Origin of the sequence: Pseudomonas sp. S30, assembly GCF_016518545.1 — a bacterium.
GTDB lineage: Bacteria > Pseudomonadota > Gammaproteobacteria > Pseudomonadales > Pseudomonadaceae > Aquipseudomonas.
In genome coordinates, this window is sequence record NZ_JACVTO010000006.1 from 55,838 (window position 1) to 111,289 (window position 55,452).

Genomic DNA, 55,452 nt, shown 5'->3' on the forward strand with positions numbered 1-55,452 from the left:
TGGGGAAGTTGCCCTTGCCGATGGCCGTGACCAGGTCGTGAGTCATGTGGCTGTAGTCGCGTGACTGGATCTCGGCGACCTGGCGCGGGTCCAGGTTCTTCTGGCCCTGCAGGCTCTTCCAGTGGAATTTCACGTAGTGCACGTCGCCCTTGGCATTGACCAGTTTGTAGGCGTGGACGCTGTTGCCGTCCATCTCGCGATAGCTGGCCGGGGTGCCCTCGTTGGAGTACAGCAGGGTCAGGGTGCGGGTGGCTTCCGGGACATGGGAGAAGAAGTCGAAGCGCCGCGAGTCGTCGTCCAGGTTGCTGCGTGGATCGGGCTTGAAGGCGTGGACCATGTCGGGGAACTTGATCGCATCGCGAATGAAGAAGGTCGGGAAGTTGTTGCCGACCAGGTCCCAGTTGCCGTCGGCGGTGTAGAACTTGGTGGCGAAACCGCGCGGGTCTCGCAGGGTTTCCGGCGAATGGTTGCCGTGCACGACGCTGGAGAAGCGCACGAACACCGGGGTATGTTCACCCTGGCGGAACACCTTGGCGGAGGTCAGGTCGCTGATGTCGGCGCTGGCGGTGAACTCGCCATGGGCACCCGTGCCCCGGGCATGCACCACGCGCTCGGGGATGCGCTCGCGGTCGAAACGTTGCAGTTTCTGCAGCAGTTGAACGTCCTGCAGCAGTACCGGGCCGTTGGCGCCGGCAGTCTGTGAATTCTGGTTGTCGCCCACCGGTGCGCCGCTGTCGCGGGTCAGCGGCGTCGCTTGCGCGGCACCGGTGCAGAACAGGCTGGCAGAGAAACTGGCGGCCAGCAGAATGCGGCTAGCGGGATAGGGGGGCGTGGTGGAAGGCTTCATGGCAGTACTCCTGAGATCGCTCGTCGTTTTTATGCAACAGCAACCTTAAGGAACAGCGCGGCGTAGGCTAAATTGATTGAGTCAAACCAGCTCATAGAAGATTTTCATGACTCCAATCGCATGTTTGGCCAACCCTGCGGTCATTTGCAGATAATTTCGCGTTCGCCGACCTATTCTCGAGGCTGGACTTCGCCGTACCCATGGAGGCTTGCCAGCCCGATGACCCAGAACACTTGTCGAACATCGATGCCGCTGGTTTCGATCGTTGCGCCCTGTTACAACGCCGAATCCTACCTCCAGGCCGCACTGGACAGTATTTTCGCTCAGGACTACCCGAACTTCGAAGTCATCATCGTCGACGATGGGTCTTCCGATCGCAGCGTCGACATGTTGCGGGCATTGCAGTCTCGGTACGATTTCACCTTGCTCACCCAGCAGAATCAGGGCGTGAGCGGCGCACTCAACACGGGACTCAAGCACGCTCGAGGCGTGTACGTCGCCACTCCCGACCTGGACGACATCATGCTTCCTCACTCGGTGAGCGTGCGCGCAGCCTACCTCGACGCTCATCCGCAGGTGGGCTGCGTAGGGGCGCTGATCACCTACATCGACCGCGATGGGCATGACATCAAGACGCAGAAACGCAGCCGGATCAGAACATTCGATTTCGCCGAGATACTCCATGATGCGGTGGTGATCGGCGCGCCAGCCTGCCTGTATCGGATGGAGGCGATGCGGGCCGCGGGCTTCTACGACCCGGACATCAAGGTGCAGGATTTCCAGATGACCCTGCGCATCGCCGCCCAGGGTTACCCGATCCATGAGCTGCCGGTGTGCGTGACCCGTTACCGTCGTCATCCGGACAATCTGTCACGCAAGTTCGAAGTGCTGCTCGAAGCAGACCTCAAAACCATTGAACCCTACCGTGACTGCCCCGGTTATGCCCATGGTCGTTCCGTGCTACTGCACAAGGCGCTCAAGTATGCAGTCGTCTCCGACAAGCCTCGCGCGTGGCGTCTGTTGCGGGAGATTCCTCTGAGCCACTACAACAGAACCACCTTCAGGCGCATCAGGCGCCTGATCTTCCACCGTTGAAATCCTCGAGGAGCGCGTGGCAATGAAGTTTTTCACGAACCTGCTCCAGCGCCGAGAGCGCAAGCGACTCCGGGCGATGGACAAGCTCGAGCGCGCCGCCGAGAAGATTCGTCTGCGCTACCCACGCAGCACCGTGGGGGTGGGCAGCTATGGCATTCCCCAGGTCACCGAGTTCGGGGACGAGTCGGTACTGCGCATCGGCAACTACACCTCGATCGCGGCAGGGGTCCAGGTGCTGCTCGGCGGTGAACACCGTACCGACTGGCTGACCACCTATCCGTTCCCGGCGATGATAGAAGGCCTGGAAGACATCAAGGACTACGCGCCGAGCAAGGGCGACGTGGTCATTGGCAGCGACTGCTGGATCTGCACCAACGCGGTGATCCTGTCGGGTGTGACCGTCGGCCACGGCGCCATCGTCGCGGCCGGGGCCATGGTCTCGCGCGATGTACCACCTTACGCGGTGGTGGGTGGTAATCCCTGCAAGTTCATCCGCTGGCGCTTCGATGAACCCGTGCGCCAAGCCCTGCTCGAAGCCGCCTGGTGGGACTGGCCGGTGGCGGAGGTCAAGCAGGTGGCGCGCCTGCTCAGCAGTGCCGACCTCGATGGCCTGCTCGAGTACATCGAGGCACGCCGGGCGCGCTGAGTCATCCTGACACCGTTTTCCGGGGTTCCAGCCGCTAGAAAATCTGACCCACCGCAGCGCCCTGGCCGTCGGGAATGCTAATCTTGCACTCCCGGCGCAGGTGCTGCGCCCTCCCAGCCCTATGGACAGCAATCGGTTCTATTCATGAAGAAATCAGTAGGCATCCTTTCCGGCCTGGCCGTCGCCATCGCCGTCGTCACCATCGCTGGCGCCTGGTACACCGGCAAGCAGTTGCCCGCGGAGCTTGAGCAATCCATCGCGCGCGGCAATGCCGAATTGCAGAAGGCACTGGTCGGCACCGGCGGCACCATGACCATCGAACTCGTCTCGCTGGACCAGCACCTGTTCACCAGCGAGGCGAAATACCGCCTCAAGGCCCGCGACCTGCGCCTCAGCCAAGGCGAGCCGGTGAGCTTCGAGGTCGGCGTCGACGATCACATCGAGCATGGTCCTTTCCCATGGTCGCGGGTCAAGACCCTCAAGCTGCTGCCGGTCATGGCCGTCAGCAACAGTCGTTTGCAGAAGGACGATACCACCGCCGACTGGTTCGCCGCCGCCGGCGACAAGACGCCGGTCACCGGCCAGGTCACTCTGGGTTATGCCGGCGGCGTGCAGAGCGACATCGCGCTGGCGCCGGTCAAGCTGGACGAAGGCGACGGCAACCTCATGGACTTCGGCGGCATGCAACTGCTGCTCAAGGGCGACAAGGAAGGCAAGTCGCTCGACATCCACGGTGAAGCCCCGCGCCTGGACATGACCCTGGTGGGTGACGACCATCCGCCGATCAAACTGCAGGCCAATGGTTTCAGGATCGGTGGCAAGCTCGACAGCACCGCTCACGACATGATCTACGTGGGCCACCTCGACCTGTACCTGGCCGATCTGCAGGCCACCCTCGGGCCCAAGCAGGACGTACTGCTGCTTAAAGGGCTGGAGCAGAACAGCGTGTACAGCGCCGAGGGTCAGGACCGGGTGGGCGGTCGTCTGGAGTACAAGGTCTCCGACATCACCTATGCCGGCCGCCAGGTGGGCAGCGGCCAGATGGTGATGAGCATGAAGTCGATCAACATGGCCGCCGCCCAGGCATTGGCCGATTGGTACCAGGCCAAGGCGCCGCAGATGCAGGCGGCGGCTGCCCAGGGTCAGCAGGGCCTGCCGGCCCTTGACATGACGCCCGAAGAGAAGGCCATGGTGCAGACGCACTTGCAGAAGCTGTTGGCCGACAAGCCGCAATTCGCCCTGGAAGACCTGTCGTTCAAGACCGCCAACGGCCAGAGCCGCTTCAACATGACCATGGACTTCGCCAACCCGGCGTCCTTCGATCTGCCGCCCGATCAATTGATGAAACAGTTGATCGCCCGGCTGCAGAGCAAGCTCACCGTGTCCAAGGCGATGGTCGGCGACCTCACCACCCTGCAGGCGCTGCTCGATGGTCAGAGCGACCCCCAGGCCATTGCCCAGCAGTCCAGCCAGGCTGGCGAAATGCTTGGGGTGATGGCTCTGCAAAGCGGCATGGCGACCGTGGAAGGCAACGATGTGGTGTCGAGCCTTAACTATGCCGATGGCATGGTCGAGCTCAACGGCAGGAAGATGCCCGTGGAAGACTTCGTGATGATGATGAGCGCGCAACTGGCGGTGTTGTCGCCGCAAGGCTGACACGCGCCTGGCACGCGGTGCCCGCCCGCCCGCAACCTTCGGCGCCCTGCCGTTGGGTGCGGGCGGCTGCGTTGCGTCGAAAAAGCGCTTTTGCATTGCCTCGATTGCCTGTAGCCTTCGCCGTCCGATAACAATCCGCGCCCGCAGAGGGGCCGCGATCACCCGTCATCAGGGGTGTGCGGCACATTTAGCCGATCTGCGCAGGCCGGGTGATCCACTCGATCGACGCGCACGCAGGTCCAGCGATCATGACCCAGATTTCCGAACGTCTCCTGGTTCAAGCCCACCTTGACGCCAAGCAACCCCATCCGCTGAGCCCCGAGCAGGAGGCCGATTATCGCGCCGCCATCGCTGCCGAGCTCAAGGCGCAGAATGCGGTGCTGGTCGCCCATTTCTATTGCGATCCGGTGATCCAGGCATTGGCCGAGCAGACCGGCGGTTGCGTTTCCGACTCGCTGGAAATGGCCCGCTTCGGCAACCACCATCCAGCCGAGACGGTCGTGGTGGCCGGGGTGCGGTTCATGGGCGAGACGGCGAAGATTCTCACGCCGGACAAGCGCATCCTCATGCCCACGCTGGAGGCGACCTGCTCCCTGGACCTGGGATGCCCGGTGGAGGCGTTCTCGGCGTTCTGCGATCAGCATCCGGAACGAACCGTGGTGGTCTATGCCAATACCTCGGCAGCCGTGAAGGCGCGTGCCGACTGGGTGGTGACGTCCAGCTGCGCCCTGGAAATCGTCGAGAGCCTGATGGACAACGGCGAGACGTTCATCTGGGGGCCGGACCAGCACCTGGGCCGCTACATCCAGAAGCAGACCGGTGCCGACATGCTGCTGTGGGATGGCGCTTGCATCGTCCACGAAGAGTTCAAGTCGCGGCAGTTGGCCGATATGAAGGCCCTGTACCCGGATGCCGCCGTGCTGGTGCACCCGGAGTCGCCGGAGTCGGTGATCGAGCTGGCCGATGCCGTAGGTTCCACCAGCCAATTGATCAAGGCGGCGCAGACGCTGCCCAACACCCGGTTCATCGTCGCCACCGACCGCGGCATTTTCTACAAGATGCAGCAGTTGTGTCCGGACAAGGAGTTCATCGAGGCGCCGACGGCTGGTAACGGCGCTGCCTGCCGCAGTTGCGCCCATTGCCCCTGGATGGCGATGAACACCCTGGAGCGCACCCTCGATTGCCTGCGCCATGGCAGCAACGAGATCTTCGTCGAACCGGCGCTGATTCCCCGGGCGATCAAGCCGCTCAGGCGGATGCTGGACTTCACCCAGGCAGCGCGACTGAAGCTGTCGGGCAACGCCTGACACGCCATTGAAAAGGGCCGCTGCTGCGGCCCTGGGTTCATCAGCGCATCATCTCCTTGACCATGCGCTGCTGCTCCATGATCTCCCGCTGGCGCTGATCGATCTGCGAGGCCAGGGGGAAATTGCTGCCGGCTCGGCGCTTGGCGAAGTCAAGTTGCTGAATCGCCTGGTCGAAGTCGCCCACCAGGGTGAAGTATTCGGCCCGTGCCCGATGCAGGCCGATGGTGTTGCCCGACAGGCCACGGACTTCGGCTACGTCGTACCAGACATCCGGATCGTCCGGACGGTTCTTGACCAGATCGTCCAGCACTTTCTCCGCCTCTGCCGGCTTGTTCTGCTTGACCAGAAGGTCGGCGCGCACCTGTTTCAGGGGATAGTTGCCCGGATACAGCCCTTGCATGCGCTCGGCGCGCTGCTGGGCATCGGCCAGGCGGTTGCTGGTGATGTCCAGGTCGATCTGCGCCAGGTTGTAGGTGATGTCGTTGGGCGCCTTGGCCAGCAGCGGCTTGAGGTTTTCGCGCGCCTCGTTCAGTTGGCCACCCTTGATCTGCGCCAGCGCCAGACCGTAGCGGGCGGCGTCCATTGCGGGCGTTTCGTCCAACTGGGCACGGAACCGCTTGGCCGCCAGGCCCGGCGTACCCTCGTAGGTGAGGGCCACGCGAGCGCGAATCAGCTGGTAGCGCAGGCTGTCCTCGACACCCCCCTTGGGCGCCTGTTCGGCGCGGTTGCGGGTGTCGGCGATACGTGACTCGGTCACCGGGTGCGTCAGCAGGAATTCGGGTGGCTTGGCGTCGTAGCGGTACTGGCGCGCCAGGCGCTCGAACATGCTGGGCATGTTGCGCGGATCGTAACCGGCTTTCTCCAGGTTGAGGATGCCGATACGGTCGGCCTCCTGCTCGTTTTGCCGGGAGAAGCGGCGTTGCTCCTGGATGGCGGCCGCCTGGGTGCCGGCGATCACTCCGATGCCCGCATCACCACCACCACCTGCGGCCAGCACGATACCGGCCAGCAATGCGGCCATCATCGGCAACTGCATGCGTTGCTGGGCCTCGACCCCGCGGGCGAAGTGACGCTGGGAAAGGTGCGCCAGTTCGTGGGCCAGCACCGAGGCGTATTCACCCTCGGTCTTGGCGTTGAGGAACAGCCCGCCGTTGACCCCGACGATGCCGCCAGGAGCGGCGAACGCATTGAGCTCGCGGCTGTCGATGAGGATGAATTCCAGTCGGCGGTCCTGCAACTGGCTGGTTTCGGCCAGCCGGTACACGCTGGTTTCCACGTAGTCCTTGAGCTGCGGATCGTTGAGCTGGTTGACCTGACCACGCAGCAGGCTCAGCCAGGCGCGGCCCAGTTGATGCTCCTGCTGGGGCGAGACGATGGCGGAGCTGGCGTCACCCAGCGACGGCAGGTCGTCGGCATGGCCGGGGAGGGCCATGAGGCAGGCCAGCGTCAGCAGGGTAGGGCGCAGTAGGTTCATGCACGAAGCTCGCGTCGATCAAAGCGCTTACTGTAGCCCGCTCGCACCACGCCGACCAGTGCAGGTATCCTAGCCGCATCGCTTGCCGTCACATCCCTGGAGCTCCTCGATGACCGATACCCCGACCTGCACCGCCGAACTGGACGCGTGCGGGCTGAACTGCCCGCTGCCGCTGCTCAAGGCCAAGATGGCGCTCAACCGCCTGAGCAGCGGCGAAGTGCTGAAGGTGGTGGCCACCGATGCCGGCTCGCAACGTGATTTCCGCACCTTCGCGCAGCTGTCCGGCCACGCCCTGCTGGCCGAAGCCGTCGAGGCCGGGGTCTATTCCTACTGGCTGCGCAAAGCCTGACTCTTTTTCTGCAAGGATCGTCGATGTTCAAGGTGCTTCGCGACTGGATGCAGCGTTACTTCTCCGATGAGGAGGCAGTGGTGCTGGCGGTGCTGTTGTTCCTGGCTTTCACCGTGGTGCTGACGCTCGGAGGCATGCTCGCGCCGGTGCTGGCCGGCCTGGTGCTGGCCTTTCTCATGCAGGGCATGGTCAATGCCCTCGAGCGCTTCAAGGTGCCGTCGCGCCTGGCGGTCTGGCTGGTGTTCGCGCTGTTCATGGGTGCCCTGGCGGTGTTCTTGCTGGTGCTGGTGCCGCTGTTGTGGCACCAGTTGATCACGCTGTTCAACGAACTGCCGGGCATGCTCGCCAAATGGCAGTCGTTGTTGCTGCTGCTGCCCGAGCGCTATCCGCACCTGGTGTCCGACGAGCAGGTGCTGCGGGCCATCGAGTCGGTGCGCGGGGAAATCGGCAAGTTCGGCCAGTGGGCCCTGACCTTTTCCCTGTCGAGCCTGCCCTTGCTGGTCAACGCCATGATCTACCTGGTGCTGGTGCCGATTCTGGTGTTCTTCTTTCTCAAGGACCGTGAGCTGATCGCGCGCTGGGTCAGCGGTTACCTGCCGCGCGAGCGCACCCTGCTGACCCGCGTGGGCGATGAAATGAACCGGCAGATCGCCAACTACATCCGCGGCAAGGGCATCGAGATCCTGATCTGCGGCATCGCCACCTACATCGCGTTCATCACCCTCGGCCTGAACTATGCCGCCTTGCTGGCGCTGCTGGTGGGGCTGTCGGTGGTGGTGCCCTACGTGGGGGCAGTGGTCGTGACCGTGCCGGTGACGCTGATCGCGCTGTTCCAGTGGGGCTGGAGCGACCAGTTCATCTACCTGATGGCGGTGTACGGGATCATCCAGGCGCTGGACGGCAACGTGCTGGTGCCGTTGCTGTTCTCCGAAGCGGTGAGCCTGCATCCTGTGGCGATCATCTGCGCGGTGCTGCTGTTCGGCGGCTTGTGGGGTTTCTGGGGCATCTTCTTCGCCATCCCCCTGGCGACGCTGTTCAAGGCCGTGCTCGATGCCTGGCCACGGCAGGAGCCGAGCGTCGCACCGCTGCTCTAGCGCGCTGCGGTCGTCTCGCTGCCGATCCGGCCGAGCTGGCGGCGGCGAGTTGGCGCTGCGATTGGCCCGCGGCCAGCTTCAGGCCTTGTCCAGTGCCTGCGCCGCCGCCAGCACCGCGTCCACGTGCCCGGGCACCTTCACCCCGCGCCAGGCCTGGCGCAATACGCCCTGCTTGTCGATGAGGAAGGTGCTGCGGTCCACACCCAGGTATTCCTTGCCATACAGTTTCTTGAGCTTGATCACGTCGAACAGCTGGCACAGCGCTTCGTCCTTGTCGCTGATCAGCTCGAAGGTGAAGCCCTGCTTGGCCTTGAAGTTCTCATGGGACTTCAGGCCATCGCGCGACACGCCGAACACCAGGGTATTGGCGGCCTCGAACGCGGCCATCTGGTCACGGAAACCCTGGCCTTCGGTGGTGCAGCCGGGGGTGCTGTCCTTGGGATAGAAGTACAGCACCACCTGGCGGCCCTGCAGCTCGGACAGGCGAACGGTGTGGCCGCCGGTGGCCTGGGCCTGGAAGTCGGCGACGGGTTGATCGAGGTCTACGGCCATGGGTGGGCTTCCTTACACGGGGTTCTGCGGGCGCCAGGGTTCGATCAGCGCATCCAGATTCAAGGCGTCGGCGAAGTCCAGGAACTGATCGCGCAGCCAGCTGATCTGGGTGCCGGCCGGCAGGATCACGGTGAACTGGGCATTGAGCATGCTGCTGCCGGTCTGCGGGGCCAGGTAGGTGTCGCAGGTCATGGCGTCGAGCTCGACACGGTGATCGAGGAAGAACTGGCACAGCTCGTTGATGATGTCCGGGCGGTAGGCCGCACTGACATAGGCGACGTACGGCAGGGCCTGAGGGCGCACCTCCTGCTCGGCGCTGCGCACCACGTCGAGGGTCAGGCCGTGCTTCTTGCCAAGGCCCGGCAGGGTGGTTTCCAGGCGCGCCAGGGCGTCCCAGCTACCGCCGACCTGCAACACCAGGGCACTGGTTTCGCCGTGGCGCGACAGGCGCGAGGTGACCACCGCGCAGCGGTTGTCGAACGCCGCGCGGCTGAGGACATTGGCCAGCTCCATGGGGTTGGGGCCCAGGGCACTGATGATGAGGAACTGTTCGCGGGGAGCGGTGGACATGCAGCATTCCTAAAGCGATGAGCGGTCGGCGCAGGACGAGGGCCCGCCTGCTTGCGGCCGATGCGAAGGGCGCCCTGGGGCGGCCGAACACCGACTGGTGGCACCGTCGACAGCCCGGCGGGCCGCACTGCGCCGATCAAAGGGTCAAGGGTAGCGAAAAGCGGCGCCGAGGGGAATGCTCCGCCTGCCAGCATCGCTTGTGCAAGGCCGATGGCGCCAGTACCATTACCGCTCTCTTTTTCCGGCAGGAGCAGTTTCATGATCGCGGGCAGTATGGTGGCACTTGTCACACCCATGGATGCACAAGGGCGTCTGGATTGGGTCAGCCTCGATAAACTGATCGACTTCCACCTGGAAAAAGGCACTCACGCGATCGTCGCCGTCGGCACCACCGGCGAGTCCGCCACCCTCGACGTCGAAGAGCACATCCTGGTCATCAAGCACGTGGTCGAGCGCGTCAAGCGCAGCCCGCGGCGCGTTCCGGTGATCGCCGGCACCGGCGCCAACTCCACGGCCGAAGCCGTGCACCTCACGCAGAATGCCAAGAGCGCCGGAGCCGATGCCTGCCTGCTGGTGGTGCCCTACTACAACAAGCCGACCCAGGAAGGCCTGTTCCAGCACTTCAAGCACATCGCCGAAGCCGTCGACATCCCGCAGATCCTCTATAATGTGCCCGGCCGCACCTCCTGCGACATGCAGGCCGAGACCGTGATTCGCCTGTCGAGCATCAAGAACATCATCGGCATCAAGGAGGCCACGGGCGACCTGGCCCGTGCCAAGGCCATCCTCGAAGGCGTGGACAGCGACTTCCTGGTCCTCTCCGGCGACGATCCGACCGCCGTCGAGCTGATCCTGATGGGCGGCAAGGGCAACATCTCCGTCACCGCCAACGTCGCCCCGCGGGAAATGGCCGATCTGTGCGAGGCCGCCCTACAGGGCAATGCCGAGAAGGCCCGCGCGATCAACGAGCGACTCATGCCGCTGCACAAGAACCTGTTCTGCGAAGCCAACCCGATTCCGGTGAAGTGGGCCATGGTGGAAATGGGTCTGATGCACAAAGGTATCCGCCTGCCGCTCACCTGGTTGAGCGAAGGCTGTCATGAACAAGTCCGTACTGCCTTGCGCCAGTCCGGCGTACTGGTTTAATCGAGGAAGTACACCGCATGAAGCGACTGGCTGGTCTTTCCGCTCTCGCCCTGATCATCTCCAGCACCAGTGGGTGTGGCTGGCTGTGGGGTGAAGATGGCTATTTCCGCGACCGCGGCAGCGATTACCTGCAGGCGCATTCCACTGCGCCCATGCAGTTGCCGCCCGACGCGACCCACGTCAAGCGCCTGGATCCGCTGCTGCCGATCCCGCGCAACGTGGCCGACGACACCGCCACTGGCGAGTTCGAGGTGCCCCGGCCGCAGCCGCTGTCGGCCACCGGCGAAATCAACGAGTTCACCCTGCAGCGCAGCGGCGCCAGTCGCTGGGTGCTGGCCCAGCGTGCACCTGCCGAGGTCTGGCCGGTCGCGCGGCAGTATTTCGAGGACAACGGCTTCCGCATCGCCGAAGAGCGCCCGCAGACCGGCGAGTTCAACACCACCTGGCAGCGTTTCGACGAGCTTTCCGCCTCCCTCGGCCAGCGCCTGGCCAGCACCTCCAGCAGCCCCGACAGCGAAGTGCGCGTGCGAGTGCGCATGGAGCCAGGCGTGCAGCGCAACACGTCCGAAGTGTACGTGGTCAGCGTCGAGCGTCCGGCGGGCAGCACTGCCGAACCGGGCTTCTCCAACACCTCGAGCAACACCGGTGTCGACGCGCTGCTGGTGGACGACCTGCTAGCCAGCATGAACCGCAGCGCCGAGAAGGGCGGGTCGGTGTCGTTGCTGGCTGCGCGCGACTTCGATGCGCCAAGCCAGGTCAGCCTCAGCGAAGACGGCAGCGGCAACCCGGTGCTGTTCCTGGGTTCGGACCTGGATCGCGCCTGGTCCGGCGTGGGCCGCGCCCTGGAGCAGGGCGAGTGGCGCGTGGAGGACATCAACCGCAGCCTGGGCCTTTACTACATCAACCTGTCCGAGAAACCCGAGGACAAGAACGACCAGCCGGGCTTCTTCAGCCGGATGTTCGGCAGTGCACCAACCAAGGAAGAGCGTGAGGCCCGGGCCGAGCGCTATCAGGTTCGCCTGAGCAAGGTGGGCGACAACGTCCAGGTCACCGTCGAGAAGAACATCAACACCGTGGCCCCGGCCGATGTCGCCCGCCGCGTGCTGAGCGCGATCCAGGACCGTCTGGGCTAAGTGCGCTTCGCGGTACTGGGAAGCGGCAGCCAGGGGAACGGCACGCTGATCGCCAGCCACGACACCTTCGTGCTGGTCGATTGCGGTTTTTCCCTGCGCGAGACCGAACGCCGCCTGGCGTTGCTCGGCGTGTCGCCGGCGCAGCTGAGTGCGGTGCTGGTGACCCACGAGCATGCCGACCACGTGCATGGCGTCGGCTTGCTGGCGCGCCGCTACGGTGTACCGGTCTATCTCAGCCAGGGCACCCTGCGCGGTTTGCGCAAGCCGGTCGAGGTAGCCGGTTTCCTCGGTTGTGGCGACGTGCTGGAGATCGGCGGCTTGCAGGTCAGCGCTGCACGGGTCGAGCACGATGCTCAGGAGCCGCTGCAGTACGTGTTCAGTGATGGGCGGCGCCGGTTCGGCATGCTCACCGACCTGGGCAGTTACGATGCCCACCTGCTGCAGCGTTACCAAGGCCTGGATGCCTTGCTGATCGAGGCCAACCACTGCCGTGATCTGCTGGCGCGCGGGCACTATCCGTACTTTCTCAAGCAACGGGTCGGCGGCAACCAGGGACACCTGAACAATCACCAGGCCGCCAACCTGGTGGCCGAGCTGGGCTGGCAACAGCTGCAACACCTGGTGCTGGCCCACCTGAGCAGCAAGAACAACCTGCCACAACTGGCGCGCCAGTGCTTCGTCGACACCCTGGGGTGCGATCCGGACTGGCTCCAGGTGGCGAATCAGGAACATGGGCTCGACTGGCGCGAGATCGCCTAGCCCAACCACTCAAGCAAGCGGAGCCCATCATGGAAAAACGCGACGAACTCTACCGCGGCAAAGCCAAATCGGTTTACCAGACCGACGACGCCGACCGCTTGATCCTGCTGTTTCGCAACGACACCTCGGCATTCGACGGCAAGCGCATCGAGCAGCTGGACCGCAAGGGCATGGTCAACAACAAGTTCAATGCCTTCATCATGCAGAAGCTCGAAGCCGCTGGCGTGCCGACCCAATTCGACTCACTGCTGGGCGACAACGAATGCCTGGTCAAGAAACTGGACATGATCCCGGTCGAGTGCGTGGTGCGTAACTATGCCGCCGGCAGCCTGGTCAAGCGCCTGGGCGTGGAAGAGGGTATCAAGCTCGAGCCGTCCACCTTCGAACTGTTCCTCAAGAACGACGAGAAGGGCGATCCCTTCATCAACGAATCCCACGTCGTCGCATTCGGCTGGGGCACGGCCGAGCAACTGGTCGAGATGAAGAAGCTGTCGCTGAAGGTCAACGACGTGCTGACTCAGCTATTCGACGACGCTGGCCTGCTGCTGGTCGACTTCAAGCTGGAATTCGGCGTGTTCCACGGCCAGATCGTCCTGGGCGACGAATTCAGCCCCGACGGCTGCCGCCTGTGGGACAAGGAAACCCGCAAGAAGATGGACAAGGATCGCTTCCGCCAGGGTCTGGGCGATGTGATCGAAGCCTACGAAGAAGTCGCCAAGCGTCTTGGCGTGCCGCTGTAACCTGTACCTTCACGCAAGCGCCTGATACCACGCGAATTTTTTTCGAAAAAGGTTTGCCAGAAAAGAAAACGCTGGTATGATGCGCGCCACTGGAGAGATGCCGGAGTGGTCGAACGGGACGGATTCGAAATCCGTTGTACTGGCAACAGTACCTAGGGTTCAAATCCCTATCTCTCCGCCATACGCGAAGTAGTCGAAGCCCCCGAAAACGTTGAAGTTTTCGGGGGCTTCGTCGTTTTGGGCCAGCCTCACGCGGGTGGAATCGATCGGCAGTCGTCATGTTCAGGTGCGCATCCAGCGTGCAGTCAGGCCTGCGTCGCCCGAGCGAGGTGTTGATGGCTAAAATCGCTGTCCTGTGCGACTTCGTCCTGCTGGACGAGGATGGATACAAAGTGGCAGGTTACCGGCACTGTCGCGCTGTTACACTGCCCCAATCGCCAGGTGCTATCGCGCAGCGCGTATCTACACGTGAGGGACGTTCCCATGCATCAGTTCGACATGCCTCAGGCCGAAGCCGAGAAGCTCCACGTCGAGATTGCCAAGCTCATGGCTGAAACCCGCAAGCTCAATGCCGAGGCCGGCAAGTTCAGCCGTGAAACCTTCTGGTATCCCGTCGCGATCGCCACAGGGCTGATCGGCACGGTGGCAACCGTTACCACGCTGATCATCAAATTCCTCTGATCGCTCTGCGCCTTTCCATCAAGACCCTGAAGGCGTGTTCGCAAGCCGCTCGTGGGTGGCCAGCTCTTCAGCGATGAATGCCGCGATCATTGCCCGGTAGACCTGCTCTACAACCTCGGCCGAGGCACCCGTCTCGTCGGCCATGTTCCGAACCTTCTCTATCACCTGTTCGACGCGGGCAGGCGCACGCACGTCATCGGTGGTCTTTTTGAAGCTCGCCGCCTGTGTCACGTACTGTCCGCGTTGGGCGAGCAGAGACACCAGGTTACGGTCTAGTTCATCGATTCGCTGGCGGACTTCGTCCAGCGACGTGCAGAGGGTAGTCATTGGGTTCGAGGTCCTTTTCATTAGGGAGAAGCCGGTTGAGATAAGGCGCTAACGACAGTTCGAAAGGCGTGGATTTCACGAGAGGTCGATCATGACTAGGGGCGAGACCAACGCCGCCGAATCAGCAGATACCGTAGTGCGTCCACGGTAACAGAAGGGCCGCGTCCATGAATGGCCAACTTGGCCCCAATCAATCCACTGCCCGATACAGTGGAGCAAGCGCCCATCCGAGCTGTACCATTGATGCGTACCTTCGATCAACCAACGAGCCCCCCCTGTGAGCATTCACTTCGATCTGAACGACCTGATGGCCTTCCGCGCGGTGGTGGAACAGGGCAGCTTTCGACGTGCAGCCGATTCCATCCGCATCACGCAGTCTGCCCTCAGTCGGCGCATCGAGAAGCTGGAAAACGCGCTGGCCGTTAAACTGTTCGAACGTACAACGCGCAAGGTCGCGCTGACCAATGTCGGCCGGGCCTTCCTGCCGCAGGTCGAGCGCCTGCTGGACGACCTGGATCTGGCCTTGCTCAGCATCGGCGACGGCGGCGTGTTGCTCAGTGGCACGCTCACCGTGGCCTGCGTGCCATCGGCGGCCTATTACTTCATGCCGCAGGCCATCCGCAGCTTCCGGGCGCGCTTCCCGCGCATCAAGATCAAGCTGATCGACGCCTCGGCCAACGAAGTCAGTGCTGCGGTCACGGCGGGGGAGGCCGACTTCGGAGTGAGTTTCACCGGAAACCTCGCGCCCGAGATCGAGTTCAGCCCGCTGATGGAGGAGCGCTACGTCCTGGCCTGTCGGCGGGATCATGCACTGGCTCAGCGTGCCTCGGTCACTTGGGCCGAGGCTTACCAGCACGACTACATTGCCTTGGCCAGGTCTTCGGGCAACCGACTGGTGCTGGATCGTGCGTTGCAGGGGGTGGACGTGGACGAGCGCAGCATCTGCGAGGCACGTCACGTCACAACGGCCCTCGGGCTGGTAGAAGCAGGCTTGGGGGTTGCGGTAGTGCCTTCGATCGCCATGCCCATGGGCGCGCACCCGATACTGGTGGGCGTCGCGCTGACCGAGCCCGAGGTGGTGAGGCAGCTGGGCATCCTCAAGCGCCGCGGGCGAACCTTGACGCCTGCGGCACTCGATCTGGAAGGTCTGATCCGTCAGTTGCCGGAGCGCTTAGCGCGGTACTGAGTCCAGGCCCGTGGCGCGCAGGGTGGCCTGGGCCTGCTCGGAAGACAGGCTGCGAAGCAGCGCCCTGGCCTGGGCCGGGTGCTCGGCATTGACTGGGATGCCTGCCGCGTAGCGGGTCACCGACTGCACGCTTTCCGGAATCTTGCCGACGAAGGTGGTGCCCGCGATCGGCAGTAGCTCGGCCACCTGCTGGAAGCCCACTTCGTAGTCCCCGCTGGCGACCACCGAGGCGACCGGAATGCGCTCGATCATCTTGCCCTTGGGCGCGAGCTGCTGTTCCACGCCCAGCTTCTTGAACAGCTGGTTCTGGATGTACACGCCGCTGGCGCTGTCCGAGTAGGCCACCGACCTGGCTGCCAGCAAGGTACGCTTGAGGGCTTGCTCGGTGTCGATATCGGGCTTGGGGGCGCCTGCCTTCACCACCATGCCGATGCGCGAGTCGGCCAGCTCCACGCGCGAAGCCGGGTCGACTTTGCCTTGCTTGATCAGATCGTCCAGTGCGTAGCCGACCATGATCACCACATCAGCGTGTTCGCCACGGGCCAGACGATTGGGAATGGCCTCCTGGGCCTTGCCCATCGAAGGGCCGAGCACGGTCTTCAAGGTGTTGCCACTGTGTTGGGCGAACTCCGGCCCCAGCCTCTGATAGGCGGCAGTGAATCCGCCCGAGGTCATGACGGTCAATTCCTCGGCATGAACCGCGTTGCTGAACGCGCAGACGGCGAAGGCGACGGCATTGAGGGACTTGAACAAGGGTTTCATGGCAGTTTCCTTATCAGGCGGTGGCCGGCGCGTGAGCGCGGGCGGCAATACGGCGGTACAGCACGAGCGTGGCGGCGAATGCACACAGCGCGGCGAACATCATCCAGTAAGCGGGAGCGGCCTTGTCACCGGTGGCGTGGATCAACCAGGTGGAAAGGGCGGGCGTGAAGCCACCGAAGATCGCCGTGGCCAGGCTGTAGGCGAGGGAGAAGCCGGCCACGCGCACCTCGACCGGCATGATCTCGGTGAGCGCAGGGATCATGGCGCCGTTGTACAGCCCGTAGAGGCAGGAGAACCACAGCAGCACCTCGAGCATGTGCGCGAAGCTCGGCGCCTGGGCCAGGAACGCCAGGGCCGGGTAGGCGGTCAGCAGGGTGAGAAGCGACATGACCGCCAGCAGCGGCTTGCGCCCCATGCGGTCACTCAGCGCGCCGCCGATCGGCAGCCAGATGAAGTTGGACACACCCACCAGCAGGGTGACGATCAAGGCATCGCTGGTGCTCAGTTGCAGCACCGATTTGCCGAAGGTCGGCGCATAGACCGTGATCATGTAGAAGGCCGTGGTGGTCATGGCCACCATCAGCATGCCCAGAATCACGATCGATGCGTTGGCGTACAGCGTGGCGAACACGGCCTTCATGGTCGGGCGGTGCTCACGCCTGGAGAACTCTTCGGTCTCCTGGAGGCTGCGGCGCAGCAGGAAGATGCATGGGATGATCAGGCAGCCGACCGCGAAGGGAATTCTCCAGCCCCATTGCGACAGCTCGGCAGGGCTGAGCCAGAAGTTCAGGCCATAGCCCAGGGCCGCGGCGAACACGATCGCCACTTGTTGGCTGGCCGACTGCCAGCTGGCGAAGAAGCCCTTGCGGCCCGGCGTTGCCATCTCTGCCAGGTAGACCGAAACCCCGCCCATCTCGGCGCCCGCCGAGAAGCCTTGCAGCAAGCGGCCTGCCAGCACCAGCGCTGGCGCCCACAAGCCGATGCTCGAATAGCCCGGCACCAGCACGATCAGCAACGTCCCGCTGGCCATGATCGCCAGGGTGACGATCAGCCCCTTGCGGCGGCCGACGTCGTCGATGTAGGCGCCGAGTATCACCGCTCCCAGAGGCCGCATCAGGAAGCCTGCGCCGAACACGGCGAAGGTCATCATCAGCGAAGCGAACTCGTCGCCGGCGGGGAAAAACGCGCCCGCGATCTGCGTGGCATAGAAGCCGAACAGGAAGAAGTCGAACTGCTCGAGGAAGTTTCCGGATGTCACCCGGAATACCCTTCCGGCCTTCGACGGATTCTTGGCAGGGGGTTGAGACGTACGCATGTTGCTCTCCAGCTTTTATTAAATGTTGTAAGTGCTTGTAACTGGAGATTCTCGACCAGTAGCACGCTGGCGATAAGCGTTCAATTTGCATGGATTGATGCGTGAATGCGATCAATCAGCCGCCACTGTGGCGGCTGAATGAGCGAGGTTGAGTCGGCGGCAGGCCGACCAGCAGGATGCAGGGCGGTCAGCTGAAGCGAATGTCCAGTGAGCGCAGGTAGGTTTGCAGCCCGGCATCCTGGATCGGGATCAGGTAGGCGTCCTGCTCCAGGGATTCGTTGTAATGCGCGTGCCAGTAGCCGGGCGGGGTGACGAACGCCAAACCCGGTTGCCAGTCAACCCGGGTGGGATTGACGATCTGGCCCTGTGGGTCCAGTGCGGTGCCTACCAGGGTGTAGCAACCCGTCGGGCAGTCGATGATGAAGTCCAGGGCGACCGATTGATGGCGGTGGGGCTTTTGCACGGCGCCGGCCGGCACGATGCCGTACATCGCCCAGAGCACGTGGGTCACGGTTCGGGTCTGCGGAAAGTGCTTGTTGCCAAGCAGGATGCTGACCCGGCTGCGGTCGGCGGCGCGTGGGTCGTTGGCGGCTTCCTGCAGCCTGGCATTGGCCACCTCCGCCGGGTAGAGCGTCGCGGCGAAGCGTTCGCAGGTGCTCTGCACACCCAGATAACGCAGCAGAGGTTCGTCGTGCACGTAATAAAGACGCGCGTTCGTGGTGGCCTGCAAGGTAGTGCTGCGCAGGCCCGGCATGGTGATGAAGCTGCCGCGCTGCCAGTCGAAGCGGGTTTCGTCATAGTCGAAACGGCCGGCGCCCTCGATCACGTAGAGCACCTGGGACGTGGCGTTGGGCTTGAGCGTCAGGCTGTCGCCCGCGTTCAGGCGAATGAAATTGGCGCAGAGACCAGGACTGGTGGCCGGGCCTTCGCTGCCCAGGCGGTCGCTCAGGTCCAGGGCAATCACGCGGCTCGGGCCGTCGTCGTAAAGCGTGCTGGGAAAGGTCTGGAAGGGCACTTGGGAGATCAGCTTGGCGGCGATGGGGTTGGCGGCCTTGCTGTATTCGAAGTACTGCGCGTCGTCCACAGGTGACGACACGGCGTGCAGGTCGGGAGCAGGTTTCATCGGGCTATCCTCATGATCACGAAAAGACGCACTGGCGTGCGCAGATGTGCTGACGATCAGAACAGCGTAGGCCAAGCGACCGGCAGTCACCTGGCTACTGCGCCCATGCCCGCGCTCCGTGCTTCGTGAAGAACACGCAAGCCGTTGATTTTACTTGTGCTATCGCCATGGCTGATTGTGCCGCCGATCTGGCAGGTATAGACTTCGCGCACTCTCACCGAAGGCCCCTCTGGTCCCTGTGACCGCCAGCCAGCATGAAACCGATCCAGTTGCCCCTGGGTGTGCGCCTGCGCGATGACGCCACCTTCATCAACTATTACCCGGGCGCCAATGCCGCGGCGCTGGGCTATGTCGAGCGGTTGTGCGAGGCGGATGCCGGCTGGACCGAAAGCCTCATCTATCTCTGGGGAAAACAGGGGGCAGGGCGTACGCATCTGTTGCAGGCAGCCACTCACCGCTTTCAGCAGCTCGGCGAGCCGGCAGTCTACCTGCCGCTGGCGCAATTGCTCGATCGGGGGGTGGAACTGCTCGACCACCTGGAACAGTACGAACTGGTGTGCATCGACGACCTGCACGTGATCGCCGGCAAGGCCGATTGGGAAGAGGCGATGTTCCACCTGTTCAACCGCCTGCGTGACAGCGGCAGGCGCCTGCTACTGGCGGCCTCCAGTTCGCCGCGGGAATTGCCGATCAAGCTTGCCGACCTCAAGTCGCGCCTGACCCTGGCGCTGATCTTCCAGATGCGTGCGCTTTCCGACGAAGAAAAGCTGCGCGCGTTGCAGCTACGCGCCTCGCGCCGCGGGCTGCACCTCACCGACGAAGTCGGACACTTCATCCTTACCCGTGGCACGCGCAGCATGAGCGCCCTGTTCGACCTGCTCGAACGCCTCGACCAGGCCTCGTTGCAGGCCCAGCGCAAGCTGACGATTCCCTTCCTCAAGGAGACGCTGGGCTGGTGATCCTCCAAGGTGCCGACGCCTTAGAACACAGAAGTCACATTTTTCTCGATAAAATTTGCAAATGATTCCGATAGAAGGCATAGTTTCCACCTTCCAACGGATCCCAGACACGGTCGTGCCCATGCTCAAGCGCTTCGCACCCCTCGTGCCCCTCGCACTTGTGACCCTGCTTTTTGGCTGCGCGGCCCAAGGCCCGACTTCCCAGCCCCAGGATCGCCCCTCGGTCACCGCACAAAGCGCGGTCAAATCCCAGGCTTCGCATTCGTCGATCTTCGACGAGCAGGACCTGGCGACCGAAGAAGACCTCCAAGCCTTCTCCAGCAACAGCAAGCCCTATGAACTCCCCGTGCTGGCCGACAGCATTCTGGAGCGTGGCATGGCGCTGATCGGCACCCGCTACCGCTTCGGCGGCACCTCGGAGCAATCCGGTTTCGATTGCAGCGGTTTCATCGGCTACTTGTTCCGCGAAGAGGCTGGCATGAACCTGCCACGCTCGACCCGCGAAATGATCAACGTCGATGCCCCCAAGGTGGCCCGCAACAAGCTCAAGCCCGGCGATCTGCTGTTCTTCAGCACCAACGGCCGTGGTCGTGTCAGCCATGCCGGCATCTATCTGGGTGACAATCAGTTCATCCACTCCAGCAGCCGCCGCAGCGGTGGTGTACGCATCGACAGCCTGGGCGATCGTTATTGGAGCAAAACCTTCCTCGAAGCCAAGCGTGCCTTGGCCATGGCGCCGACGACCACACTGTCACGAAACTAATGGCACGGTGCTGTACTCTGATCACGGCGATTGGCTGAAAAGCTAATCGCCGTGCGCATTTACGAATAGCGTCTAATCTAAATTCTCAACTCTATCTTCGGCTGCGGCCGATCGGTCTCAGACAGGTTCTGACCCATGGCGATCATGACGCGCTTCGCATTCCTTTCCCTGGTGGCATTGCTCGCTGCCTGCTCCAGCCGTCCTCCGGCACCCCCTCCCGTGGCTAAGAAGCCACCGGTGGTGTTCATCGACCAACCCTCGGCCTCGCCGGTGGCCGATGACGTGCTGATCCGCGCGATCGGCCTGGTGGGAACGCCGTACCGTTGGGGCGGCAATACGCCCGATGCAGGCTTCGATTGCAGCGGTCTGATCGGTTATGTCTATCGCGACGCCGCGAACATCAGCCTGCCGCGCTCGACCCGCGAGATGATCGTCATGCGCGCCCCGACCATCGACATCAACGCCTTGCAGTCCGGTGATCTGGTGTTCTTCGCTACCGGCGGCGGTTCGCGCGTGAGCCATGCCGGTATCTACGTGGGGGAGGGGCGCTTCGTGCATGCGCCTTCCAGTGGCGGCACCGTGCGCCTGGACTACCTCTCCAACAGCTACTGGTCCAGGGCCTACCTGCAGGCCAAGCGGGTACTGGCACCAGGGCATCTGGCGCAGAACCCCTGATCGAGGGCGCCCTGGGGCTCAGGCCTGTTTGAGCAGCACGGCGATTCCCGGGTGATACTGGCCCGCCTCGTTGTGCAGGTTGCGATAGGCGTAGGGGAAGTACCAGGCGATGACGCACGCCGTGTGCTTGCCCAGATCGTCCACCAGGTCCTGCAGCTCTTCCGGGCTGGCATGCTGGCCGGGCTTCCAGGGGCTGACGAACAACGCTCCGGCCTTGAACTGGCTGGAATAGCCGGTCATTCGCGCCAGTGCTGCGGTCTCCTGCAAGGCAGTCGCCAGATCCAGGCGGGCGATCCGCGGCCAGCGCTGCTCGACGTGCAGGTGCAAGGACTGCTCGGCATCGGCAATATTCAGGTCGCAGCGTGAGTCCCGCGCCCCTTCATCACGCTGCTTCTTGCCCTGATAGCGTTGCAGCGCCACACGCTCGGCTTGCCACGCTGCGGCGGCGAGTAGTCCGGCATTGGCTTGTGCACCGTGCCAGTAGGGCGCATCGGTATCACCGTGTATCTGGCTGAAGCGGTCGATACACTCGACCCAGCGCTCGAACACCGGGCGCAGGAACTCCATTTGCGGATTGTTGACGATCAAGCCTTGCATCACGCGCTCTCCTTGTAGTTATGACCGCGCACATCTGAAATGATGTCTATTTGATATCACTGTATCAGGCTTGAGACAAAGCGCCTGCCTGCCCGTCCAGCGGCGGTGTTCAATTGACGCTCCCGGTGCAACCCTCTAACCTTCGCGGCGTGTTTCAGGTGCTCGGCGGACAGGCTCCGCCAGAGTGAAACTGGGAAGCCGGTGGGCGCCATGGTGGCGCGAATCCGGCGCTGCCCCCGCAACGGTAGGTGAGTCGAGGCTGCGCAGGGCCACTGGAGTGCTCCGGGAAGGCGCGCGGCATCGGGCCAGGCTTCTATGGAGAAGTCCTGCCGCCCGGCTCACGAGCCCGGAGACCGGCCTGTCACTGCCAACGGCATCACGGAGGGTGATGCGCGCCGCCCGTGCCCCCGCCACGGCCATTGCGTGCTCCCGTCCGTGCCTGCCTGTCCTGATCACCTGTCGCTGCGCCGCCAGTCGGCGAAGGCTGAGCCTGCGTGGCGACAGTTTGCGGAGTACTGCTGATGAACGAATCCACCGACCGTGACGAACGCCACCTGGCGCGCATGCTGCGCAAGAAGGCGGTGATCGACGAGCGCATCGCCAATTCTCCCAATGAATGCGGCCTGCTGCTGGTGCTCACCGGCAACGGCAAGGGCAAGAGCAGTTCGGCGTTCGGCATGCTCGCCCGGGCCATGGGCCATGGCATGCACTGTGGCGTGGTGCAGTTCATCAAGGGGCGCAACAGCACCGGCGAGGAACTGTTCTTCCGGCGCTTTCCCGATCAGGTGCGCTACCACGTGATGGGCGAGGGTTTCACCTGGGAAACCCAGGACCGTCAGCGCGACATCGCCGCGGCCCAGGCGGCCTGGGCGGTGTCGCGGGAACTGTTGCACGACCCAGCCGTGCAGTTCGTGGTGCTCGACGAGCTGAACATTGCCCTCAAACATGGCTACCTGGACCTCGACCAGGTGCTCTCGGACCTTCAGGCGCGCCCGCCCATGCAGCACGTGATCGTCACGGGCCGAGGCGCCAAGCCGGAGATGATCGAGCTGGCCGATACGGTCACCGAGATGGGCATGCTCAAGCACGCCTTCCAGGCGGGCATTCGCGCGCAGAAGGGCGTCGAGCTGTGAGCCGAGCCGTTCGTCACTGTCCGGCCGTGCTGATCGCGGCACCGGCCTCCGGCCAGGGCAAGACCACCGTCACCGCGGCCCTGGCACGCCTGCACCGCAACCTGGGGCGCAAGGTCCGGGTGTTCAAGTGCGGCCCCGATTTCCTCGATCCGATGATCCTGGAGCGCGCCAGTGGCGCGCCGGTGTATCAGCTGGACATGTGGATGATTGGCGAAACCGAGAGCCGACGCCTGTTGTGGGACGCCGCCGCCGATGCCGATCTGATCCTGATCGAAGGGGTCATGGGGCTGTTCGACGGCACCCCGTCCAGTGCCGACCTGGCCCGTCATTTCGGCGTGCCGGTGCTGGCGGTGATCGACGGCACCGCCATGGCCCAGACCTTCGGCGCGCTCGCCCTGGGCCTGGCCCGCTACCAGCCCGATCTCCCGTTCGCCGGGGTGCTGGCCAATCGAGTCGGCAGCTTGCGCCATGCGCAGTTGCTCGAAGGCAGCCTGACCGAGGGCCTGCGCTGGTATGGCGGGCTGTCGCGCGAACGCGGCATCGAGCTGCCCAGCCGTCATCTCGGGCTGGTTCAGGCCAGCGAGCTCAACGACCTGGACGCCCGCCTGGACGCCGCGGCGCAGGCTTTGGGTGCCAGTTGCGATGCCGCTCTGCCGCCCCCTGTAACCTTCGCCGAGCCACCTTGCGTGCGCGTGTCGCAGAGCCTGCGCGGCGTGCGCGTCGGTGTCGCCCGCGACGAGGCGTTCGCCTTCCTGTACGGCGCCAACCTCGAGCTGCTGCGCCAGATGGGCGCCGAATTGCTGTTCTTCTCGCCACTGCATGACGCGCAGCTGCCGCAGGTCGACAGCCTGTACCTGCCCGGCGGCTATCCGGAGCTGCATCATCGAGCCCTGGCGGCCAATACCCCGATGTGCCAGGCGATCCGCGCGCATCACGCCCAGGGCAAACCCCTGCTGGCCGAATGCGGCGGCATGCTCTACCTGCTCGACGCGCTGACCGACGTGGCCGGTGAGCGTGCCGAGCTGCTGGGGCTGCTGCCGGGCGAAGCGGTGATGCAGAAGCGTCTCGCTGCGCTGGCCTTGCAGGCGGTCGAGTTGCCCGAGGGCACCTTGCGCGGCCACACCTATCACCATTCGCTGACCTCCACCGAACTGGTGCCCGTGGCCCGCGGCCAGAGCCCCAATGGCGGGCGTGGCAACGAAGCGGTCTATCGCCTGGGACGGTTGACGGCGTCCTACGTGCATTTCTATTTCCCGTCCGATCCGGAGGCGGCCGCCGCGCTGTTGCGACCATGAATGCCCACGCCTTTACCGACGCCGAACGGGCGGCGGTCTATCGGGCCATCGGCGAACGACGGGACATGCGCCATTTCACTGCAGGCGAGGTAGCGCCTGCGCTGCTCGCCCGCCTGCTCGGTGCCGCCCACCAGGCTCCCAGCGTGGGGCTGATGCAGCCCTGGCGCTTCATCCGCATCAGCCAAGCGGCCCTGCGTGAGCGCATCCAGGCCCTGGTCGAACAGGAGCGTCTGCGCACCGCCGAGGCCCTGGGCGAGCGCGCCGATGATTTCATGAAGCTCAAGGTCGAAGGCATCGCCGACTGCGCCGAGGTGCTGGTCGCGGCCTTGATGGACCGGCGCGAGGCACACATCTTCGGTCGTCGCACCCTGCCGGAGATGGACCTGGCGTCGCTGGCCTGTGCCATCCAGAACCTGTGGCTGGCTGCCCGCGCCGAAGGCCTGGGCATGGGCTGGGTGTCGTTGTTCGACCCGCAGGCGCTGGGCGAACTGCTGGGCATGCCGCCCGGCGCCAAGCCGGTAGCGGTCCTCTGTCTGGGGCCTGTGGCGCGCTTCTACGAAGCGCCCATGCTGGTGCTGGAAGACTGGGCACGCGAGCGGCCCTTGAGCGAGATGCTCTACGAAAATCACTGGGGAGCGCAGCCATGAGCATCGCCTTGCTCACCGTTGCCGGCGTGGCGCTGGACACGCTGCTGGGCGAACCCGAACGACGCCATCCGTTGGTGGCTTTCGGCAACTTCGCCAATCGGCTCGAACAACGCCTGAATGCCGGTGGCCGAGGCTGGCGCAGTCATGGCATCAGCGCCTGGTTCCTGGCCGTGGTGCCGTTGACCCTGCTGGCGCTGATCCTGTCCTGGCTGCCGGCCATCGGCTGGCTGGTGGACGCGCTTGCGCTGTACTGCGCGCTGGGGCTGCGCAGCCTAGGCGAGCATGTGCTGCCGGTGGCGCAGGCGCTGCGACAAGGCGATCTGAATGAAGCGCGGCGCCGCGTGGGGTATCTGGTGAGCCGCGAAACCGCCGAACTGGATGAATCGGCGGTCGCCCGCGCCGCCACCGAATCGGTGCTGGAAAATGGCAGCGACGCGGTCTTCGCCGCGCTGTTCTGGTTCGTCGTGGCCGGGGCGCCGGGCGTGGTGCTGTACCGCCTGAGCAATACCCTCGATGCCATGTGGGGCTACCGCACGCCGCGCCTGGAGCGCTTCGGCTGGGCAGCGGCACGCATCGACGATGTACTCAATTACATTCCGGCTCGCCTGGTGGCGTTGACCTACGCCGTCCTCGGCAAGACTCGCCTGGCCTTGCGCTGCTGGCGCAGCCAGGCACCACGCTGGGACAGCCCCAATGCCGGTCCCGTGATGGCGGCCGGTGCCGGTGCCCTGGGCGTCGAACTGGGCGGGCCTGCGGTGTACCACGGCGAGCTGCACAGCCGTCCACAGCTGGGCGAAGGCCAGGGGGCCGATGCCGACGCCATCGAGCGCGGTTGGAACCTGGTGCAGCGCGGCGTCTGGTTGTGGTTGCTGGTGATCTGTCTCGGGGGCTGGCTCTATGCTTGAACACGGCGGTCGTCTGCTGCGTGCGGTGCACCAATACGGCATCGCGCGTGAACAATGGCTCGACCTGTCCAGCGGTATCGCCCCCTGGCCGTTCCCGATAGCCCCCATACCAATCCATGCCTGGGCGCGTCTGCCGGAAGTCGAGGACGGTCTGGAGCAGGCTGCACGGGTGTACTACGGGGTGCATCGAGTGCTGGCGGTGGCAGGCTCGCAGGCGGCCATCCAGGCGCTGCCATTGCTGCGCCCCCGCTGCCGGGTCGGTGTGCTCGGGCCCTGCTACGCCGAGCACCCGCACGCCTGGCGAGAGGCCGGCCACAGGCTGGTCGAGCTGGACGAAGGACAGGTCGAGGGTGCCCTGGACAGTCTCGACGTGCTGCTGTTGGTCAACCCGAACAACCCCACAGGCCGCTGCGTGCCGCGTCAGCGCCTGCTCGACTGGCAGGCACGGCTGGCCCGGCGTGGTGGCTGGCTGGTGGTGGACGAGGCGTTCATGGACAACACCCCGCAGCACAGTGTGGTCGACCAGGCCGGGCGCGGCGGATTGATCGTGCTGCGCTCGTTCGGCAAGTTCTTCGGGCTGGCCGGCGTGCGTCTGGGCTTCGTGGTGGCCGAGGCGCCGCTGTTGCAAGCCCTTGCCGAACGCCTGGGGCCATGGACGGTGAGCGGCCCGACACGCATCGTCGGCCAGGCGTGCCTGGCCGATACCCACAGCCAGCAGGACCAGATCGCGCGCTGTGCCCAGGCCAGCGCGCGCTTGGTGGCGCTGCTCGCGGACAGCGGTCTGCCGGCCAGCGGTGGCTGCGACCTGTTCCAGTACCGGCGCGACCCCAGCGCTGCCCGGTTGCACGAGTTCCTGGCGCGCCGGGGGATTCTCGTGCGCCTGTTCGACACCCCGAGCGCCATACGCGTGGGGCTGCCTGCCAGCGCGGCGGACGAAGCGCGCCTGCGCCAGGCCCTGCAGGACTATCACAAGGAGTCGGCATGACCACCCTCATGGTGCAAGGCACCACCTCCGATGCCGGCAAGAGCACGCTGGTCACCGCCTTGTGTCGCTGGCTGCGCCGCCGAGGCATCGGCGTGGTGCCCTTCAAGCCGCAGAACATGGCGCTCAACAGCGCGGTGACCGCAGACGGCGGCGAGATCGGTCGCGCCCAGGCAGTGCAGGCGCAGGCCTGTGGCCTGGCGCCGCACACCGACATGAACCCGGTGCTGCTCAAGCCCAACAGCGACACCGGCGCCCAGGTGATCGTCCATGGCCGGGCGGTGACCAGCATGAATGCGCTCGCCTATCACGACTACAAGGCCGTCGCCATGCAGGCGGTACTGGCCTCGCACCAGCGTCTGAGCGCGGCCTATCCCGTGGTGATGGTCGAAGGCGCCGGTTCGCCTGCCGAGATCAACCTGCGCGCCGGCGACATCGCCAACATGGGCTTCGCCGAAGCCGTCGATTGCCCGGTTATCCTGATCGCCGACATCAATCGTGGCGGGGTCTTCGCGCACCTGGTAGGCACCCTGGAATTGCTCTCACCCAGTGAACAGGCGCGGATCCAGGGTTTTGTCATCAACCGTTTCCGAGGTGACATCGCCTTGTTGCAACCCGGTCTGGACTGGCTCGAACAGCGCACGGGCAAACCGGTGCTCGGCGTGCTGCCCTATGTCGGCGACCTGCACCTGGAGGCCGAGGACGGCATCGACCACCGGCAGGCGACGAAGGGCGAGCAGGTGTTGAAAGTCATCGTGCCGGTGCTGCCGCGCATCAGCAATCACACCGACTTCGACCCGCTGCGTCTGCATCCGCAGGTCGATTTGCAGTTCATCGGTCCCGGTCAGCCGATCCCGCCCGCCGATTTGATCATCCTGCCCGGCTCCAAGAGCGTACGCGCAGACCTCGCCCAGCTGCGCGCCCGTGGCTGGGACCAGGCCATCGCCCGCCACTTGCGCTATGGCGGCAAGTTGATCGGTATCTGCGGCGGGCTGCAGATGCTGGGGCGACAGGTACAGGATCCCGGTGGCCTGGAAGGCCCGGCCGGCACCAGCGACGGCCTGGGATTGCTCGACTACTCGACCGTGCTGGAGGCCGAAAAGCAGCTGCGCAACGTCGTTGGCCAGTTGAGCCTGGAGCAGGCGCCGGTAGGCGGCTACGAGATTCATGCCGGCGTCACCCAGGGGCCGGCATTGCAACATCCGGCGGTGCGGCTGGCCGATGGCCGCGACGACGGTGCCATCAGCGTCGACGGGCAGATCCTGGCCACCTACCTGCATGGTCTGTTCGAGGGCAGCGAGTCCTGCGCGGCATTGCTGCGCTGGGCGGGGCTTGAAGCGGTCGAGCCGATCAACTACCACGCGCTGCGTGAACGCGACATCGAGCGCCTGGCCGATCTGGTCGAGCAGCACCTGGACACTGCGCGGCTGCGCAGTCTGTGTGGAGTCGCCTGATGCGCACCCTGATCCTCGGCGGCGCCCGCTCGGGCAAAAGCCGCCTGGCCGAAGAGCAGGCTGCGGCCAGCGGCCAGGCCGTGACCTACATCGCCACCAGCGAGCCGCTGGATGGTGAAATGAACGAGCGCGTGCGCCTGCACCGCGCGCGTCGCCCGGCCGACTGGCGGCTGATCGAGCAGCCCCTGGCCCTGGCCCGCGTGCTGCGCGCCGAGGCAGCGGACGATCGCTGCCTGCTGGTGGACTGCCTGACCCTGTGGCTGACCAACCTGCTGATGCTCGACGACCCGCAACGCCTGGACGCGGAGCGCGAGGCACTGCTCGACTGCCTGGCGAGCCTTCCGGGCACGGTTATCCTGGTCAGCAACGAAAGCGGCCTGGGTGTGGTGCCACTGGGCGAACTGACCCGTCGCTACGTCGATCTCGCCGGCTGGCTGCACCAGGCCGTGGCCCAGCGCTGCGAGCGCGTGGTGCTGACCGTCGCCGGTCTTCCTCTCATCCTCAAAGGACCTGCTCTATGACTTCCAACTGGTGGCTCGATGCCTGCCGACCCCTGGACATCCACGCCATGGAGCAGGCGTGTGCCCGCCAGCAGCAACTGACCAAGCCGGCTGGCTCGCTCGGTCAGCTGGAGCACCTGGCGATCACCCTGGCAGCGCTGCAAGGTCGCGAGCGGCCGAGCCTGGAGCGCGTGGCAATCACCCTCTTCGCGGGCGATCACGGCGTGGTCGAGGAGGGCATCTCGGCCTATCCGCAGGCCGTCACCGGCCAAATGCTGCGCAATTTCGTCGGCGGTGGCGCAGCCATCAGCGTGCTGGCCCGTGAGCTGGCGGCGTCGCTGGAGGTGGTCGACCTGGGAACGGTGGATCCGACGCTGGAATTGCCGGGCGTGCAGCATCTGCGCCTGGGCGCCGGCACCGCCAACTTCGCCCGCCAGCCGGCGATGAGCGAGGCGCAGGTGCAGGCGGCGCTCGAGGCCGGGCGTGACAGTGCGCTGCGCGCGATCGCCCGCGGCGCTCAACTGTTCATCGGCGGTGAGATGGGTATCGGCAACACCACGGCCGCCGCCGCCGTGGCCAGCGCTCTGCTGGGCTGCTCGGCCACTGCCCTGAGCGGGCCCGGTACCGGCCTGGACAGCGCCGGCGTACGCCATAAGGCCGAGGTGATAGAGCGTGCGCGGAGCCTACATGGTTTGACCGAGGCCGATACCTGGCGAGCCCTGCGCTGCGTCGGTGGGTTCGAGATCGCGGCATTGACCGGCGCCTACTTGGCGTGCGCCCAGCAGGGCGTGGCCGCGCTGGTGGACGGGTTCATCTGCAGTGTGGCGGCGCTGGTCGCCGTGCGTCTGAATCCCCATTGCCGCCCATGGCTGTTGTTCGCCCACCAAGGGGCCGAGCCCGGCCATCGCGCCCTGCTCGACGCGCTGCAGGCCCAGCCGCTGCTGGCCCTGGACCTGCGACTGGGCGAGGGCAGCGGCGCGGCGCTGGCGGTGCCGCTGATGCGCCTGGCGTGTGCACTGCATGGGCAGATGGCGACCTTCGCCGAGGCGGCCGTGGCCGATCGTCCGGCATGATTCTCGACCTGTTGCGTCACGGTGAAACCGAACTGGGCGGTGGTTTGCGTGGCAGCCTGGACGATGCCCTGACGCCGACGGGGTGGGCGCAGATGCGCGCTGCGGTCGCCGCAGTCCCTGAGGCCTGCACGTGGCAGGCGCTGGTCAGCTCGCCCCTGCAACGCTGTGCGCGCTTCGCCGAGGAACTGGGCGCGGATCTGGGGCTGTCGGTGCAGCTGGAGGACGGTGTACGCGAGTTGCATTTCGGCGATTGGGAGGGACGCAGCGCCGCGCAGATCATGCAAGGCGAAGCCGACCTGCTGGGACTTTTCTGGGCCGACCCCTACGCCTGTACGCCGCCCGGCGGCGAGCCGGTGGGTGAGTTTGCCGCGCGGGTGCAGGCAAGCGTGCAGCGGCTTGCGCAACGCCACGCTGGCCAGCGGGTGCTGCTGGTGACCCATGGCGGGGTCATGCGCCTGTTGCTGGCCCAGGCCCGCGGATTGCCGCGCGAGCAGTTGCTGCAAGTGGAGGTCGGCCATGGTGCCTTGAAAAGCCTGGCCGTCGAGGCCGGGCGATTCCGGGAGCTCACGTGATGCTGCCGTTCTGGATCGCCCTGCAGTTCCTCAGCAGCCTGCCGGTGAGCCTGCCCGGCATGCCCGAGCCCCGTCTGCTGGGGCGCTCACTGTTGTATTACCCCGCGGTCGGTGCCTTGTTCGGGGCGTTGCTGTGGGCGGCCAGCGCAATGTTGCACGGCGCCCCCGCCCCGTTGCAGGCGGCCCTGCTGCTATGCCTCTGGGTACTGCTCAGCGGCGCGCTGCACCTGGACGGGCTGGCCGACAGCGCCGATGCCTGGCTGGGCGGCTTCGGCGATCGCGAGCGCACCTTGCAGATCATGAAGGACCCCCGCAGCGGTCCCATCGCCGTGGTGACGCTGGTGCTGGTGTTGCTGCTGAAGTTCTGTGCGCTCTGGGTGCTGCTCGAGCGCGACGCGGGGGCCTGGTTGATGTTGGCACCGGTCCTGGGTCGCGCGGCGTTGCTCGGGTTGTTCCTGTGCACACCGTACGTACGGGCCGGTGGCTTGGGGGCGGCGCTCGCCAAGCACCTGCCCAAGACGCAGGGCGGCTGGACGCTGCTGGCCACCGTGGCGGCCTGCGTGTTGTTCGGTGGCGTGACGGCGGCGCTGATCGTGCTGCTGGCCCTGGGCGTGTTCGCGGCGCTGCGCCGGCAGATGTGCCGGCGCCTGGGCGGCACCACCGGCGATACGGCCGGTGCCCTGCTGGAGTTGCTGGAGTCGAGCGTGGTGGTGGGGCTGGCCCTGATGGTGTGAGCGACCGCTGCGAAGGTTGGGAATGCTCTTGCACTCGGTGCGGAAAAGTCGCCCCCGGAGTCGCGCTAGGCTCGGTGTTCCCCCTCACTTCCGGAACCTCCTATGCTTCGCCGACTGCTCGCCTGGGTGCTTGCCCTGAGCACGCTGCCCGCCCTGGCCGCCGATCTCATCGATTTCTGGGACACACCGCGCCACGGCGCCAACAGTTTCAACCGGCTGCCGCCCGATCAGCGCTATTTCGACGCCCTCAAGGCGTATGGTGCCACCTGGGTAAGATTGTCCTACGACAAGTGGCAGCCGGCCGGCCGGGACTTTCTGCTGGGCGATGCCGACGCCTACGAAGGCCTGGTTCAGGCGGACCTGGACACGTTGATGACCACCCTCGACCGCGCTCACCAGGCGGGATTGAAGGTGGTCATCGCGCCGCTGTCATTGCCCGGCATGCGCTGGGCGCAGAACAACCACAATCGCTTCGACGATCGACTGTGGCAGGACAAGGCCTATTGGCAGCAGTCCGCGACGTTCTGGCAGGACCTGGCCGCCGCGCTCAAGGATCATCCTGCGGTGGCGGCCTTCAACCTGATCAACGAGCCGGCCCCGGAAAAGCTCGGGGGGCTGCGCGAGCATGCCTCGGCGGTGGACATGCAGCGCTGGTACGCGCAGGTGCAGGGCAGCGCTCGGGACCTGCCCGCTCTGTCGGCGACGCTGGTAGAGGCTATCCGCCGCGTGGACGCCGTCACGCCGGTGATGGTCGATGCCGGCTGGTATGCAGCGGCGGATGCCTTCGGCTATTGGCCACAGCCCTTGGCCGACGAGCGCGTCCTCTACAGCGTGCACATGTACGAACCCTACATGGCCACCTCGGCGCCGAACCTCAGCCGCAAACGGCCTTACGCTTACCCTGGCAAGGTGCCGTTCGCCGGCGTTCGCGAACACTGGGATGCGCAACGGGTGGCCGATTACCTTCAACACCCGGTACGCTGGGCCGAACAGCATGCGTTGCCGCTGTCGCGGCTGGTGGTCGGCGAATTCGGCTGCATGCGACGGCTGCCGGGCTGCGGGGCGTACCTGCAGGATGTGCTCGGTGCACTCGATCGCCATCGGCTGCATTGGGCGTTCTATGCCTTTCGCGAAGATGCCTGGGATGGAATGGACTACGAACTGGGCACCGAAGCAGTGCCCTGGCGCTACTGGAAAGCTATCGACGAGGGGGCGCCCGACCCGCTGCAGCGTACGCCGGGACCTTTGATGGAGCCGATCCTGCAGCGTTTGAAGGGGCAGGGGCCGTAGAAAAGTCTTGCACCGCTTCACCGCAAAGTATACACGCTGGAGGCTGATATGCCTGTCCTTCGTGCTGTTGGAGATAACAACAATGATATCCATCTGGCGAACCAGTGGCTGGGTGCTGCTGGGCGCTGCGCTGATCCTCGCGCTGTCGCTTGGCGTACGCCATGGTTTCGGGCTGTTCCTCAGTCCCATGAGCGCCGATTTCGGTTGGGGTCGGGGAGTGTTCGCCTTCGCGATTGCCTTGCAGAACCTGATCTGGGGCCTGGCGCAACCGTTCGCCGGCGCCCTGGCGGATCGGCTTGGCGCAGCGCGAGTGATCGTCATCGGCGGTATCCTCTACGCCCTGGGGTTGATGCTGATGAGCCTGGCCGACTCGCCCGGGTCGCTGTCGCTGAGCGCTGGCCTGCTGATCGGTCTAGGCCTGTCGGGCACCTCGTTCTCGGTCATCCTCGGCGTGGTCGGCCGCGCGGTGGCCCCTGAGCAGCGCAGCCTGGCCATGGGCATCGCCAGCGCGGCGGGCTCCTTCGGCCAGTTCGCCATGCTGCCCGGGACCCTGGGCCTGATCCAGTGGCTGGGCTGGTCGGCGGCGTTGCTGGTGCTGGGGCTGATGGTGGCACTGATCGTGCCTTTCGTCAGTTTGCTGCGCGACCGTCCGTTGCCTATGCAGGTCGGCGACCAGACGCTGTCCCAGGCCTTGCACGAGGCCTGTTCGCACACAGGTTTCTGGCTGCTGGCGCTGGGCTTTTTCGTGTGCGGCTTCCAGGTAGTGTTCATCGGCGTGCACCTGCCCGCCTATCTGGTCGATCAGCACCTGCCGGCCACCACTGGAACCACGGTGCTGGCGCTGGTCGGCCTGTTCAACATCCTCGGCACCTATACCGCAGGCTGGCTCGGCGGGCGGTTGTCCAAGCCGCGCCTGCTGACCACCTTGTACCTGCTCAGGGCAGGGGTGATCGTGGCCTTCCTGTGGGCGCCGGTCACCGCGTTCAGCGCCTGTCTGTTCGGCATCGCCATGGGCCTGCTGTGGCTGTCGACCGTTCCCTTGACCAACGGCACGGTCGCGACCCTGTTTGGCGTGCGCAACCTATCGATGCTCGGCGGCATCGTCTTCCTGTTCCACCAGCTGGGGGCGTTTCTTGGGGGGTGGCTGGGTGGCGTGGTCTACGATCGCACCGGCAGCTATGACCTGGTCTGGCAGATTTCGATACTGCTGAGTCTGCTGGCGGCAGCGCTCAACTGGCCGGTCCGCGAGCGCCCGGTCGCACGCCTGGCGGCGTCGACATGAATCGCCCTGTCGTGCGGGCCGGGTTGGCCGTTGGCGGCCTGCTGTTGGCACTCGCCATGGCCTGGTGGGGCTGGCAGCGAGGCGGTTTGGCCTTGATGCAACTGGGCATGAGCGTCTGTTAGGCGCTAACCTGCAAGGCAATCAAGGTTCTCAGGAGTATTGCAGCATGCCCATGCGTTGGCTCGTCGCACCCTTGCTGGCCCTGGCGGCCGCTACCCCCACCTGGGCGGTCGAATGCCCGGCGTTGCTCCAGGGCAGCCTGCCGGAGTTGCGCGGCAAGGAGCAGATAAACCTGTGTGAGCGTTACGCCGGCAAGCCGCTGGTGGTGATCAACACGGCCAGCTATTGCGGCTTCGCGCCTCAGTTCGAAGGGCTGGAGGCCACCTACCAGGCCTATCACGCCCAGGGCCTGGAAATGCTCGGTGTACCGTCCAACGATTTCAAGCAGGAGGACGCCGACAGCGAGAAGACCGCCAAGGTCTGCTACGCCAATTACGGCGTGACCTTCACCATGACCAAGGCCCAGCCGGTGCGCGGCGCGGACGCCATCGCGCTATTCGTCGAACTGGCCAGACAGAGCAGCGCGCCGAAGTGGAATTTCTACAAGTACGTGGTCGATCGTCGCGGCAAGGTGATCGGCAGTTTCTCGAGCCTCACCAAACCGGACGACCCGGCCTTGCGCGCGGCGATCGAGAAGGCCATCGCCTCCAAACCCTGAGCGTGAGGTCCGCCAAGGCATGAAAAAACCGCCTCGAGGGCGGTTCTTCCAAGAGCGGCAATGTGACTCAGAAGCGGTAGGTGAGCGATGCACCCAGGCCGTGGGCGCTGTTCTCGTACTTGGCCTGATAGGTGCCTTTGGTACGGCTGGCCAGGTTGACCTTGGTGTCTTCTTCCCACAGGTAGGAATAAGCCACGTCGATCGTCACGTCGTCGGTAGGGCTGTAGCCGGCGCCCAGGCTGAAGATCTTGCGATCGCCCGTGGGGATGCGCGGGGAGCGGTCCTGGTTGTTGGTCGGCGACTGATCGACGGTGAAGCCGGTGCGCAGGGTCCACTCCTTGTTGACCTTGTAAGAGGCGCCGACGGCATGGGCCCAGGTATCGTGCCAGTGCTGTTCCTCGCTGATCACGCCAAACTGACCGGCCAGTGGGGCTGGGACATCGTTGGTGACGGTAATGTCCTTCAGGCGGCTCCAGCGAGTCCAGGTGCTGCCCGCATAGATCGTCCACTGGTCGTCGAGCTCGTGGGTGACCGAGAAGTCCACCGACTCCGGCGTCTTGATCTTCAGGTCGGCGTCGAACTTGCTGCCACTGAACGGACCGATCAGGGCGTTGTTGATCTTGGTCTTGCCTTCGAGCTTGTAGTCGACCATGGAGTGGTAGGTCAGGCCCAGGCGGGTGCGATCGGTAGCCTGCACCATCACGCCGATGTTGTAGCCCACGGCGGTGTCGTCACCCTTGATCTTGACCTCGCCGTCGTTGCGGCCGGGGGTGAGCGGGTTGATGGTGTTGGAGCTGAGTTCGCCCTTGATACGGTTGATGGTCGGACCGAAACCGATCGACACCTTGTCGTTGAAGGCGTAGCTGACCGTTGGCTGGAAGGTCACCACTTCGACATGGCTCTTCTTGCCCCAATAGCGGGCGGCGTGGTTGCTGCCATAGTCGGTGACCAGGCCGAACGGAACGTAGACACCGAAGCCCACGCTCCAGTGGTCGTCGATCGGTTTGACGTAGTAGCCCATGGGTACGCCGACGAACGGCACCATGTCGCCGTCCATTTTTCCGCCCAGGTTGCTGCCAGCCCCGGAGAGGTCGGTCTTGGCGATGACGGCGGCGGCGCCGACGGTGGCCTGCTCGCGCTTCAGGCGAGACATGCCGGCAGGGTTTCCGTAAATGGTGCTGGCATCGTCGGCAGCCGACGAGCGTCCCGCGAAACCTGTCCCCATGCCGCTGACGCTTTGCTCGTTCAGGGCGAATCCGCTGGCGAAGAGTTGGCTGGAGGCGAGCGCGATCGCGACGCCGATGGAGGTTTTGAGCATGACTGTTTTCATTATTAGAACTCCTTGGGATCTCCGGGGCGAAACGCTACCAACAATTCGCGAACTACGCCATAGGCTGAATTCACCGAGATAGAGCGGTTTTGTAGGACAATCTAACCAGACAAGTCAGCGCATCTGGTTTTTATGTAGGACGGTTCTCAAGATGCGGCGATGAGCCCGGGGTTTACCCAACAATTCCAGGCCTGGGTAAAGTCGCGCAGGCGCCCTTGAGGGTGGAAGGTCTGTCGCCAGATACGCGCCAGCCCAAGCAGATCGTCCGCGACCGGCAGTGGCATCGCCTGTTGCTCGATGAGCATCCAGGCGATGGCGGTGGCGTAGCGTAGATTGACGGTCAGCTCCAGATGAGGACCGCCGAGAAAGGCATGTTGACTGGCCAGCCCACGAACGAGGCTGGCCAGTTCGGGATCGCGTGCGAGGTAGTGGTCCCACAGCATCTGGTGCCGCGTCTGACCGATACGATAGAGCCCGTGCCCGCGGCGGTCATGCAGCGCCTGGCCGAGGCTCGACTGACTGGCAGCGACACCCAGCAGCAACGCTTCGGCACTGGCGCAGTGACGACCCAGGTAGATCAGCGTGGGACGAATGACATGACGGCTCAACTCGTTCGCAGCGATACCCATGATGCCCTCGAACTGTCAGGGACCGGCGGGCGCTGGGAGCTTGGCAGCTGGTGGAGGATCAGGCCCGCCGGAAGCGGCCTGCACCGCTCGAGTTGAAGTGTAGTGTGATATTCATGGCGTAAAGGGCTGTTTTTAAATCGATTGCTGCCGCTGCAACCTGACCATATGCCTGTTGGCGATTAGGCCGGTGCAGCCGCTGCAGCAATCCACGCGGCAGGCATTCACGGGATGAATCCACCCCCATTCGTTCATGCGACCAGCGACTGCCGTGTACGGTCGATCACCGCCTGAAGCGGCGCGGTAGTGGTGTACTGCTCCGGATACAAGCGCTCGGTGTGGCAGGCCACGCCGTGTTCGTCGACCAGGGTGAAGCTGAAGCTGCCATTACGTGGGGCAACGATAAGGCACTTCAGTGGGGCGAAGGCCTGAGAAAGCGTGCCGAATGCGCGCTGGATGTGGTGATGATTAGTCATTTTTTTGAGATTCCTGCTCAAGACACGGGTTCGATCCGTGCACAATAGAAACGTTCCGGTGACGCCTTTATTAAGGGAGGCGAAAAACCTGACCGGAACAGAGCAGCCAGAGAGAGCGCAAGCACAATGTAGGCGCTGGGCTGACTGGTAGGTACTTCGGAAGGCGGGCAGCATCCCATGGACCAGGTTCGAGGCCAGTGGGTGAAGATCCCGATCAATCGTTCGTTGGCTGATTCGTGCTGGAAGGGCTTGAGCCGTTCAGTGAATCATCGCAGGGCCGTCCTGGTTTCAGCGAGCCCGCCCGGGGTGGACGTTGTCGCAAGGACTGTGTGGCCAGAATTGATTTCAGCTTGGTACTAACGCCGGCAACCCTACAGGAGCTGGGAGTACTTGGCAAGCCTTTTTTCAAGTGGCTTCAAGCCAGGCTCAGCGTGTGACCTGGAGGGCAGGTCCTGTGAACCCACCTGCGGCTGCCAGTCGGTTTCGAAGCCATGTGCGACGGCGGCCATAGCGGTTCGCTCACCGAGTTGTACACACGCGTGGCAAGACTTGTGACCGCTGTGCGGCCTGGCTTGCACGCTCCGCCAATGACTTGACTGGCAGGTTAAGTCAATGAAAAAAAACAGATATTTTTGCTGGTGAAAAAATCGTCAGTTTGACCGTAGGCCCCTTCCCACAAGGCTTTGCGGGCAGGTGAGGGGGGTTGTCCACCGAGTTATCCACAGTATCTGTGGATTGTGTTGCGAAGTTGCTCTAGCACGGGCATGTCAGGACCTCGGGCGAAAAACCAGCCCGCCGGAATCGAGCCATTCCGTGGCAGCTTCCCCACAGCGAAACGTCAAGAAAAGCACCATGGAAATTTTTTTACCAATGCCCGGGATGAGTGGCGAGCAGTGTTCGAAAAAAATCGGTAAAGTGGCGCGCCTCTCGAATTGCCTCTGCTGTATGTCATGAAGTCTCGTATTGCTGCTGTTGCAGGTGAGGTTACGCCTGCGTCGCTGGTGTCTCCCCGGCGTATTTCCCTCAAGGTCGCGCTATGGCTGCTCGACAGCCCGCGCCTGGGCGACAGGCCCGGCGTCAAGCATGTGGCCGGGCGCATGCTCAAGCAGCCTGCCCGGCAAGGTGTGGTGGCTGCGCAGAGTCGGCTGGGGCGCCTGCTCTGTCAGGACTGCGGTAACCCCCGCGACCGGCGCATCGGCCACGAGTTGCTGCGCCAGGCGGCGCGTGCCGGGGATCGGCTCGCCCAGCTCGAATATGGCCGGCTGTGCCTGAGCCACGATCCTGGCCAGGCGCGCCATTGGCTGGAACTGGCGGCAGGGCAGGGCTCGCCCGAGGCGGGGCGACTGCTGCAGCGACTGCATCCCTAGCGGCGCGAGCGGACAAACCCTGTAAGCTGCAGCCTGCACTGGAAGATTGATCGGGGTAAGCATGGCTGTGGATCTGGCCAGTATAGCGATAGGCATCATCGTGGCGGCGTTGCCCTGCCTGGGTTGGGCTCTGCAAGTGCAGCGCCGGCTCGCCACGCAGCGCGCCGATAGCGCGCTGCTGCAGGAACGGCTGAGCGCTGCACAGCTGGCGCAGGCCGGCCTGCAGGCACAGCTGGAGGCTGGCCGCGACGAGGTCAGCGACCTGGCCGAGGCCAACGCTCACAAGCAGGCGCAACTGGCGGCGCAGCACCGCGAGCTGGAGCTGCTGAACATCGAGCGCGACAACGCCCGTGACGCCGCCCACGCCTGGAGCCTGGAGCGCACTCAGCGAGAGTCCGAATTGCGCCGCCTGGAGGCCCAGGTGGCGCGCCTCGACGCCGAACTGCGCGAACAGCAGGACAGTCACAGCCAACGCCTGGAAGACTTGCAGCAGGCCCGCGATACCCTGCGTGCGCAGTTCGCCGAAATGGCCACACGGATCTTCGACGAGCGTGAGCAGCGTTTCGCCCAGACCAGCCAGCAGCATCTGGGACAATTGCTCGACCCCCTCAAGGAGCGCATCCAGGCGTTCGAAAAGCGCGTGGAGGAAAGCTACCAGCACGAAGCCCGCGAACGGTTCTCCCTGGCCAAGGAGCTGGAGCGCTTGCAGCAGCTCAACCTGCGGCTATCCGATGAGGCCACCAACCTCACCCAGGCTTTGAAGGGGCAGAAGACCCAGGGCAATTGGGGCGAGCTGATCCTGGAGCGGGTGCTGGAGCACGCGGGCCTGGAGAAAGGCCGCGAGTACCAGACCCAGGTCAGCCTCAGAAGCGCCGATGGCGAGCGGTTCCAGCCCGACGTGTTGATCATGCTGCCCGGCGACAAGCAGGTGGTGGTCGATGCCAAGGTCAGCCTGACGGCCTACCAGCAGTTCGTGGCCGGCAACGACGAAGCGGCGCTCAAGCAGCACGTGCAATCGTTGCGCAACCATGTCAAGGGTTTGTCCAGCAAGGACTACAGTCGCCTGGACGGTTTACACAGCCTGGACTTCGTGCTGTTGTTCGTACCCATCGAAGCGGCGTTCTCGGCGGCGTTGCAGGCCGAGCCGGGATTGTTCCAGGAGGCATTCGATCGACAGATCGTGATCGTCAGCCCGACCACGCTGCTGGCCACGCTCAGGGTCATCGACAGTTTGTGGAAACAGGAGCGCCAGGGCCAGAACGCGCGCGAGATCGCCGAGCGTGCCGGGTGGCTGTACGACAAGTTCGTGCTGTTCATCCAGGATCTGGACGAGTTGGGCGCGCGTTTGCAGCAGGTCGACAAGGCCTACACCGCTGCGCGCAACAAGCTGTGCGAAGGCCGCGGCAACCTGATCAGCCGCAGCGAGCAGCTCAAGCTGCTCGGCGCCCGGGCCAGCAAGAGCCTGCCGGCCGATCTGCTGGAGCGGGCACTGGCGGACGAAGGCGTTACTGCACCAGGCTCAGATGCCGATTGAGCAGGGCGCGCAAGGCCGCAGGCTTGACTGGCTTGGCCAGGTAGTCGAGGCCTGCCGCGTGCACCTGGGCGATGGTTTCGTTGCGCCCATCGGCGCTGATCACCACCCCCGGGATGGGCTCGCCCAGGCGTGTGCGTAGCCAGGCCACCAGCCCGGTGCCGGTTTCGCCGTGGTCCAGGTGATAGTCCACCAGCGCCAGGTGCGGGCGCATGCCTTCGCCCAGCAGCGCCTCGCACTCGGCCTGATCGCGGGCGGTCCACACCTGGCAGCCCCAGCGACCGAGCAGGCTGGTCATGCCGATCAGGATGCTGTCCTCGTTGTCCACGCACAGCACCTGCAACCCCGCCAGCGGCTGACTCGGCAGTTCGGTGGGCGCCGGCGGGGCCATCAGCGCTTGCGGGGCGATCGGTACCCCGACCCGGAACACGCTGCCCTTGCCCGGCCATGAGCGGACCTGCAAGGGATGCCCCAGCACCCGGCACAGGCCGTCGGCGATCGCCAGGCCCAGCCCCAGGCCTTTTTCCGCACGGGTCTGGTGGCTGTCCAAGCGCTTGAACTCCTGGAAGATCACCTGCAGCTTGTCATCGGCGATGCCGGGGCCACGGTCCCACACCTCCAGCCACAGCCGTTCGCCCTCGCGTCGTGCGCCCAGCAGGATCGGGCTGCTGCCATAGCGCAGGGCGTTGGTCAGGAAGTTCTGCAACACCCGGCGCAGCAGCTTGATGTCGCTATTGACGTGGACACGGCTGTCGCGCACGCGGAAGGTCAGGCCTTTTTCGGCGGCCAACACTGCGAATTCGGCGCCGAGGGTATCGAACAGCGTCCTGAGGGCGAACGGCTTGACGTCGGGGGTGATCTTGCCATTTTCCAGGCGCGAAATGTCCAGCAGGTCGCTGATCAGCTCTTCGGCCGAGCGCAACGAGCTGTCCAGGTGACGCACCAGTTGCCGGGCGTCGTCGCCCAGGTCTTCGGCCTGCTGCGACAGCGCGGCGGAGAACAGCCGCGCCGCGTTCAGCGGCTGCATCAGGTCGTGGCTGACCGCTGCCAGAAAGCGGGTCTTGGACTGGCTGACCGCCTCGGCCTGGCTCTTGGCCTCCGACAACGCCTGGTTCAGCTGAGACAGCTCGTGGGTGCGCTCGGCCACCCGCTGTTCCAGGCCTTCATTGGCGTCCTTGAGCGCTTGTTCGGCCTCGCGGAAGGGCGTGATGTCGGTGAAGCTCATGACGAAGCCACCGCCGGGCATGGGGTTGCCGATCAGCTCGATCACCCGACCATTGGGAAACAGCCGCTCGGAGGTGTGCGCCCGGCCCTGGCGCATCCAGTGCAGTCGCCGTGCTACATGGACCTGCGCCTCGCCGGGCCCGCACAGGCCACGCTCGGCGTTGTAGCGAATGATGTCGGCGATCGGCCGGCCCACGGCGATCAACCCGTCGGGGTAGTTGAACAGCTCCAGGTAGCGACGGTTCCAGGCCACCAGGTGCAGGTTCTGGTCGACCACGCTGATGCCCTGGTTGATGTTCTCGATGGCGCCCTGCAGCAGCGCGCGGTTGAACTGCAGCACTTCGCTCGCTTCGTCGGCGATGCGCACCACGTCTTCGAGCTGCATGTCGCGGCCTTCGATGGCCGCCTTGACCACCGCCCGGGTCGAGGAGCTGCCCAGCACGCCGGCGAGCAGGCGTTCGGTGTGTTCGATCCAGTCGCCGTCGGCGTTCTGGTTGGGATTGAAGCCTTTACCCTGGCGGTAGGCGAAACGGATGAAGCTCTGCCGGGCGCGCTCCTCGCCGACGAAGCGCGCGGCAAGGTTGAGCAGGTCGTCGATCTGCACCGCCAGCAGCGTGCGGCCGCTGGGACGGGCGCTGGTCTGCTGGCCGATGAAGCGACCGGCCTGCCAGTGCTCGGAGACGCGAGTACGGGAGAGGATCGAGACCCAGGCGAACAGCGTGAAGTTGCCGGCCAGCGACAGCACCACGCCCTGGGTCAGTGGGCTGATCGGCAGGTTCAACGGATTGCCGTGCAGCCAGGCCAGGCCCGGGAACAGCTGCAGCGACCAGTCCAGGCTATGGGCAGCGATGGGCAACACCAGTGTGTAGAACCACAGGAAGATGCCGGCCGCCAGGCCGGCGAACACGCCACGGCGGTTGGCCTGTTTCCAGTACAGGGCGCCGAGCATCGCCGGGGTCAGCTGGGTCACGGCGGCGAAGGCGATCTGGCCGATGGTCGCCAGGCTGGCGGTCGAGCCCAGCAGGCGGTAGCTGACGTAGGCCAGCAGCAGGATCACCACGATGGTCACCCGGCGTACCGACAGCATCCAGTGGCGGAAGGCTTCGAACGGTCGCTCGGCGTTGTTGCGCCGCAGCAGCCAGGGCAGCAGCATGTCGTTGGAGACCATGGTCGACAGCGCCACGGCTTCGACGATCACCATGCCGGTAGCGGCCGAGGCGCCGCCGATGAACGCCAGCAGCGCCAGGCTCGGGTGTGCTTCGGCCAGCGGCAGGCTGATGACGAAGGAATCGGAAATCACCGTGCCTGGCAGCAGCATCTGCCCGGCCAGGGCGATGGGCACCACGAACAGGGCCGCCAGCACCAGGTAGAGCGGAAACACCCAGCGCGCCAGGCGCATGTCCTGCGGCTCGATGTTCTCCACCACGGTGACATGGAATTGCCTGGGCAGGCAGATGATCGCCATCATCGCCACGGCGGTCTGCACCACCATCGACGGCCAGTTGATGGTTTCCTGCCAGTAATTTTCCAGGTGAATCGACTGGCGCGCCTGGGTGAACAGGTCGTCGACGCCATCGTACAGGTTGAACGCCACGAACGCGCCGACGGCGAGGAAGGCCAGCAGCTTGATCAGCGACTCGAAGGCGATCGCCAGGACCATGCCCCGGTGGTGTTCAGTGACGTCCAGGCTGCGCGTGCCAAAGACGATGGCGAACAGCGCCAGCACCAGCGAGACCACCAGCGCGGTATCCTGCACCCGCGTACCCGTGGCGTCGGCGTTGGCGCCGATCAGCAGGTTGACACCCAGCACGATCCCCTTGAGTTGCAAGGCGATGTAAGGCAGCACGCCGACCAGGCAGATCAACGCCACCACCACGGCCAGCGATTGCGACTTCCCATAGCGTGCGGCGATGAAGTCGGCGATGGACGTGATGTTCTGCTGCTTGCTGATCAGCACCATCTTCTGCAGCACCCAGGGTGCGAAGATCATCAGCAGCACGGGCCCCAGGTAGATGGGCAGGAACGCCCAGAGCTGTTCGGCCGCTTGCCCGACGGCGCCGAAGAAGGTCCAGCTGGTGCAGTACACGGCCAGTGACAGGCTGTAGACCCAGGCGCGCAGGCGCGGCGGCAGCGGTGTGCTGCGGCGGTCGCCATAGAAGGCGATGGCGAACATGATGGCCATGTAGGCCAGGGCGACCACGGCGATCAGCCCGCTGGACAACGACATGCACACTCCGAAGCAAGATGAAGGACGCGATCCTTGGCAGTCTGGCATGTCCCGCGGCCTTTCGTCAGTGCAGACGATGGTCGCAGTGGCACGCAGTCGCACCCAGGGCGGCGCTGTGATGAGTGTTCATATCTACTCAATAGATAACAGATAGAGAAAATACCCGTTATATAGATATATCACCGGCGCATAAGATCAGCTCATACGATGGAGGAATCTTCGATGACCTGCTCGCCTATGCGTCCCACTGTTCTACGCCCTTTCAATCGATTGGCGCGGCCCATGGAAGTGATCCGGCAATTCACTCCCAACTGGTTCGCTGCGACGATGGGTACCGGCGTGCTGGCGCTGGCAGTGCGGCAGATGCCGATACCCGGGGTTCAGGGAGTGGCTGAAGTGCTCTGGTGGCTGACCATCGGCTTGTTCGTCCTGTTCTGCATGCTCTACGGTGCGCGCTGGCTGTTGTTCTTCGGCGAGGCGCGGCGGATCTTCGGCCATTCCACGGTCTCGATGTTCTTCGGCACCATCCCCATGGGCCTGGCGACGATTCTCAATGGTGGCCTGGTATTCGGCCTGGCGCGCTGGGGCGAGGCGGTGGTGCCCTGGATCGAAGCGCTGTGGTGGCTGGACGTGGTCTTGGCCCTGCTCTGCGGCGTGGTGATTCCCTATCTGATGTTCACCCGCCAGGAGCACAGCATCGATCAGATGACCGCCGTCTGGCTGCTGCCAGTGGTCGCGGCGGAGGTGGCCGCAGCCAGCGGTGGCCTTCTGGTGCCGCATCTGGCCGACCCGCAGGGGCAGTATCAGGTGCTGATCGCCAGTTACGTGTTGTGGGCGGTGTCGTTGCCGGTGGCGTTCAGCATCCTCACCATCCTCGTGCTGCGCATGGCCTTGCACAAGCTGCCGCCGGCCAGCATGGCCGCTTCCAGCTGGCTGGCGCTCGGTCCGATCGGTACCGGGGCGCTGGGCATGATGCTGCTCGGCAGCGATGCTCCGGCCGTGTTCGCAGCCAACGGCCTGGCGAGCCTGGGCGAAGTAGCACGCGGGTTGGGCCTGGTCGCCGGCATCGTATTGTGGGGGGCAGGGCTGTGGTGGCTATTGACCGCGGTGCTCATCACTCTGCGTTACCTGCGCCAGGGCATGCCCTTCAATCTGGGCTGGTGGGGGTTCACCTTTCCGCTGGGGGTGTACGGCCTGGCGACGCTCAGGCTCGGCGACTGGTTGGGGCTGGGTTTCTTCCTGACGTTCGGCCAGGTGCTGGTCGGCCTGCTGGCTGGACTCTGGCTGGTGGTGGCAGCCAAGACCCTGGCCGGTGCGTGGCGCGGTGAACTGTTCGTATCACCGTGCCTGGAGACTCAATCGAGCAGCCGATAGACGGGGCATTGACAGCCTACGGGACAGGAGGAATACTTTGGCTAAATTCATATATATGTCTATATAACAAGACGAGAGACAGACCCTATGAACAGGTTGCCCGGCGACGCCCGCCTTCCCCGCTATCAGCAATTGCGCGATCACATGGTCGAGCAGATCAGCAACAACCGCTGGCGCCCCGGCGAGGCGATTCCCACCGAGGCGGCCCTGGCCAGTGAATTCCAGATGTCGGTCGGCACCGTACGCAAGGCGGTGGACGTACTGGTGACCGAAGGGGTACTGGAGCGCCAGCAGGGACGTGGCACGTTCATTCGCCGCCCGCAGTTTCAGTCCTCGTTGTTCCGTTTCTTCCGCTTCGAGTCGGTGAATGGCGCACGGGTAGTGCCCGAGAGCCGAATCCTGTCGGTCGAGCCGCTGCCAGCGCCATCGGCGGTGGCGCAGGCGTTGGGCCTGGCGGCCCAGGCCGAGGTCATCCGCCTCGTGCGCCTACGCTTGCTGGGCGCGCAGCCAGTGCTCGCCGAGGAGATATGGTTGCCACGCCAGACCTTCCAGCCGCTGCTGGACGTGGACCTGGACCGCGAGGGGCCGCTGCTCTACCCGATCTACGAAACCTTGTGCGGTCAGGTCGTGGCCTATGCCGAGGAAACCCTCACCGCCGAGCCGGTCGATGCCGTTCACGCACGCCTGCTGCAAATGCCGGAGGGGAGTCCGGTGGTGGTGATCGAGCGACTGGCCCGCGACTACGCTGGCAAGCCATTGGAATGGCGCCGTTCACGCGGCCATGCCCAGCACTTCCGTTACCGCATCGACATTCGTTGACCCGGTGCTGCGCACATCGCGCAGCACGCCGCTTGCGCCTGCCTGGCCGGTCTGCCACCGGCTTTGCTGCACGACATCGCCACAACACGACACAGAAGGATAAGAAATCATGTTCAGTTGGTACCGCCAAATCACCACGCGCGAGCGCAAGACGTTCTGGGCCTGCTTCGGCGGCTGGTCGCTGGATGCGCTGGAAGTGCAGATGTTCGGCCTGGCGATTCCCGCGCTGATCGCCGCGTTCTCCCTGAGCAAAGGCGATGCCGGCCTGATCAGCGGCCTGACCCTGGTCACGTCGGCCATCGGTGGCTGGCTCGGCGGTACCTTGTCCGACCGCTACGGCCGGGTGCGCACCTTGCAGTGGATGATCCTCTGGTTCTCCTTCTTCACCTTCCTGTCGGCGTTCGTCACCGGCTTCTATCCCTTGCTGTTCGTCAAGGCCATGCAAGGCTTCGGCATCGGCGGCGAGTGGGCCGCCGGCGCGGTGCTGATGGCCGAGACCATCAACCCGAAGTATCGCGGCAAGGTGATGGGCACCGTGCAGAGCGCGTGGGCCGTCGGCTGGGGCCTGGCGGTGGGGCTGTTCGCGCTGATCTACTCGCTGGTGCCCCAGGAGTTCGCCTGGCGGGTGATGTTCTTCGTCGGTCTGCTGCCCTCGCTGCTGATCATCTGGGTGCGCCGTAACGTCCAGGAGCCCGACAGTTTCCAGCGCCAGCAGCAGGCGCAGGTGGCGCCGCGCAGTCTGGCGGCCTCCATGGCCGGCATCTTTCGCCCCGAACTGCTCAGGGTGACCCTGCTCGGCGGCCTGCTGGGCCTGGGCGCCCATGGCGGCTACCACGCGGTGATGACCTGGCTGCCGACCTTCCTGAAGACCGAGCGCAACCTGTCGGTGCTCAACTCCGGTGGCTACCTGGCGGTGATCATCTTCGCCTTCTGGTGCGGCTGCGTGGTCAGTGGCCTGCTGATCGACCGCATCGGGCGGCGCAAGAACATCCTGCTGTTCGCCCTGTGCTGCGTGCTCACGGTGCAGGCCTACGTATTCTTCCCGCTGAGCAACACCCAGATGCTGTTCCTGGGCTTCCCCCTGGGCTTCTTCGCTGCCGGTATCCCGGCCAGCCTCGGCGCATTCTTCAACGAGCTGTACCCGGCCGATGTGCGGGGAGCCGGCGTCGGCTTCTGCTACAACTTCGGACGCGTGCTGTCGGCGGTGTTCCCGTTCCTGGTCGGCCATATGAGCGAATCCATGTCCCTGGGCGCGGCCATCGGCATCGACGCCGGCATCGCCTACGGCGTGGCGGTGATCGCTGCGCTGTGCCTGCCGGAAACCCGGGGCCGGAACCTGCAGGCCGAGCCTGCGGCGCCTGTCGCCCCAGTCGTCGCCCAGTGATGAACAAGCCTTTCCAACCTTTTCGATGAGCACCATGCCAGACGCCAGCGTTTCTCCGATCACCGCCATCGACAGCCATGCCCACGTGTTCACGCGTGGGCTGAGCCTGGCCGCCGAGCGCCGTTACGTACCGACCTATGACGCGCCACTGGCCGCCTATCTGGCGCAGTTGGCCGAGCAGGGCTTCAGTCATGGCGTACTGGTGCAGCCCAGCTTCCTCGGCACCGACAACACCTACCTGCTGCAGGCGCTGCGCAGTACCCCCCAGCGGTTGCGCGGGGTGGTGATGCTCGAACGCGACAGCGATCGCGAGCACCTGGAGCATCTGCATCGGCTGGGCGTGCGGGGCGTACGCCTGAACCTGATGGGGCAGGCACTGCCTGACCTGCGTGACGCCGCCTGGCGTCCCTTGCTGGGGCAGATCGGCGAGCTGGGCTGGCATGTCGAACTGCACCGTCAGGTGGCCGACATACCGGCCCTGGTGCAGGCATTGCAGCCTTCGGGCGTCAACATCGTGATCGACCACTTCGGCCGTCCCGATGCGCGCCTGGGTCTCGGCCAGCCCGGCCTGGCCGAGCTGCTGACCCTGGGTGGCCAGGGCAAGGTGTGGGTCAAGGTGTCGGGCATCTATCGCCTGGCTGGTACGCCAGAGCAGAACCTGGACTTCGCCGGCCAGGCGCTCGCGGCGCTGGAGGTGCACTATGGCGCCGACCGCTTGCTGTGGGGCAGCGACTGGCCGCACACCCAGCACGAAACGTCGATGAGTTTCGCGGCGTCGGTCGATCAGTTCGACGCGTTGGGCTGCTCGACGGCACTGCGCCAGGCCCTGCTCGTGGATACCGCACGCGCGCTGTTCGATTTCAGTTGACGATCAGGCTGTGCCCAAGGGGTAGCCGAGGCCACCCCGTTCGCCGCTGGCTCTGCGGCGGTAGTAGGAGCACCCGGGGCTAGAGCCTGAAGCGGCTGATCATCTGTTGCAGTTGACCACCCAGACGGGCCAGTTCGACGCTCGAGACCGAGGTCTGCTCACTGGCTCCGGCGGTCTGCTCTGAGATTTCCCGCACCGCGACGACACTGCGGCTGATTTCCTCGGCCACGGCGCTCTGCTGCTCGGAGGCTGCCGCGATCTGCTGGTTCATCGACTGGATGCCGGAGATCTGCTGGGTGATGCCTTCCAGCGCATGACCTGCCTCGCGCACCAGTGCCACGCTGCTTTCGGTGAGGTTCTGGCTTTCGTCCATCAGGTCGCTGACCGAGCGTGTGCCCTGTTCCAGGCTGCTGATCGCCGATTCGATTTCCTCGGTCGAGGCCTGGGTCCGCTGCGCCAGGCTACGCACTTCGTCGGCCACCACGGCGAAGCCTCGGCCTGCCTCTCCGGCGCGGGCGGCTTCGATGGCGGCATTGAGCGCGAGCAAGTTGGTCTGCTCGGCCACCGCCTTGATCACATCCATCACTTTGCCGATGCGCTGGCTGTCGCTACGCAGGGCGTCCATCGCCTGGTTGGTGGCGCCTACCTGGTCGGCCAGACGGTCGATCTGCGTCACGGCGCGGTTGACCACGCTTTCGCCTTCGCGCGCTTCCAGGTCGGTCGCGCTGGCGGCCGCCGACGCATCGCCGGCATTGCGTGCCACTTCCTGCACGGTCGCGGCCATTTCCTGCATGGCGGTGGCCACCTGATCGGTTTCCTGGCGCTGGTTGCTGGCGCCGGCGCTGGTCTGTGCGGTAATGGCCGAGAGTTCCTCGGTGGCGCTGGCGATCTGCGAAATGCCGTCACGCACGCCGCCGATCAGCTGGCGCAGATTGCCGGTCATGCCGTGCAGGCTGTTCTGCAACTGGCCGAGTTCATCGCGCCTGGAGCTGCTGGGCTGCTCGCTGAGATCGCCAGCGGCGACCTGCTCCATGGCCAGCAATACACGGCGCAGGGGCGGGCTGACCTGGCGGGCGATCAGCACGGCCAGCAACACGCCGAGCAGCAGCGCCAGTGCCGTGGTGATCAGTTGCAGAGTTCTGGCGGACTGGCTGTCGGCAGCCACCAGCGTGCCCTGGCCATCGAGCAACAACCCGATGGTTTCAGTCAGGTCGGCAATGTCCTTGGCCATGCTGATCCGCTGCTCGGCCAGTTTGGCGATCTCGTTGCGATAGGCCTCCACCTTGCCGCCATAGGCGCGCACCCGGTCGGTCATCTGGGCGGCCGCTTCACCGGCCTGGCCGTTCAAGGCTGCGATCAGGCCAGGCAGGCTGTTCAGCGTGGTGGCGAGTTGCTCGTTCATCGCCTTTTCGGTGTCGGCGTTGGTGTTGCCGGTGTAACCGCGAACCTGATAACGCAGCAGGATCAGGTTCTCACGAAGTTGGTTGACCGCCTCGCTACGGGCATCGCGCTGCTCGGCATCGGGCAGCGCACGGACTTGCTGGCGGATGGTCTTGAGTGCGGCGAAGGCCTGGTTGGCGAGGGTGCCCATGTCCTTTTGCGCCGAGCGCATGGTCTGGTAGGCCTGCAGGCTGAGATCCTGGGTCTTCACGTAGCTGGCCAGGTCCTGGTCGACCTTGTTCAGCAGTTCGACGTTACGCGGGTTGCGCACCACGTCATGCAGTCGTTTGAGTGGCACCTGCAGTGCATCGCTGGCCGCGAGCAGTGCCTGGGTCTGTTCGTCGTCGCCATTGGCCAGGGTGTGGCGCAGGCGCGCCTCTCGCAAGTCGCCCAGCGCGTCATTGAGCAGGGAGACCTCGCGCACCAGCTCGCTGCGGCGCACGATGCTGCCCAGGGCATCCCAGCCGATCGACGCTTGGATCAGGGTCAAGGCCAGGACCAGGCCGAAGCCGAGCGCCAGTTTGTGGGCGATCTTCAGATCGCCGAACCAGGTAAACATCTGCTGAGTGCTCCTTAGTCATGCAGGGAAGGCTTCGGACGGTTCCAGTGGCCCGACTCCGGTCATGTATATGAATATCGGCAGCACTGTAACAATCTGAAAGAAATTTGACGGCAAAATAGTGGCACTTGCCTCGCTGTGCGGTAGGTGGCAGTGCCGTTCCTCTTCCGTTGTTGCCAGATGTCGTGTGCAACGGGCAGATTTGTGGCCTGATGCACCGAACCTACCTCCAATGACAAAGCCCCCTCAGGAACAAGGACGAATGAGTCATTCCTCGCAGTTCACCTTGCTCGGCAAGCGACGCTTCCTGCCGTTCTTCATCACCCAGTCGCTCGGCGCCTTCAACGACAACCTGTTCAAGCAGTCGCTGATCCTGGCGATCCTCTACAAGCTCAGCCTGGAAGGCGACCGCTCGATCTGGGTCAACCTGTGTGCGTTGCTGTTCATCCTGCCGTTCTTCCTGTTCTCCGCTTTGGCCGGCCAGTTCGGCGAGAAGTTCGCCAAGGACGCGCTGATTCGCGCGATCAAGCTGGCCGAAGTGGCGATCATGGCGGTCGGCGCGCTGGGTTTTCTCAGCGATCACCTGGAACTGATGCTGTTCACCCTGTTCGCCATGGGGACCCATTCGGCGCTCTTCGGGCCGGTGAAATACTCGATCCTGCCGCAGGCGCTGCGCGAACAGGAGCTGGTCGGGGGCAACGGCCTGGTGGAGATGGGCACCTTCCTGGCGATCCTGGCCGGCACCATCGGTGCCGGGGTGATGATGTCTTCCAGCAACTACGCCAGCGTGGTGGCCGGCGGCATCGTCGGCACGGCAGTCCTGGGCTACCTGGCCAGCCGCTGGATACCACGTGCAGCCGCCGTGGCACCGCACATGAAGCTGGACTGGAACATCTTCAAGCAATCCTGGGCCACGCTGCGCCTTGGGTTGGGGCAGACGCCCGCCGTGTCGCGCTCGATCGTCGGCAATTCCTGGTTCTGGTTCGTCGGGGCGATCTATCTGACGCAGATCCCGGCCTATGCCAAGGACTGGCTGCACGGCGACGAGACGGTGGTCACCCTGGTGCTGACCCTGTTCTCGGTAGGCATCGCGGTCGGATCGCTGCTGTGCGAGCGCCTCAGTGGACGCAAGGTCGAGATTGGCCTGGTGCCTTTCGGCTCGTTCGGCCTGACCCTGTTCGGCCTGCTCTGGTGGTGGCATTCCGGTGACGTGCCGCAGGCCGACACGCCCCACGACTGGCTGAACCTGCTGGGCCTGCACCAGGCCTGGTGGATCATGGCTTCGATCGTCGGGCTGGGTGTATTCGGCGGCTTCTACATCGTACCGCTGTACGCCTTGATCCAGGCGCGCACGCCCCAGGACCAGCGCGCCCGAGTGATCGCCGCCAACAACATTCTCAATGCCTTGTTCATGGTGGTGTCGGCGCTGGTCACGATCGTCCTGCTAAGCCTGGCCAAGCTGAGCATCCCGCAGTTGTTCCTGGTGGTCTCGCTGTTGAACATCGCAGTCAATGCGTACATCTTCAGCATCGTGCCCGAGTTCACCATGCGCTTCCTGATCTGGCTGCTCAGCCACTCGATGTACCGTGTCGAGCATCGCGACCTCGAGCGCATTCCTGACGAAGGTGCAGCACTGCTGGTGTGCAACCACGTGTCCTTCGTCGACGCGCTGCTCATCGGCGGGGCGATTCGTCGACCGATCCGCTTCGTCATGTACTACAAGATCTACAACCTGCCAGTGCTCAACTTCGTATTCCGCACCGCCGGCGCCATTCCCATCGCCGGGCACGGCGAAGATGCCGCGGTTCATGACAGCGCGTTCGCGCGCATTGCCCAGTACCTGCGCGACGGCGAACTGGTGTGCATCTTCCCGGAAGGCAAGCTCAGTGCCGATGGCGAGATCGATGTGTTCAAGGGCGGCGTCAACCGAATCCTCAAGGAGACACCGGTGCCGGTGATTCCCCTGGCGCTGCAGGGGCTGTGGGGAAGCTTCTTCAGCCGAGACCCGAACAAAGGCTTCCTGCGCCGCTTGTGGTCACGAGTGACCCTGGTGGCCGGCCCCGCCATCGCGGCAGAAGCGGCCCGGCCGGAGGCGCTGCGCCAGCAGGTCGCTGCCCTGCGTGGCGAGCGCCGTTGAGGCGGGTGCCGGAGGTCAGCTGGCGCTGACCTTCAGGCCGATCAGGCCGGCGACGATCAGCGCCACGCTGATCAGGCGTACCAGCGCCATGGACTCGCCGAACAGGATGATGCCGGCGATCACCGTACCCACTGCGCCGACGCCGGTCCAGATGGCGTAGGCGGTGCCCAGGGGCAACTCCTTCATGGCCAGCCCGAGCAGGCCGAGGCTCACGGCCATGGCGGCGATGGTGAGTGCGGTGGGAAGCGGGCGAGAAAAGCCGTCGGTGTATTTCAGGCCGACGGCCCAGCCGACTTCGAACAGGCCGGCGAAGAACAGGATGATCCAGGACATGATGGCTCTCCATCGTCAGTTGATGGGGCCGTCCCCGGAGTGATCACGCGGTGCGTCGTGAGGTCGTCCTCACCGTGGCTACAACTACAGCACAGCCGAGCGGGCCCAGGCAAGCGACCCGCGCACGATCAGCGGCCAGTGTTGGCCTGCTCGGACGGTGCCTCCAGCCGCCTGAACCAGGTCGAGAGCAGTGCCCCGGAAATGTTGTGCCACACGCTGAACAGCGCACTGGGCACGGCCGCCAGGGGCGAGAAGTGCGCCGCAGCCAGCGCGGCGCCGAGCCCTGAGTTCTGCATGCCCACCTCCAGCGCCAGCGACTTGCGCTGGGCCAGCGGCAGCTTGCACAGCTTGCCGGTGAGGTAACCGAGCAGGAAGCCGAAGCTGTTGTGCAGGATCACCACCGCCATGATCAGCAGGCCCGATTCGGCGATCTTGGCCTGGCTGGCCGCGACCACCGCGCAGACGATCATCACGATGCTCACCACCGAGACCAGCGGCAGCACCTGCACGGCCAGGTGCACGCGCGCGCCGAGCAGTTTCTGCGCCAGCACCCCGAGCACGATCGGCAGCATCACCAGTTGCAGGATCGACCAGAACATGTCCATGAACGAGACCGGCAGCCACGCCGAGGCCAGCAGCCAGATGAGCGCGGGTGTCAGCAGCGGCGCCAGCAGGGTGGTCACCGCGGCGATGGCCACCGCCAGGGCCAGGTCGCCCTTGGACAACCACACCATCACGTTCGACGCCGTGCCGCTGGGGCAGCATCCGACCAGGATCACGCCCACGGCGATTTCCGCCGGCAGATGGAACAGCTGGCACAGCAACCAGGCCATGCCCGGCATGATCACGAAGTGAGCCACCACCCCCAGCGCGACCCGCCAGGGCTGGCGGGCGAGGGCGGCGAAGTCGTCGAGCTTGAGCGTCAGCCCCATGCCGAACATCACCAGCCCCAGCAGCGGCACGATGGCCACTTTCAGGGCGATGAACCACTGCGGTTGCATGAAAGCCAGCACGGCGAACACCAGTACCCAGAGGGCGAAGGTGTTGCCGACGAAGCGGCTGAGAGCGGCCAGGGCGCGCATGGTAAGACCTCCGGTCAGGTGCAGGCTGCAAGGTACGAACGGCTGGCGGCAAGCCCGAGGCCTGCCGCTTGAAGGTCACACGCCCTGCGGGATCTCTTCGCCACCCAAGGCTTCGAACAGCAGCGGCAGGAACTCGTTGAGGGTCATCATCATCAGCAGGAAGCTGGCGTCGAACTGCTGCTGAGCTTCATCACCGCCGTCCTGTTCGGCCTGTTCCTGCAACAGCTCCTCGAACTTCAGGCGCTTGATCACCAGCTTGTCGTCGAGCACGAAGGACAGCTTGTCCTGCCAGGCCAGGGCCAGCTGCGTGACCAGCTTGCCAGTGCTCAGGTGCAGCTGGATTTCCTCGCTGGCCAGGTCCTGCCGCTTGCAGCGCACGATGCCGCCGTCTTCGGCGGTGTCGCGCAGCTCGCACTCGTCCAGCGGGTAGAAGCCTTCGGCAGGCTGCTGCGACTTGACCCAGTCGGTCATGGTCGCGCTCGGGGCGATCTTCACCGTGGCCGGGCGCACCGGCAGCGAGCCCATCACTTCGCGCAGGGTGGAGAGCAGGTCCTCGGCGCGCTTGGCGCTGGCCGAGTTGACCAGGATCAGGCCCTGGCGCGGGGCGATGGCCGCGAAGATCATCGAGCGGCGAATGAAGGCGCGGGGCAGGAAGGCCTGGATGATCTCGTCCTTGATCTGGTCGCGCTCCTTCTTGTAGACCTTGCGCATCTGCTCGGTCTCGATTTCCTCGACCTTCTCCTTGACCGCGTCGTTGACCACGCTGCTGGGCAGGATGCGTTCTTCCTTGCGCGCGGCGATCAACAGGAACTCACCGCTGACATGTACCAGCGGGGCGTCCTCGCCCTTGCCGAACGGCGCGACGAAACCGTAGGTGGTCAGCTCCTGGCTGGCGCAGGGACGCGCGGGCTTGCTGGACAGTGCAGCTTCCAGTGCCTCGGCCTCGAACGGCACATCCTGGGTGAGGCGGTAGGTCAGCAGGTTCTTGAACCACATGGGACAGATCTCTCGTTAATGCATGAAGGCGGGCATTATTCTCCGAGCGAGCCTCGCAGGCCAACCCTGTCACAGGGCCAGCAGTGCAGATTCCTAGGTCATTGAAAGCGCTGAAAAATAATTTGAAAAAAGTGCTTGCCAGGGTGGAGGGTCCTCCGTAGAATGCGCGCCACACCGAGACGAAGGGTGATTAGCTCAGCCGGGAGAGCATCTGCCTTACAAGCAGAGGGTCGGCGGTTCGATCCCGTCATCACCCACCACTCGATGTATAGCGCAGCGGTAGTTCAGTCGGTTAGAATACCGGCCTGTCACGCCGGGGGTCGCGGGTTCGAGTCCCGTCCGCTGCGCCATATTCAAGCTTCCAGGGCCCACTGAACACCCGGAAGCCACAGAGAAAGCGACCTTAAGGTCGCTTTTTTTGTGCCTGTCATTCGCCGCGCCGCGCGGCTCCCACCGCCGTTCACAGGGTTCGGTACAGGCGCAGATGCATCTTCGCCTTCAACTCGTGGTCTCATTACGTCAGAATCGTCAGATACGCCGGATGCCGCCAGCAGGCCGCGCGCCCGGCTCTCATTCGTCAGCAGAGACCGAACATGCAGGATGCCAGCTCCTCTCCAACGCCCGACACCCCAGCGCCTTTGCTGGGCATCGACCTGGGTACCACCAACAGCCTCATCGCCGTCTGGCAGGAGGGCAAGGCTCAGCTCATCGCCAACGCGTTGGGCGAGGTGCTCACGCCCTCGGTGGTCAGCGTCGATGAAGACGGCAGCATTCTGATCGGCAGTGCTGCTCGCGCGCGCCTGACCACCCATCCTCAGCGCACGGCGGCGGCCTTCAAGCGCTTCATGGGCAGCGACAAACGCTTCGAACTGGGCGAGCACCGCTTCACGCCCGAAGAACTGTCGGCCCTGGTGCTCGGTGCCCTGAAGCAGGACGCCGAGGCCTACCTGGGCTGCACGGTGAACGAAGCGGTGATCTCGGTCCCGGCCTATTTCAGCGACGAACAGCGCAAGCGCACGGTGTTCGCCGCTGAGCTCGCGGGCTTGAAGGTGCAACGGCTGATCAACGAACCGACCGCTGCAGCCATGGCCTACGGCCTGCACGAGCAGAAGTTCGAGCGCACCCTGGTGTTCGACCTGGGCGGCGGCACCTTCGATGTCACCGTGCTGGAGTACGCGCTGCCGCTGATCGAGGTGCATGCCTCGACCGGCGATAACTACCTGGGCGGCGAGGATTTCACCGAGGCGCTGCTCAAGGCCTGCCTGGACGACTGGCAGCTGTCCATCGACAGCCTGGAGCCGCAGGCGCTGTCGAGCCTGCACGACGCCATCGAGCAGC

The 55,452-nt window shown here is 64.8% G+C and carries 54 protein-coding genes, 3 tRNA genes, 1 pseudogene and 1 riboswitch (2 of these 59 only partly in view); of the genes and pseudogenes, 40 read left to right on the forward strand and 18 right to left on the reverse strand.

Going from position 1 to position 55,452, the window contains the following annotated elements; genetic code table 11:
- Positions 1-847 carry the 5' portion of a catalase KatB gene (gene katB, locus IAE34_RS08775; RefSeq protein WP_200138488.1) on the reverse strand. 701 nt of this gene lie to the left of the window's left edge, so 847 of the gene's 1,548 nt are visible here — the first part of the coding sequence; its start codon is at positions 845-847; its stop codon lies off the left edge, out of view.
- Positions 848-1,066: 219 nt separating this feature from the next.
- Here katB and IAE34_RS08780 point away from each other — a divergent pair, with 219 nt between their 5' ends.
- From IAE34_RS08780 to nadA, 4 genes are all read left to right on the forward strand, one after another.
- Positions 1,067-1,942 carry a glycosyltransferase family 2 protein gene (locus IAE34_RS08780; RefSeq protein ID WP_200138489.1) on the forward strand — a complete coding sequence of 292 codons (876 nt, stop codon included), beginning with the start codon at positions 1,067-1,069 and terminating at the stop codon, positions 1,940-1,942.
- Between the two features lie 22 nt (positions 1,943-1,964).
- On the forward strand, positions 1,965-2,588 hold the full coding sequence (locus tag IAE34_RS08785; RefSeq protein WP_200138490.1) for a CatB-related O-acetyltransferase: 624 nt from the start codon (positions 1,965-1,967) through the stop codon (positions 2,586-2,588).
- 144 nt (positions 2,589-2,732) lie between these two features.
- Positions 2,733-4,244: a YdgA family protein gene (locus IAE34_RS08790; protein ID WP_200138491.1), complete on the forward strand. Its 1,512-nt coding sequence runs from the start codon at positions 2,733-2,735 to the stop codon at positions 4,242-4,244.
- 248 nt (positions 4,245-4,492) lie between these two features.
- Positions 4,493-5,551: a quinolinate synthase NadA gene (nadA, locus tag IAE34_RS08795; protein ID WP_200138492.1), complete on the forward strand. Its 1,059-nt coding sequence runs from the start codon at positions 4,493-4,495 to the stop codon at positions 5,549-5,551.
- Positions 5,552-5,591: 40 nt separating this feature from the next.
- Here the strand turns inward: nadA and IAE34_RS08800 are convergent, their stop codons facing one another.
- Positions 5,592-7,025, reverse strand: coding sequence for a M48 family metalloprotease (locus IAE34_RS08800; RefSeq protein WP_200138493.1), 1,434 nt, complete (start codon positions 7,023-7,025; stop codon positions 5,592-5,594).
- Between the two features lie 109 nt (positions 7,026-7,134).
- Here IAE34_RS08800 and IAE34_RS08805 point away from each other — a divergent pair, with 109 nt between their 5' ends.
- Positions 7,135-7,374 (forward strand): sulfurtransferase TusA family protein, encoded by a 240-nt coding sequence (locus IAE34_RS08805; RefSeq protein ID WP_200138494.1) that lies wholly within the window; start codon positions 7,135-7,137, stop codon positions 7,372-7,374.
- 23 nt (positions 7,375-7,397) lie between these two features.
- Entirely contained in the window at positions 7,398-8,468 is a 1,071-nt protein-coding gene (locus IAE34_RS08810) for an AI-2E family transporter (RefSeq protein ID WP_200138495.1), read from the forward strand.
- 78 nt (positions 8,469-8,546) lie between these two features.
- Here IAE34_RS08810 and IAE34_RS08815 read toward each other — a convergent pair whose 3' ends face one another.
- Both IAE34_RS08815 and IAE34_RS08820 read right to left on the reverse strand, forming a co-directional pair.
- Positions 8,547-9,020: a peroxiredoxin gene (locus tag IAE34_RS08815; RefSeq protein ID WP_200138496.1), complete on the reverse strand. Its 474-nt coding sequence runs from the start codon at positions 9,018-9,020 to the stop codon at positions 8,547-8,549.
- A gap of 12 nt (positions 9,021-9,032) precedes the next feature.
- Complete coding sequence (locus tag IAE34_RS08820; protein ID WP_200138497.1) at positions 9,033-9,590, reverse strand: glycine cleavage system protein R; 558 nt, start codon at positions 9,588-9,590, stop codon at positions 9,033-9,035.
- Between the two features lie 258 nt (positions 9,591-9,848).
- Between IAE34_RS08820 and dapA the strand changes: the two genes are divergently transcribed.
- The 6 genes from dapA (at position 9,849) to IAE34_RS08850 (ending at position 14,049) form a co-directional block, all read left to right on the forward strand.
- Complete coding sequence (gene dapA / locus IAE34_RS08825; RefSeq protein WP_200138498.1) at positions 9,849-10,736, forward strand: 4-hydroxy-tetrahydrodipicolinate synthase; 888 nt, start codon at positions 9,849-9,851, stop codon at positions 10,734-10,736.
- A 17-nt stretch (positions 10,737-10,753) separates the two neighbouring features.
- A complete protein-coding gene (bamC, locus tag IAE34_RS08830; RefSeq protein ID WP_200138499.1) occupies positions 10,754-11,869 on the forward strand; it encodes an outer membrane protein assembly factor BamC in 1,116 nt (371 codons plus the stop codon).
- Entirely contained in the window at positions 11,870-12,628 is a 759-nt protein-coding gene (locus IAE34_RS08835) for an MBL fold metallo-hydrolase (protein WP_200138500.1), read from the forward strand.
- 29 nt (positions 12,629-12,657) lie between these two features.
- A complete protein-coding gene (gene purC, locus IAE34_RS08840) occupies positions 12,658-13,368 on the forward strand; it encodes a phosphoribosylaminoimidazolesuccinocarboxamide synthase (protein WP_200138501.1) in 711 nt (236 codons plus the stop codon).
- A gap of 91 nt (positions 13,369-13,459) precedes the next feature.
- Positions 13,460-13,549 (forward strand) — tRNA-Ser (locus tag IAE34_RS08845).
- A 317-nt stretch (positions 13,550-13,866) separates the two neighbouring features.
- Positions 13,867-14,049, forward strand: coding sequence for a hypothetical protein (locus IAE34_RS08850; protein ID WP_200138729.1), 183 nt, complete (start codon positions 13,867-13,869; stop codon positions 14,047-14,049).
- 18 nt (positions 14,050-14,067) lie between these two features.
- On the opposite strand, the gene IAE34_RS08855 is transcribed toward IAE34_RS08850, so the two are convergent.
- On the reverse strand, positions 14,068-14,376 hold the full coding sequence (locus IAE34_RS08855; protein WP_200138502.1) for a chorismate mutase: 309 nt from the start codon (positions 14,374-14,376) through the stop codon (positions 14,068-14,070).
- 277 nt (positions 14,377-14,653) lie between these two features.
- Here IAE34_RS08855 and IAE34_RS08860 point away from each other — a divergent pair, with 277 nt between their 5' ends.
- A complete protein-coding gene (locus IAE34_RS08860; protein ID WP_200138503.1) occupies positions 14,654-15,562 on the forward strand; it encodes a LysR family transcriptional regulator in 909 nt (302 codons plus the stop codon).
- On the opposite strand, the gene IAE34_RS08865 is transcribed toward IAE34_RS08860, so the two are convergent.
- From IAE34_RS08865 to IAE34_RS08875, 3 genes are all read right to left on the reverse strand, one after another.
- On the reverse strand, positions 15,548-16,324 hold the full coding sequence (locus IAE34_RS08865) for a substrate-binding domain-containing protein (RefSeq protein WP_200138504.1): 777 nt from the start codon (positions 16,322-16,324) through the stop codon (positions 15,548-15,550). The two genes, IAE34_RS08860 and IAE34_RS08865, sit on opposite strands and share 15 nt — an antisense overlap.
- Before the next feature lie 13 nt (positions 16,325-16,337).
- Positions 16,338-17,639: an MFS transporter gene (locus IAE34_RS08870; RefSeq protein WP_200138505.1), complete on the reverse strand. Its 1,302-nt coding sequence runs from the start codon at positions 17,637-17,639 to the stop codon at positions 16,338-16,340.
- A gap of 187 nt (positions 17,640-17,826) precedes the next feature.
- The gene (locus IAE34_RS08875; protein WP_200138506.1) at positions 17,827-18,762 is read right to left on the reverse strand and encodes a cupin; all 936 of its coding nucleotides are present in this window, start codon (positions 18,760-18,762) and stop codon (positions 17,827-17,829) included.
- 254 nt (positions 18,763-19,016) lie between these two features.
- Here IAE34_RS08875 and hda point away from each other — a divergent pair, with 254 nt between their 5' ends.
- The 3 genes from hda to IAE34_RS08890 all read left to right on the forward strand — a co-directional run bounded on the left by hda (position 19,017) and on the right by IAE34_RS08890 (position 21,159).
- Positions 19,017-19,721: a DnaA regulatory inactivator Hda gene (hda, locus tag IAE34_RS08880; RefSeq protein WP_200138507.1), complete on the forward strand. Its 705-nt coding sequence runs from the start codon at positions 19,017-19,019 to the stop codon at positions 19,719-19,721.
- A 121-nt stretch (positions 19,722-19,842) separates the two neighbouring features.
- Positions 19,843-20,484 (forward strand): C40 family peptidase, encoded by a 642-nt coding sequence (locus IAE34_RS08885; protein ID WP_200138508.1) that lies wholly within the window; start codon positions 19,843-19,845, stop codon positions 20,482-20,484.
- 135 nt (positions 20,485-20,619) lie between these two features.
- Positions 20,620-21,159, forward strand: coding sequence for a C40 family peptidase (locus tag IAE34_RS08890; protein ID WP_200138509.1), 540 nt, complete (start codon positions 20,620-20,622; stop codon positions 21,157-21,159).
- A gap of 18 nt (positions 21,160-21,177) precedes the next feature.
- Here the strand turns inward: IAE34_RS08890 and IAE34_RS08895 are convergent, their stop codons facing one another.
- Complete coding sequence (locus tag IAE34_RS08895) at positions 21,178-21,756, reverse strand: hypothetical protein (RefSeq protein ID WP_200138510.1); 579 nt, start codon at positions 21,754-21,756, stop codon at positions 21,178-21,180.
- 139 nt (positions 21,757-21,895) lie between these two features.
- Positions 21,896-22,132, forward strand: a riboswitch (cobalamin riboswitch).
- A gap of 145 nt (positions 22,133-22,277) precedes the next feature.
- Here IAE34_RS08895 and cobO point away from each other — a divergent pair.
- From cobO to IAE34_RS08960, 14 genes are all read left to right on the forward strand, one after another.
- Positions 22,278-22,889: a cob(I)yrinic acid a,c-diamide adenosyltransferase gene (cobO, locus tag IAE34_RS08900; RefSeq protein WP_200138511.1), complete on the forward strand. Its 612-nt coding sequence runs from the start codon at positions 22,278-22,280 to the stop codon at positions 22,887-22,889.
- A complete protein-coding gene (locus IAE34_RS08905; RefSeq protein WP_200138512.1) occupies positions 22,886-24,184 on the forward strand; it encodes a cobyrinate a,c-diamide synthase in 1,299 nt (432 codons plus the stop codon). Before cobO ends, IAE34_RS08905 begins: the two co-directional genes overlap by 4 nt.
- Complete coding sequence (gene bluB, locus IAE34_RS08910; protein ID WP_200138513.1) at positions 24,181-24,831, forward strand: 5,6-dimethylbenzimidazole synthase; 651 nt, start codon at positions 24,181-24,183, stop codon at positions 24,829-24,831. Before IAE34_RS08905 ends, bluB begins: the two co-directional genes overlap by 4 nt.
- Complete coding sequence (gene cbiB, locus IAE34_RS08915) at positions 24,828-25,736, forward strand: adenosylcobinamide-phosphate synthase CbiB (RefSeq protein WP_200138514.1); 909 nt, start codon at positions 24,828-24,830, stop codon at positions 25,734-25,736. The genes bluB and cbiB overlap by 4 nt, the downstream gene beginning before the upstream one ends.
- A complete protein-coding gene (gene cobD / locus IAE34_RS08920; protein ID WP_200138515.1) occupies positions 25,729-26,721 on the forward strand; it encodes a threonine-phosphate decarboxylase CobD in 993 nt (330 codons plus the stop codon). The genes cbiB and cobD overlap by 8 nt, the downstream gene beginning before the upstream one ends.
- Positions 26,718-28,172 carry a cobyric acid synthase gene (locus tag IAE34_RS08925; RefSeq protein WP_200138516.1) on the forward strand — a complete coding sequence of 485 codons (1,455 nt, stop codon included), beginning with the start codon at positions 26,718-26,720 and terminating at the stop codon, positions 28,170-28,172. Before cobD ends, IAE34_RS08925 begins: the two co-directional genes overlap by 4 nt.
- Entirely contained in the window at positions 28,172-28,693 is a 522-nt protein-coding gene (gene cobU, locus IAE34_RS08930; RefSeq protein WP_200138517.1) for a bifunctional adenosylcobinamide kinase/adenosylcobinamide-phosphate guanylyltransferase, read from the forward strand. Before IAE34_RS08925 ends, cobU begins: the two co-directional genes overlap by 1 nt.
- Positions 28,690-29,745 carry a nicotinate-nucleotide--dimethylbenzimidazole phosphoribosyltransferase gene (gene cobT, locus IAE34_RS08935; protein WP_200138518.1) on the forward strand — a complete coding sequence of 352 codons (1,056 nt, stop codon included), beginning with the start codon at positions 28,690-28,692 and terminating at the stop codon, positions 29,743-29,745. Before cobU ends, cobT begins: the two co-directional genes overlap by 4 nt.
- Positions 29,742-30,317, forward strand: coding sequence for a histidine phosphatase family protein (locus IAE34_RS08940; protein WP_200138519.1), 576 nt, complete (start codon positions 29,742-29,744; stop codon positions 30,315-30,317). The genes cobT and IAE34_RS08940 overlap by 4 nt, the downstream gene beginning before the upstream one ends.
- Positions 30,317-31,051: an adenosylcobinamide-GDP ribazoletransferase gene (locus tag IAE34_RS08945; protein WP_200138520.1), complete on the forward strand. Its 735-nt coding sequence runs from the start codon at positions 30,317-30,319 to the stop codon at positions 31,049-31,051. Before IAE34_RS08940 ends, IAE34_RS08945 begins: the two co-directional genes overlap by 1 nt.
- Before the next feature lie 168 nt (positions 31,052-31,219).
- Entirely contained in the window at positions 31,220-32,341 is a 1,122-nt protein-coding gene (locus IAE34_RS08950) for a glycoside hydrolase family 5 protein (protein WP_325100981.1), read from the forward strand.
- A gap of 82 nt (positions 32,342-32,423) precedes the next feature.
- Positions 32,424-33,623: an MFS transporter gene (locus IAE34_RS08955; protein ID WP_233631035.1), complete on the forward strand. Its 1,200-nt coding sequence runs from the start codon at positions 32,424-32,426 to the stop codon at positions 33,621-33,623.
- Complete coding sequence (locus IAE34_RS24505; protein ID WP_267908840.1) at positions 33,620-33,745, forward strand: hypothetical protein; 126 nt, start codon at positions 33,620-33,622, stop codon at positions 33,743-33,745. Before IAE34_RS08955 ends, IAE34_RS24505 begins: the two co-directional genes overlap by 4 nt.
- A 44-nt stretch (positions 33,746-33,789) precedes the next feature.
- A complete protein-coding gene (locus IAE34_RS08960; protein WP_200138522.1) occupies positions 33,790-34,341 on the forward strand; it encodes a glutathione peroxidase in 552 nt (183 codons plus the stop codon).
- Between the two features lie 67 nt (positions 34,342-34,408).
- Here IAE34_RS08960 and IAE34_RS08965 read toward each other — a convergent pair whose 3' ends face one another.
- The 3 genes from IAE34_RS08965 to IAE34_RS08975 all read right to left on the reverse strand — a co-directional run bounded on the left by IAE34_RS08965 (position 34,409) and on the right by IAE34_RS08975 (position 36,773).
- Positions 34,409-35,671, reverse strand: a complete 1,263-nt coding sequence (locus tag IAE34_RS08965) for an OmpP1/FadL family transporter (RefSeq protein WP_200138523.1) — start codon at positions 35,669-35,671, stop codon at positions 34,409-34,411.
- Between the two features lie 146 nt (positions 35,672-35,817).
- Positions 35,818-36,300: a hypothetical protein gene (locus tag IAE34_RS08970; RefSeq protein WP_200138524.1), complete on the reverse strand. Its 483-nt coding sequence runs from the start codon at positions 36,298-36,300 to the stop codon at positions 35,818-35,820.
- A gap of 248 nt (positions 36,301-36,548) precedes the next feature.
- Positions 36,549-36,773, reverse strand: a complete 225-nt coding sequence (locus IAE34_RS08975; RefSeq protein WP_200138525.1) for a hypothetical protein — start codon at positions 36,771-36,773, stop codon at positions 36,549-36,551.
- A gap of 950 nt (positions 36,774-37,723) precedes the next feature.
- Here IAE34_RS08975 and IAE34_RS08980 point away from each other — a divergent pair.
- Together IAE34_RS08980 and rmuC are read left to right on the forward strand one after the other, a co-directional pair.
- Positions 37,724-38,140, forward strand: coding sequence for a tetratricopeptide repeat protein (locus IAE34_RS08980; RefSeq protein ID WP_200138526.1), 417 nt, complete (start codon positions 37,724-37,726; stop codon positions 38,138-38,140).
- A 175-nt stretch (positions 38,141-38,315) separates the two neighbouring features.
- On the forward strand, positions 38,316-39,674 hold the full coding sequence (gene rmuC / locus IAE34_RS08985) for a DNA recombination protein RmuC (RefSeq protein WP_200138731.1): 1,359 nt from the start codon (positions 38,316-38,318) through the stop codon (positions 39,672-39,674).
- Here the strand turns inward: rmuC and IAE34_RS08990 are convergent.
- Positions 39,646-43,122 carry a hybrid sensor histidine kinase/response regulator gene (locus IAE34_RS08990; protein WP_200138527.1) on the reverse strand — a complete coding sequence of 1,159 codons (3,477 nt, stop codon included), beginning with the start codon at positions 43,120-43,122 and terminating at the stop codon, positions 39,646-39,648. The genes rmuC and IAE34_RS08990 overlap by 29 nt on opposite strands.
- A gap of 222 nt (positions 43,123-43,344) precedes the next feature.
- On the opposite strand from IAE34_RS08990, the gene IAE34_RS08995 reads away from it, so the two are divergent.
- The 4 genes from IAE34_RS08995 to IAE34_RS09010 all read left to right on the forward strand — a co-directional run bounded on the left by IAE34_RS08995 (position 43,345) and on the right by IAE34_RS09010 (position 47,567).
- On the forward strand, positions 43,345-44,496 hold the full coding sequence (locus IAE34_RS08995; protein WP_200138528.1) for a TDT family transporter: 1,152 nt from the start codon (positions 43,345-43,347) through the stop codon (positions 44,494-44,496).
- An 87-nt stretch (positions 44,497-44,583) separates the two neighbouring features.
- A complete protein-coding gene (locus IAE34_RS09000; protein ID WP_200138529.1) occupies positions 44,584-45,315 on the forward strand; it encodes a GntR family transcriptional regulator in 732 nt (243 codons plus the stop codon).
- Between the two features lie 109 nt (positions 45,316-45,424).
- Complete coding sequence (locus IAE34_RS09005) at positions 45,425-46,699, forward strand: MFS transporter (protein WP_200138530.1); 1,275 nt, start codon at positions 45,425-45,427, stop codon at positions 46,697-46,699.
- 34 nt (positions 46,700-46,733) lie between these two features.
- Positions 46,734-47,567, forward strand: coding sequence for an amidohydrolase family protein (locus tag IAE34_RS09010; RefSeq protein WP_200138531.1), 834 nt, complete (start codon positions 46,734-46,736; stop codon positions 47,565-47,567).
- 79 nt (positions 47,568-47,646) lie between these two features.
- Here the strand turns inward: IAE34_RS09010 and IAE34_RS24730 are convergent, their stop codons facing one another.
- A complete protein-coding gene (locus IAE34_RS24730) occupies positions 47,647-48,510 on the reverse strand; it encodes a methyl-accepting chemotaxis protein (RefSeq protein WP_442793194.1) in 864 nt (287 codons plus the stop codon).
- Positions 48,502-49,566 (reverse strand): annotated as a pseudogene (locus IAE34_RS24735) (methyl-accepting chemotaxis protein); the annotation flags it as partial. The gene IAE34_RS24730 and the pseudogene IAE34_RS24735, both read right to left, overlap by 9 nt.
- A gap of 262 nt (positions 49,567-49,828) precedes the next feature.
- Here IAE34_RS24735 and IAE34_RS09020 point away from each other — a divergent pair.
- Positions 49,829-51,703, forward strand: a complete 1,875-nt coding sequence (locus IAE34_RS09020) for an MFS transporter (RefSeq protein WP_200138533.1) — start codon at positions 49,829-49,831, stop codon at positions 51,701-51,703.
- A gap of 15 nt (positions 51,704-51,718) precedes the next feature.
- On the opposite strand, the gene sugE is transcribed toward IAE34_RS09020, so the two are convergent.
- The 3 genes from sugE to rdgC form a co-directional block, all read right to left on the reverse strand.
- Positions 51,719-52,036 carry a quaternary ammonium compound efflux SMR transporter SugE gene (gene sugE / locus IAE34_RS09025; RefSeq protein ID WP_200138534.1) on the reverse strand — a complete coding sequence of 106 codons (318 nt, stop codon included), beginning with the start codon at positions 52,034-52,036 and terminating at the stop codon, positions 51,719-51,721.
- A gap of 128 nt (positions 52,037-52,164) precedes the next feature.
- Entirely contained in the window at positions 52,165-53,118 is a 954-nt protein-coding gene (locus IAE34_RS09030) for a bile acid:sodium symporter family protein (protein ID WP_200138535.1), read from the reverse strand.
- Between the two features lie 75 nt (positions 53,119-53,193).
- Positions 53,194-54,114, reverse strand: a complete 921-nt coding sequence (gene rdgC / locus IAE34_RS09035) for a recombination-associated protein RdgC (protein ID WP_200138536.1) — start codon at positions 54,112-54,114, stop codon at positions 53,194-53,196.
- Positions 54,115-54,298: 184 nt separating this feature from the next.
- Here rdgC and IAE34_RS09040 point away from each other — a divergent pair.
- From IAE34_RS09040 to IAE34_RS09050, 3 genes are all read left to right on the forward strand, one after another.
- A tRNA-Val gene (locus tag IAE34_RS09040) sits at positions 54,299-54,374 on the forward strand.
- 13 nt (positions 54,375-54,387) lie between these two features.
- Positions 54,388-54,464, forward strand: a tRNA-Asp gene (locus tag IAE34_RS09045).
- A 243-nt stretch (positions 54,465-54,707) separates the two neighbouring features.
- Positions 54,708-55,452 carry the start of a molecular chaperone HscC gene (locus IAE34_RS09050; RefSeq protein ID WP_200138537.1) on the forward strand. Its footprint extends 962 nt past the window's final position, so only the first 745 of its 1,707 coding nucleotides appear in the window; its start codon is at positions 54,708-54,710; its stop codon lies off the right edge, out of view.

Bases quoted from the DNA above. Each gene is read 5' to 3' on its own strand.
- IAE34_RS08780 (WP_200138489.1), top strand. From the start codon at position 1,067: ATGACCCAGAACACTTGTCGAACATCGATGCCGCTGGTTTCGATCGTT.
- IAE34_RS08785 (WP_200138490.1), top strand. From the start codon at position 1,965: ATGAAGTTTTTCACGAACCTGCTCCAGCGCCGAGAGCGCAAGCGACTC.
- IAE34_RS08790 (WP_200138491.1), top strand. From the start codon at position 2,733: ATGAAGAAATCAGTAGGCATCCTTTCCGGCCTGGCCGTCGCCATCGCC.
- nadA (WP_200138492.1), top strand. From the start codon at position 4,493: ATGACCCAGATTTCCGAACGTCTCCTGGTTCAAGCCCACCTTGACGCC.
- IAE34_RS08800 (WP_200138493.1), bottom strand. From the start codon at position 7,025: ATGAACCTACTGCGCCCTACCCTGCTGACGCTGGCCTGCCTCATGGCC.
- IAE34_RS08805 (WP_200138494.1), top strand. From the start codon at position 7,135: ATGACCGATACCCCGACCTGCACCGCCGAACTGGACGCGTGCGGGCTG.
- IAE34_RS08810 (WP_200138495.1), top strand. From the start codon at position 7,398: ATGTTCAAGGTGCTTCGCGACTGGATGCAGCGTTACTTCTCCGATGAG.
- IAE34_RS08815 (WP_200138496.1), bottom strand. From the start codon at position 9,020: ATGGCCGTAGACCTCGATCAACCCGTCGCCGACTTCCAGGCCCAGGCC.
- IAE34_RS08820 (WP_200138497.1), bottom strand. From the start codon at position 9,590: ATGTCCACCGCTCCCCGCGAACAGTTCCTCATCATCAGTGCCCTGGGC.
- dapA (WP_200138498.1), top strand. From the start codon at position 9,849: ATGATCGCGGGCAGTATGGTGGCACTTGTCACACCCATGGATGCACAA.
- bamC (WP_200138499.1), top strand. From the start codon at position 10,754: ATGAAGCGACTGGCTGGTCTTTCCGCTCTCGCCCTGATCATCTCCAGC.
- purC (WP_200138501.1), top strand. From the start codon at position 12,658: ATGGAAAAACGCGACGAACTCTACCGCGGCAAAGCCAAATCGGTTTAC.
- IAE34_RS08850 (WP_200138729.1), top strand. From the start codon at position 13,867: ATGCCTCAGGCCGAAGCCGAGAAGCTCCACGTCGAGATTGCCAAGCTC.
- IAE34_RS08855 (WP_200138502.1), bottom strand. From the start codon at position 14,376: ATGACTACCCTCTGCACGTCGCTGGACGAAGTCCGCCAGCGAATCGAT.
- IAE34_RS08865 (WP_200138504.1), bottom strand. From the start codon at position 16,324: ATGAAACCCTTGTTCAAGTCCCTCAATGCCGTCGCCTTCGCCGTCTGC.
- IAE34_RS08870 (WP_200138505.1), bottom strand. From the start codon at position 17,639: ATGCGTACGTCTCAACCCCCTGCCAAGAATCCGTCGAAGGCCGGAAGG.
- IAE34_RS08875 (WP_200138506.1), bottom strand. From the start codon at position 18,762: ATGAAACCTGCTCCCGACCTGCACGCCGTGTCGTCACCTGTGGACGAC.
- hda (WP_200138507.1), top strand. From the start codon at position 19,017: ATGAAACCGATCCAGTTGCCCCTGGGTGTGCGCCTGCGCGATGACGCC.
- IAE34_RS08885 (WP_200138508.1), top strand. From the start codon at position 19,843: ATGCTCAAGCGCTTCGCACCCCTCGTGCCCCTCGCACTTGTGACCCTG.
- IAE34_RS08890 (WP_200138509.1), top strand. From the start codon at position 20,620: ATGGCGATCATGACGCGCTTCGCATTCCTTTCCCTGGTGGCATTGCTC.
- IAE34_RS08895 (WP_200138510.1), bottom strand. From the start codon at position 21,756: ATGCAAGGCTTGATCGTCAACAATCCGCAAATGGAGTTCCTGCGCCCG.
- cobO (WP_200138511.1), top strand. From the start codon at position 22,278: ATGAACGAATCCACCGACCGTGACGAACGCCACCTGGCGCGCATGCTG.
- bluB (WP_200138513.1), top strand. From the start codon at position 24,181: ATGAATGCCCACGCCTTTACCGACGCCGAACGGGCGGCGGTCTATCGG.
- cbiB (WP_200138514.1), top strand. From the start codon at position 24,828: ATGAGCATCGCCTTGCTCACCGTTGCCGGCGTGGCGCTGGACACGCTG.
- cobD (WP_200138515.1), top strand. From the start codon at position 25,729: ATGCTTGAACACGGCGGTCGTCTGCTGCGTGCGGTGCACCAATACGGC.
- IAE34_RS08925 (WP_200138516.1), top strand. From the start codon at position 26,718: ATGACCACCCTCATGGTGCAAGGCACCACCTCCGATGCCGGCAAGAGC.
- cobU (WP_200138517.1), top strand. From the start codon at position 28,172: ATGCGCACCCTGATCCTCGGCGGCGCCCGCTCGGGCAAAAGCCGCCTG.
- cobT (WP_200138518.1), top strand. From the start codon at position 28,690: ATGACTTCCAACTGGTGGCTCGATGCCTGCCGACCCCTGGACATCCAC.
- IAE34_RS08940 (WP_200138519.1), top strand. From the start codon at position 29,742: ATGATTCTCGACCTGTTGCGTCACGGTGAAACCGAACTGGGCGGTGGT.
- IAE34_RS08945 (WP_200138520.1), top strand. From the start codon at position 30,317: ATGCTGCCGTTCTGGATCGCCCTGCAGTTCCTCAGCAGCCTGCCGGTG.
- IAE34_RS08955 (WP_233631035.1), top strand. From the start codon at position 32,424: ATGATATCCATCTGGCGAACCAGTGGCTGGGTGCTGCTGGGCGCTGCG.
- IAE34_RS24505 (WP_267908840.1), top strand. From the start codon at position 33,620: ATGAATCGCCCTGTCGTGCGGGCCGGGTTGGCCGTTGGCGGCCTGCTG.
- IAE34_RS08960 (WP_200138522.1), top strand. From the start codon at position 33,790: ATGCCCATGCGTTGGCTCGTCGCACCCTTGCTGGCCCTGGCGGCCGCT.
- IAE34_RS08965 (WP_200138523.1), bottom strand. From the start codon at position 35,671: ATGAAAACAGTCATGCTCAAAACCTCCATCGGCGTCGCGATCGCGCTC.
- IAE34_RS08970 (WP_200138524.1), bottom strand. From the start codon at position 36,300: ATGGGTATCGCTGCGAACGAGTTGAGCCGTCATGTCATTCGTCCCACG.
- IAE34_RS08975 (WP_200138525.1), bottom strand. From the start codon at position 36,773: ATGACTAATCATCACCACATCCAGCGCGCATTCGGCACGCTTTCTCAG.
- IAE34_RS08980 (WP_200138526.1), top strand. From the start codon at position 37,724: ATGAAGTCTCGTATTGCTGCTGTTGCAGGTGAGGTTACGCCTGCGTCG.
- IAE34_RS08990 (WP_200138527.1), bottom strand. From the start codon at position 43,122: ATGTCGTTGTCCAGCGGGCTGATCGCCGTGGTCGCCCTGGCCTACATG.
- IAE34_RS08995 (WP_200138528.1), top strand. From the start codon at position 43,345: ATGACCTGCTCGCCTATGCGTCCCACTGTTCTACGCCCTTTCAATCGA.
- IAE34_RS09000 (WP_200138529.1), top strand. From the start codon at position 44,584: ATGAACAGGTTGCCCGGCGACGCCCGCCTTCCCCGCTATCAGCAATTG.
- IAE34_RS09005 (WP_200138530.1), top strand. From the start codon at position 45,425: ATGTTCAGTTGGTACCGCCAAATCACCACGCGCGAGCGCAAGACGTTC.
- IAE34_RS09010 (WP_200138531.1), top strand. From the start codon at position 46,734: ATGCCAGACGCCAGCGTTTCTCCGATCACCGCCATCGACAGCCATGCC.
- IAE34_RS24730 (WP_442793194.1), bottom strand. From the start codon at position 48,510: ATGACCGGCAATCTGCGCCAGCTGATCGGCGGCGTGCGTGACGGCATT.
- IAE34_RS09020 (WP_200138533.1), top strand. From the start codon at position 49,829: ATGAGTCATTCCTCGCAGTTCACCTTGCTCGGCAAGCGACGCTTCCTG.
- sugE (WP_200138534.1), bottom strand. From the start codon at position 52,036: ATGTCCTGGATCATCCTGTTCTTCGCCGGCCTGTTCGAAGTCGGCTGG.
- IAE34_RS09030 (WP_200138535.1), bottom strand. From the start codon at position 53,118: ATGCGCGCCCTGGCCGCTCTCAGCCGCTTCGTCGGCAACACCTTCGCC.
- rdgC (WP_200138536.1), bottom strand. From the start codon at position 54,114: ATGTGGTTCAAGAACCTGCTGACCTACCGCCTCACCCAGGATGTGCCG.